Here is a 57,671-nt window from a genome sequence, read left to right on the forward strand (position 1 = left end):
CGCGCCAATCAGGCCGCCTAAATTGCGGATCAATCTGTTCGACGAGCGAGACTTGATATCCGTCAACGCTCTCCACCGTCTGCCCTCCTAGCGTCTGCGTCGACGAAGGACACAGGGCATACAGAAACTGCGTCACCTTCTGTAACGCAACACAATCGTCGAAGTTGTATGTGATGAGTTTTTTCTTGAGAATTTTTGATCGCATCTCCTCCCACTGTCTCCGCCACACGATGCTCTGAATCCCTGACGCGTCGGGTTCGTTCCATTCGTACCGTAGATATCTACCTACGTCTTTCAGACTGTTAGAATAAGTGGGAAAGTAGATGTGTGCGCGAATGATCGACAGCACATTTACTGAGCGCGCTAGGATGCTCTTTACAAGTTCCTCTCGTCCCGATGATTTCATCATGCGACGCAGGAATGCTGTATCGTAGCCGCCGTAGGAGTATAGGCGGAAGTCCTCGTGCACTGACACAACATCGAGGAATCGCTGAAATATCAGGGGTTCCTCGGCACTGCTGTCTGCCCAAAATGAGTATTTTTTATTAATATCTCCCGCTTCGACGATCATTCCAACCAAATAGTCGAACCCCCTTTCTGGGTCGCCCTCGACGTCAAAAAAAATCCGAACTGTGCTGTTCGGCAGTTCAGGCGAACCTAGGACGTAAATCTTCTTATCCCGGATTGCCAAGGCTTGCAAGGCATGCTGGTGGGGCTGATCCTGTTGTTTCCGTTGAGGGACGCGCTTCTTTGGCCGGAATGTGCAGGATAGCTGGGTGACCGTGAAGATTCCCCTGCGGTTATACTTACTCACCTCATTCTCGCTCATGCCTCTCAATAAGCTAATGTCGTCCTTGGATAATGCCTCAGATTGGCATCGCTTGCGAAACTCGCAAATCTGGCAATGCGGGTTTAATCTTAATGTTGGTTTATTTTCCGTTTCTCGCATCTCCCTTATTTGATTTAACATACGCTGAGCCTGTGAGATGCCTCGGCCCAGCTTTACCTTATGGATTTCACAGTCCCGCCCATAAATTAATATGCCCCATTGAGGTTCCTTCCCCTGAACCGTGGCCAAAAATAAGGCGAGCACTTCAAGCAGGGCCTTTTGCTCCTTGCCAGGTCGCTTTCCCTCGTAAACCACGATAGGAATATAGTGAAAATCGCCGAGTCGCGATGATCCGTTCGATCGCCGTAGACCGTCAAAACGAATTTTCAGTTGATCTTCTTCATAAGTCATATCGAGCAGTAGGGGCACTCCGCGCCTCAACACTTCAAACGTGACGACGATGCCTTGCAGAAAATCCCGTTGTTCGTGAACCAACTTGGCCGCGGCGTCTTTCCGCATTCGATCTCTTGACTCCCTAAGCAGGAGATCGTAATCCGACGCGACACCCCGTTCTCCCGACAGTTGCAAGCTGCCTTTGTACCGGCACGTCAGATAGCTTTCAATAATCTCCGTCGTAATCTTCGCAGGCATTGCATCATCTCTTGTGCCACCCCGAGCCGGTCAGGAACGCATCACGCAAGCGTGGTAGCAACCCGGCGAAATTTGCGTCACGCAATTATCCTATTAATTTATATGAAAGAAATGCTCGTCGATTATCATGGTGAAGACCTGCGTCTAGATTAATTTCGCCTATTAATAGCTATTCTAGTGGCCGGTGGATTTTAAGCAAGCCGTAAAATGGGATTTTCCATAGAGTCGCGCGTAGACTTACAACGACGTCCAAAGTCTGAAGTGGCTCACCAACAACGAGAAAGGTGCCGTGTTGGCGCCTTCGCGACTGCCGACCTGAATGAACATCATTGAATGTGCGCGAGGTGCTGCCGGCTCGCGTAGACTGACCCGATAGGTTAGTCCGCAGTGGCCCTAAAAAACCTCTGCAGCAATACGCGTTCCCGTTGCCGGGAGGCGGACATTCGGAAAAGGTTGAAGCGGCTTTCGTCGAAAGTCCGCTAAGGCCGATGAAGCGACGGTCGCGGAAGCTGCCTTGAATGGCAGCTCCTCGGCCCCTTTGCGGACGGTCGCGAGAGGATGCCGGTAATTCGCCAATGTCCGCTACTTTGAGGACCAAGCATCTACTAGCGCTGTCGGCCAGTGCCGGTCGTTCGCCGGGTCAAAGATTGCCTAAAACTTGTGCCCTACAGCGTCTATAAATGAAGAACTTCGCTCACAAGGGGCCGTCATGCAAGACGAGTATCGCGCAGCATTCGAGCAGGCTTACGGCTTTGCCTTGGCATTCCATGACTCCCGCGGGCACCGAAGCCCGGCAGCGACTGTCAGCTTCGACGAATTGTGGGAGGCGCTGTACGTACCGACGCCGGATGATGGCATGGCAGCCCCCGACGTTATCAAGCAACTGGCCGCAGGCGTAGACGCCGGACTCATGGGGACTGCAGGACCTCGGTTCTTTGCCAAGGTCATAGGTGGCTCTCATCCGGTCGGAGTTGCGGTCGACTGGATGACAAGTATGTGGGGGCAAAACAGTGGCAGCTACCTCGCGTCTCCCGCAAGTGCCGTCACCGAGCAAATCGCCGCAGCATGGCTGCTCGATTTACTATCGCTTCCCACGAACTGCTCGATCGGATTCACGACTGGAGCGACGATGGCAAGTTTCGTTTGCCTCGCCGCAGCGAGAGGCAAGGTATTGGGACAGGCTGGCTGGAACGCAGATGCGGAGGGCTTGTTCGGCGCGCCACCCGTCAACGTATGCGTCGGCAACGATGCGCACGCAGCGATCTTTGCCGCGTTGCGTTATCTCGGACTCGGCCACGATCGTGTCCTTCGAATCCCGACAGATGATGCGGGCCGCATGGAGGTCGCCGCCCTGTCCAGTGCGTTGGCGTCTTGCTACGGGCCGCTGATCGTGATTGCGCAAGCCGGCCAAATCAACACAGGTGCATTCGACCCGTTCGATGAGATTGCGGACATCGTTCATCGCTATGGTGGATGGCTTCACGTCGATGGTGCGTTTGGCTTGTGGGCGCGAGCGTGCCCAACGTTAATGCATTTGACCGCAGGCATCGAGAAAGCGGACTCTTGGGCGACTGACGGGCACAAGTGGCTTCAAACGCCCTACGATTGTGGTTATGCCATCGTCCGGGACGCCGATGCCCATAGGCACGCGATGGCGTACGAAGCAAGCTATCTGCCGGCAGCAGGCGGTGAATGCCGGGAGCCCTTTCACTACGTGCCAGAACTTTCAAGGCGCGCGCGTGGCTTCGCGACCTGGGCGCTTATCCGTGCGCTCGGTCGGAGTGGCATCGCAGATATGATCGAACAGCACTGTCTTCTCGCCCGGCGTATGGCAGAGCGACTCACATCCGAAGCTGGCGTGGAGATCCTCAATCAAGTGGAACTGAACCAGTTTGTCGTGCAGTTCGGCACCGGGGAGCCGCCTGAGCGTCGAGATCAATTGACGAGGGCCACCATCGAAAGAATCCAGATTGCGGGGACATGCTACGTTGCCGGGGCCACATGGCACGACCGTCTGGTGATGCGCTTCTCCGTGATTTCCTGGGCGACGACCGAAGAGGATATCGATCGATCTGCCGATTCGATCGTGGCGGCCTGGCGACAAGTTAATACTGGCATAGCCCTCTGCTGATCGGAGCAGTGATAGCGCTTTTCCGAATAGTTGTCACCCCGATAGCATCGGGAAGCACCGCCGAAAACTATTGCGACGCGGAAGGATCGCCGGACCGATTTGCGCGGTAAGTACAACAACGTCATAAGGGGATGCTAGCGATGAAGATGCTATCGCGTGAATGGTGGCGGTCCGTTTCGCACCCGATCATTTGCTTCTTAGCGGATGCCGTGCCATATGCAAAAGTTGCCCTGATGGTAGCGGTATTAGGCGGTCCTTGGGCGTACGGCGTTTACGGTGCGAAGGCGTTGCCAGTGATAGGCTTCGGCATCGTATACGGTTGCTCTTTCAGCTCTCAGGGGAGAAAGGGAAGCATCTTTGGGATCATCGCCGTCCTTTACCTGGGTCCAGTTCTGGTACTCATGACCCCGATAGTCAAGACCACACATTTATCGTGGCTCTTTTCTGGGGTGAGCGGAATTCTTTCCGCGATGCTGTACGAGGCAGCCCGCGCCGTTGCCGAGTTAGATCAGAAGTCATGGTTTCGTGCGGGGTGGCGACGGCGTATTAAAAATGCCTATCGTACTCGTGGCTGGCAACTCAGCGCAATTCCAGCATTATACGTCGCTGGTTTTTTTCAAGCGCTACCGGAGTCAATGCAAACGAAGAACGCATTCTTTTTATCCTTCGGCGCGTTCGTGCTTGGTCAGTTTGCAGGTGCCTTTCTAACCTTGTTTCTACCTCTGGACCTCAGGCCAGCGGTCCTGTTTTACCGCGCCATGCGTGCGGGGCTGATCAGTTTCGCGCTTGGTTATGGACTGACCATAGTCCTCTTCGCGGGGTTTTACGCAGCTCTGTACCAATTTGATCACTCGTACTTTAGGGTCGCTGGAAGTGATCGCTTGAACATTGGAATCTGGGATTTCACCTATTTTTCACTAACCACGATAACGACTATCGGCCTCAGTGACATCAAACCAGACGTTGGCTCTTTCTGGCCTCAGGCGCTTGCGTCGGCAGAAATCCTCGTCGGGGTATTCTGGGTCGTGGTCTATTTTGCAGTGGCAATGGCACTACTCCAAGCCTATGTCAGGGACCTTGTAGATAAGCTAGGACACGCAGCCTCAGCGCAGGGACCGGACGCGTAAGCGACTGAATCTCTAATTTTATCTGGGCAACCGAGTTGCCCACTGGGAGGCGGTCCTGAAGTCGCGGCCTCGCTGGTTTCGACAGCCCCGACGCGACTTAAAGTACAAGAGCCGGGGCATCAAGCTAGGTCAGGGGTGCTTCCCAGTGGAGGTATCGCTGCGACTGGCATCGAGAATCGTTGCCAATTGGAACGGCGGTGGCTCAATGGATTTCGGGTGACCGCCTTGGCCGATGAGCCGCCATCCAGCCTCCGCTCGCGGAACGGCCGGTGAGGGGTGGCTAGCGGTCATCCAGTTCGAGGTTGGCGATCGTCGCTTCATCGGCCAAAAGCTGCCGTTCGCCCGCTGCCAATCGCGACCGGTCCGCAATGTCTGCTTCTGCCACGGGTCTGCCAGCAATTACGCTGTCACGCCACACTATCGCGCACGCGCTCTTCCAATCTGCTCGTCTGCCATACTCTGCGACTCCTCAAAGATCGCATAACAGATGCGCGCCCCGTCGAGGCCGAAGCTCACCCTGCGGTAGGCTGCCTGCCGCACCCTCTTCGCGGCAGTGGCTCTACGTTCTTCTTTCTTGTAAGGGTTCTGTTGCGGGGGGGGGATGCGACGGGATGCCTCAGGCTGGCACGCGTCCGATGGGCTATGTGGGTCTGCAGCGTGGCTTTAGCGAATGCCGCGTTTCATAATCGTTACACAAGCCATCTATCATCCGAGTCGGACCGAATATTCAATCACATGTCACCACGGCGTTTTCACACAGCCTCCGGCCGAAGCAGACAAGTGCGGGGGTATTCATCGTCCTTGGCGTCACGCGCTGCAATCCCCTTTGCTTCCTGGAACTCGCCGCCAATCTGGTCACTACTTCCCGTAATCAGCCACTTTGCATAATCGGCCAAATCCGCTGGTCGGCAACTGGCCGTTGCTAGCCGCGAGTATGTGCCACGGCCTAACTTGATAAACACCGCCCGCAACGCGCGATATATCCAGGGGCGAGACTGCGCTACCGGTGACGCCAGCGCGTCTCGCCCCATCGTTCATTGCATGTGCTGTCCTCCGTTGATGGCGATATTGGACCCGGTCACGTAGGCCGCATCCTCCGAGCACAAATAGGCGACCAAGGCTGCCACCTCCTCCGGCTTGCCGAGGCGGCCGACCGGAATCTGAGGCAGGATCTTCGTGTCCATGATCTCCTGCGGCACGGCAGTAACCATTTTGTTAGCCAAGTAGCCAGGCGAGATGGTGTTTACCGTCACCCCCTTCCTTGCGACTTTCGAAGGGGCATCGGAACGCTGCTGATGGACTTACTTTCGCCGCAGGAAGACAGGCTGCCGGCCGCCCGCTTCGACATCGATCTACTCGCTGCACGCCTGGTGCGAGCGACAGAGTGGGTAGCGGCGCGGCAAGGCACACCGCTGCGCTTGGGCTACTTCGGTGCCAGCACCGGCGCGGCCGCAGCGATCGGTGCCGCGACCGCGTCACCGATCCAGATCTACGCGATCGTTTCGCGAGGCGGCAGACCCGACCTGGCCGGCGCCAAGGTCCTCGCAACGTTGCTTGCGCCCGCCTTGCTGATTGTTGGCGAGCTCGATACCAACGTCATCAAACCGAATCAGTCGGCCTTCGCCCTTCTCACATGTCAGAAGGAAATGGTGACCGTGCCCGGTGCCACCCATTTGTTCGAGGAGCCGGGCACGCTGGAGGCAGTAGCGCTGCTCGCGGCACAGTGGTTCCAGCGCTATCTTGGCAACGGATGAGGCTACTTCGGCTTCGCGGCAGGCGAACGTGACATCTCGCTGAATGGCTCTATGTGGGGTAGCCACCAGGCCTGCTACCTCTTCCTTCGCTGCGCCATACCCTGTATGGGGCGCATCCGGGTCGCGAATCTCTTTCGAGCGGCTTATCCACAGCCGTCGGCTGCGCCGACGGCGCTCCATCCCTGGTCAGAATTCAGTCGGCGCCGATGGTCAGAATCGCCAACAGGTCACTTGCTCGCGGCCTGTACCGCCTGTTCAACGAGGGTCGCAAACAGAGCGTGCAAATGCGTCGTCGGGTGGACATCATCCGCAAACATATAGGTTTGGTCCGCATCGGGTACCGTATAAGTCTTTGGCGAACAGAACAGGGCACTGATCTCGATCTCTTTCGCGAGCAGTTGCAGATTGCACCCGGTACCGGTGTTGCTGATCAGGAAGCCATTCGCCTTGAAATTGGTGAGGACGGTATTGATGAAGGTGAACTGATCGATATTGACCACCAGGTTCTGGATGCCCGCCGCCTGCAGCGCGCTCGTCAAGGTTGAATTGAATGTCAGTGACAGCCCGGTCAGCAATGCCCCGCCGTCAGCGCTGCCAAAGCCAAAGGGCGTAGCGCCGATATTCCCGACGTTCGACACGACCACGTGCTTGGCCCCGCCTTGCAGGATCTGCCCGACGATAGTTGCCAATTGCTGCGCGGCAAGGCTCACCGCCTGCTCCGCTTGCGCTCTTGATTCGCTACCGGCTGCAGTGAGCTGCGCGTGAATCAGGATGTCGCTTCCGCCGCCCTGGACAAGCACAAGCTGGCCAGCGTTGAAGCTCGTGTGTGCGGCGAGGTAGTTCTGTACCTGCTTTGCAATCGGGACGGTAGTCGCGCCAAGCCCATTGGCCTGAAAATGGATGCCATTCGGATCCGTCACACGCGCGCCGCCTTGTGCATAGCCAAGACCCTCCGGATGTGCAGTGAGCGGAAATCCGTAGCCACCGGTAAAAGCGGCTGTCAGCGTGCCACCAAAGAAATTCGCGACATCCTGCGTCCACACCTGGCCGGGGTTGGTAGTGAAGCGCCCCCCGCCTACTACCTGCGCTACCGGCGCGTACGTGCCTACATCAGACACGCTGTCGCCGAACGACACCACTTGGAAGCTCACGCTGGTCGCGGGTGGTGGATTGCTCGCAGGCTTGTTGTCGTTCCCAAAATTGCAGGCAGCGAGCATCGCCACCACTACGCCCAAGATGCCGAACCGTAGCGAGCGGACGACGCTATGAAGTGGCGTGTTCATGGACTGACCTCCATGTGCGAATGAAATCCAGATCGAAATCGGGGACGATCTCGAAAAGCTGCAACACCTGATCCAGCGTCTGGTGGTGCAGGCCGGTCCCCGGCTACGATATCGTTTCAAACGCCGCAGGCGCTGCGCTCACGCGGGGGCGAAAGGCTGCTTCAGCTCTGATTGTTGAAAGTTAGCTTAGATTATGGCCACGTGAGTATCAATGAAGCCTTCAGAAAAAAATTGCACATCCCAGGTGCACACCACTTAATTTCAAAACTGAAACAGTCCCAGAGTGGCCCTCCTATGTCTGGGCTTGGGGCGACGTGTATATCCAGTCAGCATTTCTGCGGCAAGGGGGACTTTCATGCCAGCACGCCGTGCTCGCCGACTTGCGAGATTCCGCCAAGCGCGAGGTGAAGCCAGCATCGAGGAACTGCTGGCCGGAGCGGTCGCGGCTGCGGCGCAGATGAGGGCGATCGAGCCAGCCGAGTTCAGGACGGGTCATTGTTGACACGACGATACAAGAGAAGGCCGTTGGTCATCGTATTGTTGTATCGCATCACGTCGTGATGACGATGCGCTCACAAGTGACTGAGATCCGCAGTTCGCCGCCCAGCGGCCCACGAAGCAGTCATTCGACCGAAATTCCCAACGACGCGCAAGTGCCGTTTCGGCCGATGAAGAGCCAATCTCCAACCTCAGCTAGGATGACCGCTCACAGCCCCTCACCGGACTTTCGGCAAGCGGTGGCCGGATGCCTGCTCGTCGGGTGCGCTGCGAAAAGGCGGCGCTTTTCCAGTGGGTGCAAGCCCCACCCGGCAACCGCTCCAGCCGGAAGCAACCGGAGCAATCGTGGAGGTAATGAAGGGGTCGAAGCCTTCGGTGATGCGTGTCACGAATTGGTGACAGCGCGAGCGTGCAGGCCGTAACGCGAGTGAACGCTGAGTAAGCCTCGAAAAGGGCGATGCGCAGGCCGACCCGAGTCCGATGTCGGGGAAGGCTGATACGGTTGGGCGAATGAGCAGGCAGGACGCCCAGCCGCTGCGCCGGGGTAGTGGCGACAACATGCACACAAGGAAAGCGCACGCAACACGGGAAGCCCCTTGGCGTGGTCAGGGATGATCAGGCGTGCATGTTCGTGGTCTTCGAGCAGGCGCACCCGGTTGTTCCTGAGCGTGTACAACGCACCGCCCGGCGATTTTCGACGGGTGCCACGCGCCAAATTGCCCCCGATGGCGAGGGGCGACCGATATGCCCTACACACAAAATTCCATACCGGCCCATGTCGGCGGACTTCCGCCTCCCTCACGGATGATGCATCCCTGCGCCATGAGAGTCTCGGTAAGGGCCGGCGCGGAAGCCACCCGGAGGTACAGCACGAAAGCCGCGTCCGCGCCCGTCCCCCCGGAATCCGCTCATGCCCCCACAGCGGACAAAGACACCATGCATCGGATGCACACAAGGAAATCGGTCGACGAAGACTGTGCCAAGCCCGACCCCCGCCAACGCTGCGTTCCAGGGCTCGGCGTAATAGGCCGACTGGGGGTAGAAATCGACCACTCCGCCCACACTGTCCATGAACTGCCAACTACCGTCCGGCTGCCTGCATGCTATGCCGATCACCTGCTGTGGCACGTTGTCGATCACAGCCTGCACAGCCACCTGGTCGCATGGCATTCCAGTGGCCCAAGTCCGGCTGGCCATGGTCTGCGCGGCCACGCTCGCGCCCAGGCCTAGGCTGGCGCATATCGCCGCCACCTTTCCCATTGCCCTGACCATGATGTCAGCCTCCCGCTATCGCCCGGCGCCTGCATCCCACTGCACATCTGTTCGCCATCGGGACTGCATGTCCCGGCGCAGCCCCGCATCATGCAAATACTCTAGGACGCCGTCCTATTCCCTGCCAGAGATTCGGCGCCGATGAAGAGATGATCACCGCCCTCGGCTCGGATGACCGCTCGTCGCCTCTTACCGGCCGTTCGGCGGGCAGAGGCCGGATGACAGTTCCTCGGCCAATCCAGCCCTTCGCACCTCCCGAATGCGGTCATTGCTCAATGACCGGTGTCGAGCAGCGGGAACAGCGGTATCGACCCTCAACGGACGGTCGTCCAGGTTTGAAAGCAACGGGAGCTTATGAGGCACAATGGTCGCCCGTGCCGTTACGACGCCCACACGCGCTCAACAGTTGCAGCCCTTTGAAGTGCGCCTCCAGCCGTTCGGTTGATCTCGGCGCTCGTCACTCGAGGGTCGGCGCCGCATGATCCGTTCCCATCGTCTGGCTTACGATGGTCTCCACGCCGTCACCGTTCACTGTATGCACTGGTTTACCATTCCACACTAACGGCGTGGAGACCAGACCCCTATGGAACTCCGGCGATATGCAGGAGGAGTAGCGCAACTGGCTGCAGCAGCGCACCCGCAGCGCGTCCATCAGGCATCTCTGCGTGCATCGTCCGGCGCGCGCATCGAGACTATCAAGCAAGTGTATGAAAACTTGAACAGCCGCGGGCCGTCTGGACGATGCGGCGGGGCACAACGCCATTAGATGATGCCCGTGCCTTCATTAAATCCTCGCCCGATACAGGCCGGAATGACGGGTGAGAATCTTACCCGTGACTGTCGTGCGGACAGTGGCGACATCAGTGCGGCTTGCTACCGGTTGCGGCAAGGAGTTCCTTTACCGCCGTCCGAGCTCTTGTGGACACCTCCTGGTTATAGGCTAAGGTCAGACCATGCTCGACACATGGGTCGTAATAGGAAAAAGGCTTGTTTGTTGCCGCGTTCACGATCTCCCCATGTGCCGCCTCCTGCAAGCGGCAGTTCCCTGTCGTCTGCGCTTGCGGCAGTTTCAGTGGCGTCGCAAACACCTTGCTGTCAAACCCATGAAAGGCGCCAGGGTATTCGGTCAACTCGATATCCTTTCCGTTCACCCGCAGGCGATTGACATACTCCCGGCACGCTGTAACGGGAACGTAGTCGTCCGCACTGCCGTAGAAAATCCGCACCGGCTTGGCCGAGATATCTTCGTCCTGTCGATATCCTATGTTGCAAGGCGGATAGAAGGCCACGTAGGCGGAGAACTCGCGGCCGGAGGCCGGGCCATGCATCCGCTGGAACCGCTTCAGGCTCGCATAGAGCGCGGCGTGGCCGCCCCAGGACAGACCCATCAGCATTACCCTTTCGGGGTCGATGCGAGGGTGTTTCTGCAGCGTTTCCAGCGCACGGTAGGCGTCCTCTATCTGCACGAGGCGTCCTAGCTTGGACATGTCGTTGATGGTGCTGACGATGCCGCGACCGGTATAGCTATCGACGACGAAGGTGGCGACACCCATGGCAAGCAAGTCTTGCTCCCAATCCGTCACCGTGCTTGTGATGCCTGCTGTACCGTGCAACAGAACGACAACCTGGAATCGCTCCGTGCCCGCACGCGGCAGCCGCAGTTCACCGGCGATCGTGACAGGCTTGCCCGGGCTGTCATCCAGAAATTCCTCGTCGGTCAGGGTACTTGATTGGAACGGAATGACCTCCAGGCGCGCGACCTGCGCATGCCCGAAACATGACAGGCTGGTGACGAAGACGGAAAACGCCACGGAAATGACGTGACGGAAATATGTACTGCAACTCTCGCGCGTAAGCATGGCTACCTCCTTATCCATCACGCGTTATTGGGCGACACAATGGGGGCAGGTTAATCCATGCTCTAGGAATTGCCACTCGGCGCTTCCCCTCAACGAAAAAGCACGCTGTCTCACGTGTTCCGAAGCTGGCAAACGCCGCCAGCTTTTCGTCCGGCACCCCTTTCAACTCGGGTCTATAAACAACACACAACGCAATTTTAGTGCCATTGCAGACTCGCACACTGACCGCAAAGGTCGAAAACGCGACTATGGCAACATTCGGTTAGTAAGCTCAACGTGACTTCGCGGAATGGCTTGCTTCGAATTCAGTGGTCGCCTATCCATAGACTTGTCACTCATCGTTTGAACAATAATCGGCCTGTCGAGGTGTCTTATGAAGACGCTGCTCACTGCCATCGTTCTTGTCCTGTGCCAAGAATGCGACTACCACTATCCCGAGCGTGTTCGCGATAGTGGTCGATCCGGTAGGGGACGACTTGGTCATACGCTTGGAGCGACCTGGTGCGAACATCACGGGGCTGACGAGCTTCGCCGTCCCCTTGCGGGAAAGGCTTCCCGCGAGGGCTGAAGAATGCTGGGCAGGCCCAGCTTACTGCCCCCGAAGAGACACGAAATGCCATTCGAGGCATCTGGTCATTCCGCCCGGGACAAGGGGATCACCGAATAAGTGCTCGTAGGGCAAGTCACGAGCGACTTGTCGCGACCCGGAACTCCAGCGGGAACGTTCGCACCGAACAACCAAGCGGCCCTCAATTGCGTTAGGGGGTAGACATCCAAGACGCATGAATGCCTCAAGCCCACTCTGTTCGGAGGTTGATTCGACGATGGCGATGTACTATCGTGCAAAGGCCGCCGTAACTTTGCCAACAAGGCCGGCGGTGTGCACGGCGTTTCCAAGCACCATCCTATTAGAGAGGCGCTTCAATCCGCGGACGTCGAGGTAAGTACCCTCCGTCGCGCCGCTCTCAATCCGATGCCGGGGATACACGGTCCTCCCGACCAGGAGAGATGCTATGGTGCGCCTCTTTCAGTCCCCGCTCGCGACAGCAACTCTGCTCGCAACACTTGCGTTTATTCCCCAGTCGGCGTTTGCCGATCCCAGCATTTCACAACCAGACGGAAGGGTGGGCTGCATCATCCGGAGCGCGAGTGGACTGCGATTCTTCGATCCATCGGGCCGCGACCGGAAAACCCTTGTCCAAGACATTGTGGCGACAACGAAGGCAAATGGTCCGCTGCCTGGGATCTCTTGCATCGCAGGCCAGGTACGGAATATGCCAGCGCCCTTGTACGCGAAACTCGCCGCGTTGTACCCCGGCAGATACGCCCCGCTTGCACTGAAGCCGCTCCCCGCTACCGCTACGCAAGCGGCGAGTAGCGCTCAGCCCCCCCGCTACAAATATTTGGGTCTTGACGGCTTTGTGCCATCTGGATTCTATCCGGGCTTTGCTCCGGTCTCGATCACTGAAGGAGGCAGCATATTTGGATGGATATTTGACACCGCCGCTGGGGTCCCATATATCGCCGTTTTCGAACGCGGGTCAGTTACTCCGCTCCAGTCAGGCTTGGCCTATTCCGGCAGCCGCAATGGCATCGTTGGCGGAGCGCTGCTGTTGGATTTGAGCACCTTCCAACAGCAGGCGGCTCTATACCGCGGGAACTCGGTGGAATTAGTTCCGCCAGTTCAGGGGCAATTCGGCAGCTTCGTCGCACTCGTGAACGACCAGGGGACCGCTTTGATTAATTGGAGTACCGTGGAGGGCGAGGAGAATTTTGCGATTTACAAATTTGGAGCAGTGACAAAAATTGATTTTGGATCCGACTTCGTTCAGGTCTTCCCCGCCGGTATAAACAACAACGGCATCATTGCTGGATGGGCACTAATGGCAGGAAATACATTCCGCGGGTTTCGATACAATACTCGCACGGGAGAGAGGATCCTGCTGAACCCGCTGCCTAGCGATCATGACGTGTTCATCGGAGGGATTAATGAGAGCGGTGACGTCGTTGGCACGTCGCTCGTGCTTGGCGGAGTCCAGCATATTGGGTTCTGGCGCGGGACTGAGTTTGTCAACTACTTTACCGAAGGAACACCAGAGATCCCAGCGGTAGGATATGCAACGAGCATTAATGACCGCAATCTGATCGTCGTTAGCGACCTTGATCAGACCAGCACTCCGAATCCAAATGACGTTTTTTTGGTACCGAGCCCCGGCCAGCGATTTAGCATGAACGCGTTGACAGGTGGGGTGCCACCCGACCTAGGTACATTCCCCCAAGTCTTCGGCGTCAATAACCGCGGCAAGATAATAGGCACGTCGCAGGATGGTGTCGTCAATTTCCTGCTTGAGCCCACGCCCTAAGTTGCCAAGCGCCGCGATGATCGGGTTGATTGCCGTCACCAAAAAGCATTGACGCTGCGGGATCCACAATTGCGCGGGGTCCCGCAATGCGCACGCGGCCGAGTTTCAGTGCGGAAGGGGTGGGCTGCTAGGGTAAGCAAGCGTGGTCGGGTTGGTCAGGCCGAACGTCAAATAGTACGGCACCTGAAGCGGGCCACCCGCCGGCACAAAAACATCGAATGCCTTTGTGCTCACGTCATAGCGGCGCACCGAGCCGGTATCAGGCCCGTTCCCAGAGATAGGCACAAACAGTTTTCCCCCTGGACCGAATAGGAGCGCCTGTGCGTAGGCACGAGCGGAGCCGACCTGGTCGAGGTTTATCTGATCCAAGAAAGCGCCCTGAGTCCCACCGTAGGGACCTTGGAAGATTACGATCTTGTCATTGTCCTTATCATTCGCTCGGAAGCTCGTGATGAGCGGGATCACGAGCGTTCGCTACAGTAGGCTCAATGCATCCGATCGGCACCCTCCTCCCTTCCCAACCGGCCTGCAGCCAGATCCCCGGTCCATTCGCGTGCCTCCTCATGGCGTTTGCAGCGTGCCGTCGACGAGGCGCGTCTGAGTCCAGGTCGTGACAGTGTTGTCGCAGGGATACTTGGCCGCCTCGGCCTCGTCGATCTCCACTCCCAGGCCTGGCTTGTCGTTCGCATAGACATAGCCCCGGCGAAGCTCCGGCATGCCCGGAAACACGTCGAGCAGCGCCTCCTTCGGCCCCTTGAGCTCCTGGATCACGAAGTTGGGCGGCTCGGTGCCCGACCATTCCTGCACACCGAAATTTCGCGCTGCCAGGTCGATGTGAATGTTGGCCGCGTGCGCCAGTGGTGACATGTCGCCGGGGCCGTGCCAGGCTGTGCGTACGCCGTACTGTTCGGCGAAGAGTTGCAGTTTGCGTCCCGGGGTGATGCCACCCACCTGACTCAGGTGTACCCGGATGTAGTCAATCAGGCGCTCGGCGATCAGCGAGCGCCATTCAAACGGATGGTTGAACAGCTCTCCCTGCGCCAGCGGCGTGGTGGTTTTGGCGCGCAACTGGCGCAGCCATTCACTTTCTTCCAGCGGAATTGCGTCCTCCAGGAAGAAGAGTGCGTAAGGCTCCAACTCGCATGCGAGGCGGATGGCATCGATGGGGCGCAGACGCTCGTGCACGTCGTGGCACAGTTCAACATCGAGGCCGAGGCGACTGCGCAGGGCATCGAACATCTTGACCGTCTCGCGCATGTACTGTCGGCTGTCCAGATAGATCCCGTCCGGCGCGCCATTCGGCGCCGTCGACGGCGCTGGCCCGAAGTGCCCACCGCCGTAGCCGCCGCTCTGGCAGCGGATATGCGTGATGCCTTGCTCACGGTACTTGAGGATGTTGTCGCAGAGTTCCTCGATGTCCTTACCGTCCGCGTGGCGGTAGATGGGCACGCCCTCGCGGCACTTTCCACCGAACAGCTGGTACAGGGGCATGTTGGCGAGTTTGCCCTTGATATCCCACAACGCCATGTCGATGCCCGAAATGGCATTGTTCTCGATCGGGCCATTGCGCCAATAGGCGTTCTGATGCATGAGCTGCCAGAGTTCCTCGATGGCCTCGGCATCGCGGCCGACGAGCAACGGACGCAAGTATTCCTCGACAAGGCACTTCACCACGAGATGGCGGTACGCGAAGGTGGCACAACCGAGACCATAGAGGCCCGGCTGGTTGGTTTCGACCTTGACGACGACGAGATTGATACCCTCTGGCGCGGTCAAGATGACTTTGACGTCGGTAATCAGCGTGGACATTTGATTCCTTGAGTGGAGTGAATTGAAATTGCTATGCATCAACATTGGAGTGACTGCACATCCAACACCCGCTCTAGCGTGGAAAAAGTACCCGGCCTGGATCCTCGCCAGACCGCGCGGTTCCTCACGTGCGACGCAGTGAGAGCGACCGTTCACGCGTCGCGCGCAGGTCGGAATGCGCAGGCACGGTGATCATCAGGATGACCGACAGCAGCAGACCGCCCGCCATGAAGATGTACGAAGCCGCGGGGCTGCCGGTCACACCGTTCAGATACCCAACCACCCACGATCCAAGGAACGCGCCCAGCGCGCCGCATGCATTGATGAGCCCGATCGCGCCGCCCAGCACGTTGCTCGGAATCAACTCCGGCACGAGAGCGAAGAATGGGCCATACGGTGCATACATCGTCGCGCCCGCCACGACCAGAAGTGCAAACGAGATCCAGAAATGCGAGCTGCCGATCATGTACGAAGCGACGAGCGCGATGGTTCCGATGAGTAGTAGCGGCCAGACGAACAGTTTGCGATTGCGCGTCTTGTCCGAGAGCCACGACGCAAGCAGCATCAGGATGATCGCGGCGAGATACGGAACGGCGGAGAGCCAGCCAACCGACACGATATCGATCGTCGAAGCGGCCTTGAGAATCGACGGCAGCCACATGATGAAGCCATACACGCCGATGCTCCAAAGCGCATGAATCGCGCAGCACTTCAGCACGATCGACGAACGGAACGCCGCCTTGTAGTCGCGCACTGGAGGGATGTGCGCCTGCTCGGCCTTCAGACGCGCATCGAGTTCAGTCTTTTCGGCGTCGGTCAACCAGGGCGCATCGGCCGGGCGATCCTTCACCGTGAACCACCAGACCACCGCCCATGCGAGCGCCGGCAACCCTTCCAGGATGAACATCTGGCGCCAGCCAACGCTGCGGATCAGATAGCCCGATACCACCGACATCCACAGCACCGTGACCGGATTGCCGAGAATCAGGAACGTATTGGCGCGCGAGCGTTCGCTGCGCGTGAACCATCGGCTGATGTACATCAGCATCGACGGCATCACGGCCGCTTCCACCACGCCAAGCACGAAACGCAACACCATCAGCATCGGGATGTTGCTGACAATGCCGGTCGCTGCGGCGCACAGTCCCCACAAGATCAGGCTGAAGAAGATGAGCTTCTTCACGCTGTTACGCTGCGCATAGATCGCGCCGGGCACCTGAAACAGACAGTAGCCGAGAAAGAACAGCGAGCCGATCAGCGACGACGTGCCGGACGTGATGCCGAGATCCTTGTCGATCCCGGCTGCTGCTGCGAAACCGTAGTTCGCGCGATCCAGATAAGCAAGGCTGTAGGTGATGAAGATGATGGGCATCAGATACCACCATCTTTGGGTTGCTACGGGTTTGACGCTTTCCATGATGTCTCCTGATCGGTGCGGCGCACAGACGGGTTGCTTCGCGCGAGTGCTTTGTTTTGATGTTCGCCATGCGGACTCGCGTTCAAAGTACAGCCAGCCAGCCTCCGTCGACGTAGATGATCTGGCCGTTCACATAGCTCGATGCGGGCGAGGATAGGTACACCGCCGTTCCGACGAGCTCCTCCGGTTTTCCCCAGCGTTGCGATGGATTGCTGCTCTTGACCCAGGCGTCGAAAGTAGGGTTTTCGATAAGCGCCTTGTTCATGTCAGTCAGGATATAGCCCGGACCGATCGCATTTGCCTGTATGTCCGACGCCGCCCACTCGGCGCTCATAGCACGGGTCAGCATCTTGATGCCGCCCTTCGCCGCCGTATAGGCACCGACTGTCGCGCGCCCGGCTTCGCTCGTGAGCGAGCCGATATTGATGATCTTGCCGCCCGTGCCGCGCGCGATCATGCGTCGCGCCGCCTGCTTCGCGACAATGAACGCGCTTGTCAGGTTAGTGTCGATCACGCGCTGCCAGTCGCCCAGTTCGAGTTCGACTAGGGGCTTGCGGAACTGGATGCCGGCGTTGTTGACGACAATGTCGATCTGCACGCCGTCCCTGTCCCATTGCGCGAACGCGTCGGTGACAGCCTGTTCGTCGGTCACGTCGAACGCGCGGCCTTGCGCATTGAATCCTTTGCCTTTGAGCCGAGTGACCGCTTCCGCGACCGTATCGGCCCGCGTGCCGTTCAGGATCACGCTGGCGCCTGCGGCTGCCAGTCCCTCGGCGAGCGCGAAGCCGATGCCTCGTGTCGAGCCGGTTACGAGGGCCGTACGGCCGCTCAGATCGAATAACTGTGTCATGTGCTTGTCCTCTCGATGTTCAGGAACGAGGCGCAAGTGCGCCCCTCGAGACCGCTTTCACGGTCGCGATAACGTTGGTATCAGGTCTGCTGGCGAGGCTGCCGGGCGATTCGTTAAACGGGTTGGTCGTTGGCGGTACGGTTCAGGGTGGCGCGGTCCTCGAAATCCTTCTCGGCACGCTTGATGAGCGTCAGCACCGCCTCTTCAGCCGCTGCCGGATCGCCGTTCTCGATGGCAAAGCAAAGTGCTTCATGCATCGGCAGCGAACGAGCCGGACCACCAGCGACTTCGGAGCTGAGTTCGAAGCTTGTGCGCAAGATTGCCGACAACGCGTTCTGCATCTGCTGGACGAACTGGTTGTGGCAGGCGGTGAGGATTGCGCCGTGAAACGCCAGGTCGGCGGCAACGTAGTCGCCGTGGCCGGCAACCGCGCGCTCCATCGCCTTGAAAGCACGCCGCACCGCGACGCGGTCGTCCTCTGTCGCGCGCTTCGCGGCAAGCTTGGCAGCGTTAGGTTCGATGATCAGGCGCAATTCCATCAGATCGTCGATGAGCCCCTGGTCGATGGCACCCGCTCGCGCGCGCCATGTGATCACGTCCGGATCGAATAATTGCCATTGCGAACGCGGCAGCACGACCGTGCCGTACCGGCGGCGCACTTCGAGCATGCCCTTCGCGGAGAGCGACTTCATCGTCTCGCGGATCGTGATGCGGCTAACTTGCAGCTGCTCAGCGAGAACAGGCTCGGCCGGAAGAATTTCGCCCGGCAGGAATTTGCCCGAACAAATTTGCTCCCCCATCTGATTCAGAACCTGCCTGTGCAACGTCACCATGATACCCTTCCTTACATCATACGTATGATGTAGAAAGATAGGCGCGTGGAGGTCTTGTCGCAATCCGGGTTGACCCGGAGGTCAAAACTGGCGCCCGAACTGTGCGCTGCCGCCGACATGTGGCCCGCTGGCACAGACATGCATATTGGATCAGAGGGAATGGTCACGACTCTTCATTGCGCGAGATCGGCTCGTAAAGATACTCATCAGACACTTCTCGTCGGACGGCTGAAGTGAGTCCATTCGCACTGGTTATACTAAGTGCCCGCGTTTGAGCCAAGCGCCGCCCCCTGTGCCGAAAGACTGCAACGGATCAGCAGCTCCTGTTCGCGGCGCTAGAGTGGATTGGCGGTGTCGATTCCGAGCACCGCTTCGGGTCCGGCGAATGGGCGCTTGGCGTACACGCCCCATTCGCTGGCGCACAGCGGTGCGAGCCACTGGGCAAAGACAGCCGAATTGGCCAGCTCCGTGCACTCACCGATGCGAGAGCGGTCTAGCAGCGATGCGCCGGGTCGGAAGAGCCTCGAAACTCGGGTGCCACTGATCAACGAGAGCCTCACCGCGTGCGCACGCCTATCCCGGCCGGCGCCGAAGCCGGGCTTTTCAACACTATCGGCTATGAGGCGTCGTTCGCCTGTACCGTCACATAGGCGGTCCGCAGCCGCTCCGATCTCCGCCCCCGCCTAGCAGCCGCCGCGCCGCCTCCACCTGCGCGGCGCGCAGTGGCAGCATCACGCCATGGTCCAGCACAACCTGCTGGCCCTCCCGGCTCAAGATGAAGCGGGCAAATTCCCGTAGCGTCGGCGCCACAGGGCGGTCCGGCGAGCTGGACAGCACGATATAGGCGGCGCGGCCAAGCGGGTAGCGCGCGAGCGCAACATCCTCATAGGTCGCGTCAACTGCGGGGGCGCCAGCGGACTCGGCCAGGGCCACCGTCCTTATACCCGCGATCAGATGCCCCATGCCGGTGAACCCGATCGCGTACGGGTCGGCCGCCACCTGATCGGGCACATCCGCCTCGGTCCCCTTCCCAGGGATGTCGTCACGCCATTGCCCCTGTGTTTCGCCGACGCTCAGGATTCGCTCGTGCATGACGATGGCCCGCGCGGAGGCTTCGGCCCCGCGCCATGCGGCGGCCCCTGCCACGCGCACCGGCTTGTCCGCCCACGCGGCCACGCGGCCACGCCCAGGTCGCCCCAGGTGCGCACCGGTCCATGCCCGCGCAGGCGGCTCTTCGAGAACACGGCATCCAGCTGGGCCAGCGTCATTGACTTGAGCGGATTGACCTCATTGACGATCACCCCAATGGCATCAACATAGCCAAAGTGCCGCCAGGCGCCACCAACGGCGGGAATGGGTTGCGGCGGCACGCCATGCGCGGCGCGGTAGGCGCCCACGTCAGCCTTTGTCATGTCGCGCGAGACAAAGGCGAAGTCACTGCCGCCATCCAGAAACCGCTGCAGCGGCGGGCTCAGCGCGCCTTGCGGCGCAAGGTACGGGGGCGCCGCGTCAATGCGTACGCCTGGGTGCCGCAGCTGGAATGCCGCGATCCAGCCCTGCACCAGCTTGGGCAGGATGGCCGGCACGCTACCCGCGAATGCGCCGTCCAGCGGCTGCGCGGAACAAGGCACGTAAGCAGGCAGATCCCCGTCAAGCCGAGGCTGGAGGAACTCGGGTGTCGGCAGCGGCCGTCCATCGCGGCTCCAGTCCGCAGTGGATCCGGTGTCCCCGCCGGCCGCAGCGGCCGCAGCGGCCGCTGCGCCAGCCAACAACATGGCAGCGCCCCAGAGGACCCGGCGCATCCCGGGATACACGCGACGAATGATGCAATCAGCGCCCGACATGTGATGCCTCAACCGCCGCAACAACCCCTGAGCCAGAACCGCGACGGCCATTGCTCAGCTGGTCAAACCACAGGTACAGCACTGGCGTAATAAAGACTGTGATCAACTGCGAGAAGACCAGGCCACCCACAATTACGACACCCAGCGGTTGGCGCAGCTCTGCACCAGCGCCGATCCCTAGCGCGAGCGGCAGCGCACCGACAATGGCGCAGAACGTTGTCATCATGATCGGACGAAATCGAAGCAGGCATGCCTGCTGGAGCACCTATGACGCCACGATCCGCTCACCGCTGGCGATAAAGCGCGGGTACAACACTCCTTCCTTTAGCGATTTCGCCGACTAGCCTGGCGCGTGGAGCAGACGCATCCTGACCATCGCAGCAACGTTTCCGTCGCTGCGCCCACACACCCTACCTCTGGCCGTGGATTCTGTTTTGGCATTCTGAGCAGGCTGCCACGGGCCTGTGTTGTCGGCTGAACCGCTGGAAATACGCATGCGGCCACCTCGCATGACCCGATCATCCCGCCGCTGTGTATTGGGCTTCGTGATTGGTATCCCCGCCTCCAGGCGATCGAGATGTATGGCTAATGGGTGTGCCCTTTGGAGTGTCCGTGTCCGGATAAACTGTGTCCCCTCCAGCCGCACAGGCCGAAACTGCCCGCAAAGCTAGGAGCCGTCACGTGTTGGACGTCCTCAGTATTGGCCATCGTAGGCGCACCAATGAACGGAAAGAAGCCAGTCAGCATATGGACAGTGCACGAGTGCGCGAGTGCGCGAGTGCGCGGTGTCCACGGAAGGCTGGCAATGGAAGCAGCTGCTCGGCTGCCCTGCGGACCGTGCACGCGCTGAGTTTTCGAGTACCACTGCCGTTGAGGTCGGCACCTATGAATTCTTGGCCCACCGTTACCTGGGCATACGGTAATTATCGCTTATTTTCGTTTGCTTGAGTATAAAAATACGGACCTCATAATATTTTCTAATTTTTTCTCATAAAAACGATCGACTCTTCATAGCACGATCCTCAGATATTGGTCCGAAAAGACAAACTTTCTCATATGATTAACCGCTGAATTTACGCGCCGCCCCAATGCCATCAGCATTTTCCCACCATTTTATTTTAAATAAAAAATACGGCAAAGAATCGCACGTGCGCGTCTCGGGGATCGCCTGGTCAGTCACAACGGCAACCACAAGCACCTCGGCGCAAGCGGGCGAAATATTCCCGGGGCTTGAGCGCGATCGCGACGGCACCGAGGAAAAAAGTGAGCCCATGTTCCTCTGCTGCTTCTCGCAGCGTGTCGCAAACGATGCCTGGCTCGACGATCGCAGTGCCGTCTTCGGCGCTCAACTCCAGAAGCCCGTTGCAGTGCTTGGATATCCTCGCCATGCTCATCGGAATGATGCCGGCTGCGGCGGCGCCGGAAAGGCCCCGGGCAATAGCAAGAGCGGTCATTGTCGGCGCCAGCGCCGCCAGAACATTTGCCACGGAGCACGCCGCCAGCGCGGCGGAGATGACCCGCAGCTTGCCAAAGCTGTCGCCAAGTGGTCCATAGACGAGTTGCAGGAGGCCATAGGCCAGTACAAAGGCCGATATGGACCACCCCGCGACGCCGACAGGCACCCCGAAGTCCGCCGACAGCGCCGGAAGCAGGACATCGCAGGCACGCATCGAGGCCATGCTCAGGGCCGCCGCGATCGACAGCGACAGTCTCACTTGGCAGCCCTCGTCACCGAATAGGCGCGCTGCGGCTTCGCAATCATGAAGACGGCACCTGCAGCAGCCAGTGCCGGCACCACCAGCAAGCCGAAGACATCGCCGAAGCCCCAGCCGACGCCAAGCAGTGCCGCGCCGATGAATGATCCGGCAATGCCACCGATCCGTCCGATGCCCTGCATCCAGGCGACGCCGGTAGTACGGGCCTCGGTTGGATAGAGAGTCGCGGCATAGGTGGACATTGACGTCGCCGCGCTCGTGACAAGCGTGCCGCACAGGAAGAGCGAGACGCCAAGGAACGCCGGATGGTCGAGGCTGCGCCCCACGACAGTGACAAGCACGGCCGCCAGCATGTACGCGACGACGATGATGCGATTGGCATCGAAGCGATCCATCAGCCAGCCTGCCACCAGGTTGCCGAGCAAGCCGCCAAGCGGAAACACGGAAGCCAGCAACGCACCGTGTTCGACGCTGAATCCCGCCTCGCGGAACAGCGTCGGCATCCAGTTCGTCATGAGGTAGTAGATCACCAGCCCCATGAAGCACGACAGCCAGAGCAGGAGCGTGCGCCGCCGATACACGTCCGACAGGATGAGCCCCAGCACCGATGCCTTTTGCCGCGACCCGACCTGGGCCGTCCGTGCGACGAACGTGCAGCCGTCCAGTCGCTGGTCGGGGGCGATGCGGTGCAGGATCCGTGCAATCTTTTCGCGCGTGCCCGGGCGTACCGCAAGGAATTGGGCGGACTCCGGCAGCAGCACGAGAAGCAGCACGGCCAGCGCCAGTGGCCCGATTCCGCCGGCCGTTAAGACGCTGCGCCAGCCGAAATGCGGAATCAACCACGCAGATGCCGCGCCGCCCGCCACCAGACCGCAGGAAAATCCACAGTACATCGCGTTGACCGTGAAGGCGCGAAGCCGCTCCGGCGCGTACTCCGACATCATGGTGATGGTCGTGGGCATCGCCGCGCCGAGTCCCAGTCCCGTCAGAAAGCGCAGCGCCGTCAAGGCGGTGATCGACTGCGCGTGTGCCGTGACGAGCGTCCACGCGCCGAAGGCCGTCACTGCCGCGACGAGCACGGTCTTGCGGCCAATGCGATCCGCCACAGGCCCCGCGAAGATCGCGCCGAGGCTGAGACCGGCCAGCGCCGCGCTCATGACGATGCCGAGTTCGCCGCGCGTGATCCCCCACTCCTGGGCAAGCGACGGCGCGATGAAGCCGATCGCCGCGGTGTCGTATCCGTCTGCCGCCACGACGAAGAAGCAGAATATGAGGACCAGCCACTGGCAAGGGGAAAAGCGTTCGGCGTCGACGAACGACTGCACGTCGATCGTGCGGGATGCCTGTTTCATCGGTTGTCTCCTATATGTGGGCAAGCGCTGTTCGCGCTTGCATCCTTTATGGGCCTCAGGCAGCCAGGTATCCGCCATCCACGGGCAGGGTCACCCCTGTTACGTAGGTGGACATCGACGAGGCGAGGAACAGCACCGCCCCCACCAGCTCTTCCGGCTTGCCCACGCGGTTCATGGGAATGCGGGTCATGAAGCGTTCGAGCTTGGCCGGGTCAGAGCGCGTCGAGACGGTCATCGGGGTTTCGATGACGCCCGGCGCGATGGCATTGACGCGCACGCCGTCGCGCGCAAGGTCGGCTGCCAGCGACTGGGTCAGCATCTTCACCGCGCCCTTGGAGGGCGAGTAGCCGAGGTTATTTGCCTGGCCAGAGAAGGACGCAATGGAAGCGACGTTGACGATGGCCCCCCTGGTCTTGCGCAGAGCCGGCAGCCACGCGTGACAGACGTTGAACGTCCCTTCGTGGTTGACCTTCATCACCTGCTGAAGGTTGTGCAGAGCGTAGGCGCTGTCGATGCCCTCGCGGATGAGGATGCCGGCGTTGTTCACCAGCACGTTGATGGGGCCGACTTTGGCCGTGATGTCCTCGGCAACGGCGCGGCATTGCGCGGCGTCAGTCACGTCCAGCGCGCAGGAGCGGGCCGCGTGTCCGCGGGCGTCGATCATCGCCGCGGTCTCGTGGGCATTGGCTTCGTTCATGTCGCTGACGACGACGGTCGCCCCCGCTTCGGCGAGTCCGATGGCGAGGGCCCGGCCATTGCCCTGGCCTGCGCCGGTAATGAAAGCGACCTTCCCGGTCAGTAGTTTGGGAATCATCATGATGGATTCGGAAGGAGATTCGGCAAGGAGAATCAGGTGGGCCGCGACCACCGCAAGGCAGTCGCGGGACGGCAGGATGGGGACGGCGATCAGTGCATCGCCAGCGGCTCTCGCGCGGGCGCCGCGGTCGCCTTCGGGCGCGAAGCGTGGACGTGATCGGCGATGTGGTTGCCCGCGACATAGCCGAAGGTCAGGCCAGGGCCCAGCGTGATGCCGGCGCCGCAGTACTCGCCGCCCATGATGCTCGCGGCATCGTTGCCAGCGGCGTACAGCCCGGGGATCGGCTCCCCTTCGCCGGAGACGACCTGGGCGTGCTCGTTCGTCCGGATTCCCACGAATGTCCCGAGGTCGCCCGGCACGAGCTTGAGCGCATAGAACGGGCCGGTGACCAGCGGCGCGACGCAAGGGTTGGGAGTATGCAGCGCATCGCCCTGGTAGCGGTTGTAGGCCTTGCTGCCGCGGCCGAACTCGGGGTCGCGCCCGTCTCGCGCGGTCTCGTTGTACTGGCGAACGGTGGTCGCGAGCGTCGCCGGATCGACGCCAATCTGCATCGCCAGGTCTTCGATCGTCTTGCCGCGCTTGAGGTAGCCATTGCGAGCTCCCAGTCCGGCAGGACGCGGACAAGTCTACCCGCGACAATGTCTCGACTCATCAGCCAGTCGCCTGCGCCTAGGATACCCACGCTCGCTCGCGCCGCAGCGAGCAGTGTTTCGCTATCGTTGGCGGTCAATGTTCCCTTCGTAATGATGGTCTCCCTGCGCTCTCCCTTCGATAGTCGCCATTCCGGGTATGACGCAAGGCCAGTGAAACCGAGGCAATTGTGCGACACAAGATCGCGAGGATTCTTCGGTGCACCATGTTCATTTATATATACCGGAGAGGCACACAAGATCCGACGATGATCACTCAGTTTCTTTGCGATCAACCTACTGTCAACCAGTTCCCCCACGCGAATCACGGCATCAAAGCCCTCGGCAACAATGTCGACGAAGCGCTCGCTGTAGTCTGCTTCGATGCTCACCAGCGGATGGGCGGCAAGAAACTCGGGCAACATTGGACCTAGCCAGAGGCGCCCCAGCGACGCAGGAAGCGCCAGGCGAAGGACGCCCCGAATCTCGGCAGCGCCCATCGATGCCTCCTGCTCTGCCTCGGTGATCAACCCCGCAGCCGAACTGAGACGCTCCACGAGACGCGCTCCCGCATCTGTCAATCTCACCTGGCGGGTGGTTCGCTCGATAAGCCGAATGCCAAGCCGTCGTTCCATGGCGGCAAGCCGCTTGGAGACCACAGTCGGATGACGTTGCAGTGTCCTGCCAGCAGCCACGAAAGAACGTTCCGTCGCGACAGCAAGGAGTGCTGCAATTTCGTCGATATGCCGGCTGTCCAATTGACTCATGGTGAGAGGCTCACGGTAAGTGCGCACGACGAGATGTGGTAGCAGAGCCTGTCTTCAATTTTTCGGCAGAGCGCTGCTCATCTCCGACTCCGCGGAATCATCACGGATTAAGGATGATTGCTCCGGCAGACTTGCCTCCTTCGAGGTCAGCATGCGCTCTGGCCACGTCCGTCAGCGCGTATTTTCCCCAGATCCTGGGCTTGATTATGCCGGTCGCTACAGCCGCCAGCACATCATCGGCACGTTGGTGATACTCATTGATGTCCGCGGTGTGCGCGCCCAGTGAGGAACGGGTCAAGAACAAAGATCCCTTCGCGTTGAGCATGCCAACTTCGACCGCGGGCGGTGCGCCCGAAGATGCCCCGAACGATACGAGCAGGCCTCGCGGCCGCAGGCTATCAAGAGACGCTTCGAAAGATGCACCACCGATCGGATCGTAGACGACATCCGCCTTTTTGCCCTTGGTGATTTCAGTGATGTCCGCTGCAAGGGTGCCGGCATTGAAAACCAGAACTGCATCACAGCCCTCCGCTTCGGCAGGTGCAACGCTCTCGGGCTTCGACACGATGCCGATTACAAACGCGCCAAGATGCTTGGCCCAAGGCACCATGATTTGTCCGACGGCACCAGCCGCGCCATAGAGAATCATGGTCGTACCCGGACCAACCGAATACGTGGACTTGAGAAGATACTGGGCAGTGATACCTTTGAAAAGCACGGCCGCGGCATCGTCTGCGGTCAAACGTTCGGGGAGGTGAATGAGTCTGTTGGCAGGGTAAAGCCGGCTGCTCGCGTACGCTCCGATGGGGCCAGTCGCGTACGCCACCCGGTCACCTACACGGACATTGTCTACGCCTGCCCCGATGGCAGCCACGCGACCCGCCCCTTCAAGACCGAGACCGGATGGCATCGGAACTGGCACTGCGCCATTCCGTTGCGTCACGTCGAGGAAGTTAACGCCAATCGCTTCCTGGTCGAGCCACACTTCGCCCGGCCCAGGTTCGCGCTCGTTCGTCGCTTCGATCTTCATCACGTCAGGACTACCTGTTTGGCTAAAGCGAACGATAGAGACCATGGCTTGCTCCTATGCTGATTGCGCGCGCAGCCATCCTGCACGCCAAGCAGAAATTATCGGTCTCCAATAATTTTCGAACAATACAGCCATTTTGCACGACATTGCTGCATGCCGTGCAGCAATTGGATTGGCCATGCGAGAGGACGAATGTCATGCGGCAACGGCAAGTCCTGGTTGCAGTTGAATGGCCGTTGGACCTGCGCCATCTCAACCTTGGTTCAACTGACGCCACCACTGCCCCAACGATGTCGTAGCGATCCAGCGCATCGCTCACAAATCCGCTTGCGATCATCCATCCGGCACCCAGTCCGTGGGGGCCGAGTCGCAACAGGAGAACGGTGAATGGGTGGTCAAGAAAGCCATCAAGAGCCGGACGGCAGGCCGACGGATGGACGGCCTAGTGCGGGTCCCGGTGTCAGGCCCCATGAACGAAACTCTCGTGGTACGTCAATCGACTGGTTCAATGCGCCGAAATGCACCAAGCAGCGCGAGGTCATAGGCAATCTTGAGCAGGCCGCAAGCGACCAGTGGTGCGCCGACCCAACCCATCGCCAACATGCCGCCCGCCAAGGTCGGACCCAGCGCGGAAGCCAGGCTCCTGGGTACCGCGGTCAGGCTGGCGGCAGCCGGGCGCTCGGGCGGCGTCACGACGGCCATCACATAGGCGGTCCTGGTCGGTACGTCCATCTGCGACAGCGCGCTGCGCGCGAGCAAGAGAGCCAGGGTCGCTACCAGGGAAGGGGAAAATGCCGCCCCGATCAGGCAGAGGCTGGACGGAATATGGGTGAACACCATGGTGTTCAGCAAGCCGAACCTGCGAGCCAGCGGCACGGCAACAAGCTGGGAGCCCGCGGAGAGCAACCCCGACAAGAAGAAGAACTGGCCGGCAGCCGCGGGTGAGAGACCGAATCGCTGCATCAGCCACAGTGCCAGCAGCGAGTTCACCACCAGCCCGCCGGCAAAGGCGTCCACGCTGAACAGCAGGGCAAGGCGAGTAACGATACTTCGAGACGGTCCAAGCGGCGCTCTTACCGCTGCCATGTGCGGCCGTGGCTCGGGCATGCGTGCATAGAGGAACCAGAGCGCGACACCGGTCAAGGCGTAGAGGACGAACATCGCGCGCATGGCGCTGAGGAACACTATCCCAAGTTGCGAGGCGAGCCAAGCCGGCAGCGCCGCAGCCAGTGCGCCAACGGCGGCGGAGAGGGCCCCCGTCAGACTGTAGCGGGCAAATAGTGCCGTGCGGGCATCGGAGGTAGCCGAGTCGGCAAGACGAGCCTGCTCCAGTGGCAGGAACACGCTGACGTCTCCGGAGCTCGGGTTGAGCGTACCGACGAAGGCGACGAGCAACAGCGGCCATAGTGAGGAGAGTCCGGCAAATCCGATGCCGGTCGCGGCCATCAACGCAGCCGCCAACACCAGCAGGCGGCGCTGCGGGTAGCGATGACCGAAGACGCCCACCAGTATCGTCGCCAGTGCTGAGCCGATCAGGGTGGCACTGCTGATCAATCCCACTGCCAGTTGCGCGAAACCGAGCGCTAGCAGGTACGCTGGCAGCAGGACAGCAATGAACCCGTCACAGAAGCCGCGTAGCGCGCGGCCGACGAGAAGTGGCAAGGCGCTGGCATCGACGCCTGCAGGCAGTACCAGGCGAGCGAGCCGAGCTTGGCCGGCAGTCACAGCCGGATCCTCAAGCGTTTGCATTGCAGTACGCGATCATTGGTTTCACATCTATTCTCGGTGCTATTTCGTAACGCCGGTTCCAAATGAGAAGGTGTCGAACAAGGTAACGCTGTCCGCCTTGGTCCATACGCCCACCGCGCCGGCGCCGCTGATGTGATCGTCCACCACATCGATGTAGCGCCTGCCGTCCAGCGTGACCTGGATATGGTTCCCAACGAATTCCACGCGCAGCGTATGCCAGACCCGGGCAGCGACAGGGGCCTCCTGATACTGGATCGTGTGCCTGCGGCCGCCTGTCGTGTGGTACAGCGAGACATTGTTCTCCAGTGCGTTCGCACGCGCGACGTAGTAGTTGTCGCCGTCCTTCCAGCGCCAGACGACACCGCCAGCCTGGTCTTCGCGACCGGAAATGGGCTTGAATTTCGCCTCGACGAAGCCATCGGCGATGGAGACGGCTGGCTTCACACACCAGGGGAAGTCTCCGAAGCCCGATTGCTTGAGCACGTTGGTGCCGGTCTGCGCAGTCGGGTCTGCCTCGACGGTCCATTTCGGCGTGCCGCGGCCAGTGACACCCGCCACCCATCCCGCGGGCAGTGCGCCTCGTTTGTCCTGGTTGAACATGATCGTTTCTCCAGTTGCCGGCATCGCTGTCAGCAGCATCCATACCATGAGCAGGATCGGCTTCACGGGCCACCTCCCGGGGCGATGATGTGCCTGAAAGTTCACGCAGGCATCTTCGGCGGCCAACGATGCGTTTCCGCCTGGCAATGCTGGCACCACGCATACAGGGCGTCGTACATCACCATGCCGTGCTTTAGCATCTCGTGGTCGTCGGAAAAGACCTGCGAAAGGCCCAGCGAGATAGCGTAAAGCCCTCCTGATTGCGGTGTGAGCTCTAGCTTTGATGTGTCCGCGCCCCGCACAATGCTCGCGAGTTGTTGCAAGGCGGGATCGTTCAGATGGTACTTGTTAAGGAAGGCGTCGAAGCTGCACAGTTCGCCGACATGGGAAAGCTCTACGCCGGGGATGTCATAGGGAACGGCACCAGTCTCGCCGGCGACTTTCACAACGTGGCCGGTCGGCACGTACAAAAATTCCGGCTCCTTGTCGATGAAACGGGCGATCAGCCAAGGGCAGGCAATCCGATCAATCTTCGGACGTTCGCGGGTAATCCATTTCATGGCTGACTCCTTACGGTTTGCCGATGGTCGGGTGATTGCCGGCGGCCCACTGCTCGATGCCGCCAGTGAGATAGGCTGCTCGGATACCTTCGTCCTCTAGCCGTGCGGCGCAGTCCTGGCTGACTTGGTGGCCATGCACGCAATAGACGATCACCAGCCGGCTGGAGTCGAGTTCGGCGATCCAGCTATCGGTGTCGTCGGGGTTGCGCCAGGAGGCACCGGTGATCATTTGCGCGCCGGCATCAAAGGCCGTCTTGCGTCTGACGTCGACAATCTGCGTTGGGACCGGACCTTGGATAGCTTCGGCAAGTTCGCGAGGAGAGATGGCGGTGGGCATGATCTGGTATCCGGAATTATTTTCGGGCCACGGCGAAGCGCTCGGCTGCCTGGGCCCAATGGATGTTCTGCATGAAGGCATCCACATAAGCCGCAGCTTTTGCGCCGAAGTCCATGTGGTAAGAATGCTCATACATGTCAAGCGCCAGGATCGGGGTAGCCCCGGCGAGGGTATGTGCGTGATCGGGCGCCCACTGGTTGACGAGCCGCTTGTCGCGCGGCGAGTAGGTCAGCAGCACCCATCCCGAGCCGCCGCCTAGCGCCTTGCCCATTGCGATGAACTCGGCCTGCCAGCGCGCCACGCTGCCGAAGTCACGAATAAGCGCCAACTCCAGCTCGCCGCCCAAGCTGCCGCCATCACCGAGCCCGTCGAAGTACACCTCGTGCAGGATCATCGAATTGGTGGCGATCAGTTCTTCCCGCTTCAGGCCATTGAGCACAAAGACGGGCGCTGTCGCCGGATCCAGCGCGGCAAGTTCCGCCGTGATGGCGTTCAATCGCTTTACCGCGCCGCCATAGTTGTTCTCGTAATGGCTGACGATCAGTTTTTCCGAGAGGCCGGTGAGCTTGCCTGGGTCGACGCCCAGCGGCTTCATTTGATAGGTCATGATGGATTCCTTGTTCGTGCGGCTCAGGCGTGGAGGAGTGGGTAGGCGACCAGGCCAGCCAGCGCTGCGCCGAGGACGATGACTGGCTCCGGCAGCTTCTTGAATTTCCAGAGTAGCGCGACCGTGACGAGCGCAAGCAAGACGGTAGGCAGATCGACAATCGAGCGTTTGGCCAGGACGATCACGGCACCCGTGATGGCCCCGACTGCCGCCGCCGTCACGCCATCGACGAAGGCGATGATGCCGGGGCGCTTCCCGTACTTCTTGAAGTAAGGTGCCGGGATCACGGTGAACAGGTAGCAAGGCAGGAAGGTGCCCAGCGCGGCCACGGACGCGCCCGATAGGCCGGCAACCAGATAGCCGATGAACCCGACCGTGATCACCACGGGGCCCGGCGTGATCATGGCCACTGCCACTGCGTCGACAAACTGTTTGTCGTTCAACCAATGGTGCTCGGTCACGACGCCGCCGTAGAGGAACGGCACGATGGCAAGCCCGGACCCGAATACGAAGGCGCCCGCTTTGGCGAAGAACACGCCAATCTGCGTCAACAACGGCCAGTCCACGGTGCTGACGATTCCGCTCACTGTGGGCACCTGCGTCGCCGCTATGGTATTGAGGCCGCCTAGACGCAGCCACTTCGGTGGCGCCCGCCAGAACCACACCACCATGCCGGCCGCGAGGAACAGCCAGGCAATCTCGGACTCGGTGACGACAGTCACCGTTGCCAGCACCAGGTAGATCACCCACAGCAGCTTGTCCTTGCCCACGCTTTTGTTCGTGAGCTTGTAGGCGCTGATCGCAATGATCCCGATGACCGCCGCACCGACCCCGTAGAACACCGACTGCATCCAGGTTAGTCCACCAAACCGGACGTAAGCCCAACCCAGTGCCACCACCATCAGGAAGGACGGAATTACGAATGCAATGCCGACCAAGGTCGCCCCGACGATGCGGTAGTGCACATAGCCGAGATAGATAGATAGCTGCGCGGCCAGCGGCCCGGGTGCCAACTGCGCCAGCGCCAGGCCTTCCTTGTAGTCGGCATCGGTAATCCACTTGCGCTCATCCACCAGGTCACGGTGCATGTAGCCGGCGAGGGCTACGGGGCCGCCGAAGCCCAGCGTACCCAGGCGCAACATATAGAGCACGAGTTGCCAGAGCGTATAGCCCGGGCGTTCGGCTACCGTCGCGTGAGGCATGTCGGTTTGCTGCAGGTTGCTCATGGATCTTCCTTGAGATGGGTTCAGCGACCCCTAGCGTTTTCGGTTGTTCAAGAAATGGGCATGTAGGGAATCCAGCACCAGGCCGATTTCGGCCAACAGCGCATCGTCGTCGGCTAGCCGCTCGCGGGCGCCGGCCAGAATCGCCTCGAACCCGCTCGCTTCCGGGACGGTCGGGCCGCCGACATCCAGCGCGTGGACCATCCCCGCCAGACGCTGCAATCCTGGATTTGCCTCCAGGGCAAAGCTGGCCAGCAGCACCTCGAAGGAAACCTTTTCGCCGACATGGGTGAATGTCGCGCCGTCGAAATCGAAGCCCAAGGCATCGGCGGGACAGTCGCCGGGGGCTTCGAGCCACAGAAAACGGGCATGGGGATCGATGAAGCGCTGGATCAACCACGCGCAAGCCACCCGGTCGACCCAAAGATGGCGGCGGGTCGCCCATAGCCGCCCCTGGTATTGCGTGGGGTCGCGTCGCGCGATTGCCCCTGCGGCGGGATGCGGCTCCCCCGGCGACAGGATCGTTTCAATGGCGCCCGTGAAGTCTTGCCACTGCGCCTCAGCACGCAAGGACGCCTCGTTGGGAAAGAAGTCGATCTTGCGGATCGCCTCGTAAATGCGGCCGAGCCGTCGTTGCAGACGATTGAGCTCGGCTTCACTTAGGCTGGAAAGCGTCTGGCGGGCTTCCGAGACGGACGCGAGGAGTTCGGCGTAGTCGCTCGATCTGTCGAACAATGCACGGTAAGCGGCAGCGTCGTCGTCCTCTTGGGGCTGCACCGTCAACAGCCAGGCTTGTCCGTCCCGCTGCTGTGTTTCGTCCGCCAACTCTCGGAACTGCTCCACTTGCTCGGCGCCGGCCGGCAGCAGATAAGCCCCGTCGCGCAAGGCGGCACCGCCTAACGCCTTGAGCGTGCGCCAGATCCGCATGCGGGCGGTCGCCCCCGATGTGGGAAGGCTGACAATCAGCAGGATCCAGGAATCTTGGGACGTGGTCATGGAAGACAGCATAGGGACCCATCGCTCAGGTTTCAATGATGTAGAGATCATTACAAAAACCTGGGGCCATTGAGGGGCGGTCCGCGAATCTCGATGGATCGTGACGCAGAATAAATAGTTGGCAGATGCCATCTGTCGCGAACCATGTGCGCCAAAAGTCCCGTCGCGAATGGGGACGTTGATAGTTCGAATCGCGACCCGGTTCCTGCACGCGCCGCTGACCAAGCCCAGGCAGGCGGCGAAGTCCGGTACGTGGGGGTCGCACAGCTCAAGCGAGCGGTCGCCCAACTCCTTGCCATACGTTCAGTTCCGGGCGGCCAATGTTCTGGCTATCGCGCAGTCGCCTTCAAGCCCTGGGCCGCCGCCTTAATGACGGTGGCCAGCACTTCGGGCTCTTAGACATATGAGGGTGAAGTTGCAAACAGAGGAATATGCGAACTAGGCAGCGAGCTCAACTGCTCTTGTTTCAAGCAAATCGATTAGTACGCGCTCAACACGACTTCCACCGACGCCAACGCGTTGATCTGCAGATATCAGTTTCAATGTATCGGCTGCCTCAGCGTACTGCCCTCTAGCAAACTGACTGACGGCATCAACCAGCCTGAGCGAGAGCCGCGTCTGGTCGCTGGGTTCCTTGGCCGTGATAGCCGCCTTGCTTTGCTCAAGCGCAGCAATATCGCCCGCCGATGCCTGAATTCCAGCAAGATGCAGCGCTATAAACGGATGCGACAGCATAGAGTTGAAGCGCTCGGACAGGGCGGAAACCGCGGCTGAAATCGGACGCGTAGCTCCTGTGCGCAGGTATTCACGCAACAAAAAACCGCCGCAATCGGCCAGAGTCAACACCGGACCACAGCGAGTGGTCTCTGGTGCACAGTAACGCTCATAGCGCTGCCATGCCTGCTCGGTTAACCCCAACTGCCACTCCGCCAGTGCCAGGTGCCACTGCACATGACCATACATAGCGTCGCCCTCCGCTGACGAGCGGTGCTCATTTAGCCAGATACCCAGCAATTCCAATGACTCTCCAGGTTCACCCTGGTCGTGTAGCACATGCGCATAGCTATGGATAACGTAGAGAGCCTGTGGGCGCTGCTGCAGTGCTCGTTCGACAAGTGCACGACCACGGTTCTGATCACCGGCCTCACTGGCTGCGAACCCCAGGCGTGCGAGCCAGGCCCAATCATCACGCAAACTGGGATCGACCGATTCCATGATCTTGAGAACGCGTTCAAGCTTGCGCGCACCGCCATAGAAGATCAGATAACCACAAAGTGCGAGATGACTAGCAGGTCACTGGGATTGGCAGCGATGTAGGCCTCAGTAGCTGCAAGGTTGGTGTAAGGGTCTTCGAGCAGGCCAAAGAGCGGAGCGCGGAGATATGCGCACGCTCCCAGGGCAGCGCAGCTCGTGCTGCCACTAGCGCACGCTCTTTGAAGAGATCGGCGTCCGCAGCCTTCGAGTCTTTAGCAAGCATATGGCGCGCAGCAAGGGCCAGGGCGAGATTGCCGTCCAGCGCCAAAGCTTGATCGAGGGCTTCCGCGGCGCCCGGCTCAGAACCGAGGATGCGATCAACAGCGAGCTGATACCGTTCCACAGCTTCTGGACGGTCAGTAGTAAGAGGTCTACCGGTACGCGCATCAATCATATTGGCTCCTCGAGTTGCAAATTGCTGATGCGATGCGCTCCGATGCGCTTTTAGCGTAGTCCAACCCAAGGCGTTGGGATGTCTGACAGCAGCGAACCTGTTTCGCCGCCGAGAGCACCCAGTTGCACACCGGCGCGCTGGGGGATGAGGTGCTCGACCAAGCTCGCCGCGGATTTGGAACAGACGATGAAATTTCAACGCGATCATCTAGCTGCTTTGGGACTTGGTCGCCAATGTCCGGAGTTGGCCGGGAAGAGTCGTCCGCCGCCTTGTCGGCCAACGGCGGTTCATCGGCCGAAGCAGCCATACGTCAGGCTACTTTCGCGGGCGCCCCCTCCTCTTCTTCTACAGGAAGGAGTCATTGTCCATCTTTGCATCACTGCGGACGCTCCGGCCTTCGTCATACCTTCCGGACTACCTGACGCTGCCGCGAGTGGCCGGGGTGGAGAGCAAAGTCACTTTTACCAGCCCCATTTGGGGGTATGGAACGTCTAGCAAGCTGCCGGCGTGCTACGTGATTCTTCTGACACCGGCTAACGGGTTGCTCTATCAGGCCCCTATCTATCGCCTAGAATCCATCAAGTGCAGCGGTAAAGCGGCCAAGTCCCACCGCTGGATTAAAAAAAAGCGGTGAGCCGACGCCCGGGCATGGCAAACCAGTGGCTTGAGGTGATGCATGGGTAACCCGGCCCAATGGGGCTTGGGGGAGACCTGAACAGCGTGGCTGTTGGCACCTTGTACTGTCATGGAACTCATTGTGGTGAATAGCCTCGGGAAGGTCTATGGGACGCGAGCCAGTCCAGTGTTCGCATTGCAGGATATTTGCTTTACGATCGAAAAGGGGCAATTCGTTGCCATCGTCGGTCCCTCCGGTTGCTGGAAGTCCACGCTTCTCAAAATCTTGTCCGGGCTAATTTCGCCCTCACAGGGCCAGGCGCGACTCTGCGACACTCCGATTGTCGGGCCGCGCCGGGACATTGGTGTCGTCTTTCAATCACCAGTCTTGTTTCCCTGGCGTACGGTTCTCGACAACATCATGCTTCCTGTGGACGTGCAGCGCTTGGGCCGTGACAAGATCAAGCCGCGCGCGATGGCGCTGCTCTCCCAAGTAGGCCTCCAAGGCTTCGAAGAACGCTATCCGCGGGAACTATCTGGCGGTATGCAGCAGCGCGCGGCCATCGTACGAGCGCTCATCCATGACCCCGCTATCCTGTTTATGGATGAGCCATTCGGCGCGCTGGATGCGATGACGCGAGAGCAGATGAACCTGCAGTTGCAGCACATCTGGCTCGAGCGGAAAGAGACCGTACTTTTTATCACGCACTCCATCCCCGAGGCCATCTTCCTTGCAGACCGCGTGCTGGTAATGACGCCGCGCCCTGGTCATATCGTAGATGACGTCGTCGTGGAACTCGCCCGGCCGCGCAGCCTTGATGTCATGACTACGCCTGATTTTGGCCGACATGTGAAACGAATTCGAGACCATTTCAAAACCAACGGTGGCTTGACAGGATGAGTCACCCGCCCAAATCACTACTGCGCTTGCTCCTTGTCCTCGGTGTGCTCGCGGCCTGGGAGGGTGCTGTTCGCCTCTCCCAGATGCCAGCCTATATTCTGCCTGCGCCGTCCAAGGTTTTCCTTGCGCTGTACCATGGCATTGCATCGATGCTCTACATTCGCCACCTGTGGATCACCCTCATCGAGGCGATCCTAGGCTTCGTGGCTGGGTCCATCGTGGCGCTAGTTCTTGGCACGCTCATTGCCCTGAGCCAGCGCGGCGAGTACTTTCTCTACCCTTTCATTGTCATGTTCCAGGCAATGCCAAAGGTGGCATTGGCTCCTCTCATCATTATCTGGTTTGGCCTGGGACTCAGCTCGAAGGTCGCCCAAGCCGCTCTGACTGCCTTCTTTCCGCTCATGGTCAACACCATTGTCGGCCTCCGGTCTGCCGACGAAGATCGTGTCTCACTCATGCGCTCGCTCGACGCCTCGGAAATGCAGATCTTCCGGATGCTGCGCATCCCCAGCGCAATGCCATTCATTTTCGCGGGCTTCGAGATTGCTATGATGCTGTCGCTCATTGGCGCAATTGTTGCGGAGTTCGTCGGTGCGCAGAAAGGGCTCGGTGTCCTCATCATGAGTATGACATTCACGATGGACGTAGCTGGGCAGTTTTCGGTTCTCATCCTTCTGTCCCTGTTGGGGTTGCTGCTCCATACCATCATTGTCGTCATCCGGAAGCGGCTGCTTTTCTGGGACACGTCACAGAAGATGGTGCCCGATGTACCGGCCGACGGAGAACTTCGATGACACGCCGCTACTTGTTTGCTGCAATTTTGTATTTGTTAAGCCTTGTCGGATTTAACGCCGCTGCCCAGACCGTCGTGCGGGTAGGCTGGTGCGCGCGCACGCTCAGCACCGCCGCGGCTCCCTTCGCCGTTGCCATGAAGATGGGGTGGTACGCGCGGGAAGGAATTAAAGTTGAGCTGATGCCGCTGGCGGGTTCGACCGACTGCGTCAAGCTCGTCGCAACAAAGGAACTTCCTTATTCAAATCCTTCAGTCGAGCCGCTCGCCATCATCCGCCAGCAAGGAGTGAAGGCGAAGATCTTCTACACGGCATACCAGGGAAACATTTACGGTCTTGCCGTGCCTCAAGGTAGCGCTATCACGAAAATCACTGACTTGAAGGACAAGACCATCGGCGTAACCTCGATGGGCTCGGCCGGCGTCATCATCGCGCGGGCGCTGGCTGCCAACGCCGGGCTCGATCCAGATCGCGACATCCGCCTCGTCGTCGCCGGCGAAGGGGCACAAACGGCAGCACTTCTTCGGACAGGTCAGGTTGACGCCTTAAGCCAGTTCGACACCCAGTATGCGATGGTCGAGAATGCCGGAGTCAAGCTCCGGCTTCTTTCCGCCAAGGAAATCGAACGGTTTCCATCAAATGGATTCCTTGCTCTCGAAGAGACCTTACGCACCAACCATAAGCAGGCAGTAGCGCTCGCTCAAGGCTACGCCAAGGGTACCGTATTCACCATTGCAAATCCGGAGGCGGCGATCCGCATTCTATGGGAGATTTTTCCCGAGACCAAGCCCACCGGTATTGACGAATCGACAGCGATTCGTGAAGGGGTGAAGACGCTTGAAGCGCGTATCCCGAATTGGGACCTCAAGAAATCCGGCGTCTCGAAATGGGGTGAGAGTTCCGAGAAGAGCTACTCGGCATATACCGACTTCATGCAGAAATGGGGCGTGACCAAGGAGAAGGTCCCGGTGAACGAACTCATCACGAATGAACTCATCGATGAGATCAACAACTTCAGTTGGGATGAGGTCATTGCCAAAGCGAGGGCCTATAAGGCACAGTGAGCCCGATGACCTAGTGGACGAACTGTTGAAATCGGCCAGGAGCGGACAAACGAAAGAAGATTCAGTCAGTACGGCGGATAACATACTTTAGTCTCGATCAGCGCATACTTCAGTAGCCCCTGGCCGAGGATGGGGGTTGCCTTGGTCTCAATGCAGTAGCCTTCGTACGCAAAACTTAACATGTGGATGGCTCCGGGGAATCGAAGATTGCAAATCTCTCTGGGCACAATTTGTAATTGCATCATTGCTAACTACGCGGGAAATACGACTGCGGGTGTAAGCTTTGCTGATACAACCGCGCCGAGCAAGGGAGCGGTCGGCGAGTAATGGCACACAGCCGCTCCCCGTAGTAAAGTTGGAGCGCCCAAAAGCCTACGGCGGGCAGGAAATCGGCGGAGGCACTGGTCTCTATTGTCTCGGTAATCGGAATGGCGCGCGCGATCCAATTGACGGGCGCGCCGAGCGGAGTCCCCGTGACGGATTTCGCGCAGGCGCCATGGCCGGCTTTCAACTGCCCGCTTGCATTCTCGCCAGATGGAAAATTGCTCGCCATGATCCGCTTCTCTCATGAGTTTTCAGCGAGCTATCACCTAGAGATCTACGACACCGAGAGCGGAAGCCTCATCAGCCGGTATAGCGGAGCACTCTCATCGATTACGTTCAGCCCCGACAATCAGCGACTGGCAACGAGTGGAATTATCCGGGTCATTTTGCTTGATCCCCGGACAGGAAAGGAAATTTCCTTGACACGCTGAGCGCCCCATCGACAACTACTCATGGTGGATTTAGGTCGAGAACTCAGCCTAAGTAGACAACCTGGCTAGCCGTATGCCAGCGACTCCTGTGGGTAGAAAGTACCCATTCGTTAGAAAGTGCCCATTCGTGGAGCTGGGAAGCGGACATTCCACCGCTCACCTTTGGAACCAGGTGAGGGGTCGCTTCGGCCGACGAGCCGCCATCCAGGCTCCGCCCACCGAACGGGGTGAGGGGTGGCTAGCGGTCATCCAGCAGCTCGCGGTTGGCGAGCGTCTCTTCATCGGCCGCTTCGGCCGTTCGTCGTCGGCGCGGCGGATGTGCTTTCGCAGTTTGCCTCGCCACTTTCAATCAATGCTTGATGCGCGGCTCTAGTGCTTGTCGCTCTCCGGATACCAGTAGATGCGTTTGCGCTTGCCCACTCCCGCGATACTGATCTTCTGAGCGCCTAGTGCCGAGGTAGCGTCACCCCCTCCGGCGCCGGTCTGGTTACCACCACCGAGCAAAACCGGCACAACGGTAGCGCTCGCGCCGCTGCCAATTGATACCATGCCGAATACCGGAGAAGGCGGAAAGCCGCCGCCATCCAGGATGATCGAACGTTGTGGGTTTTGGCCTGATGCTGTAAGAAAGCTAAAGGAATAACTCCGGGCGATGCCAAGATTGGGGTAGCACATGCCCGCCTGAGGCACTGCTGGTGTATTTGTGCCGATGGTGGTGTTTCCGGCAACGGTGAGCGGCGCATTCACTGCTTTCTCGCCGGGATTGGTGAGCGTAATGTAGAAGCCCGAACCGGTACCGTCGTACTTGGCCGTGGCGCTGGTGTTATCGACGAGACTAGCCTCGGTGATGGGCGTCCAGGTGGCCGGCATGGCGAGTATGTTGGTGTCCTTCAACATGTAGAGGCGATTGACCACGTTATAAGCAGTCCCCTGCGTGGTCGAAGCTGAGTACAGGGGATGCTCGCGGTCACCCGTACCGGCCGTAACGGCATCGTAGGCAACAGTGGAAATGACATCGGGTGCATAGAAGAACTTGCGCGCGTTGTTCGTGTTAGCTGCGCCGCCGAGTGCGGCGAGCTTGTTAAGCGTCCAGTTGGCAGGAGCATTGCCGGCGGTAGTTTCAAAGTCGGCTCTCCAGAGATTGCCGCCGACGTCGCCAACGTACAGGCGTTCGATATAACCGTCGCCGTTGCGGTCAAGCACTGTGACATCCGACGGGATGGCCCGGGTCAGGCCCGCGACCGTCAGGCATGTACCACTCATACCGCTGCAGTTGGGTAGCGCGCTCCACACAACGGCGCCGCTAGTGGCATCGAATGCCACGATGCCGCGCCCCATGGTATCGACTCCGGGCGACGGATCGCTGTCCTCGGCCGCGTCATAGCCAGCGCCCATCACCACCAATGGGCTGGCGTAGCCGCGCACGCGCATGACGCGCGGCTGGGACCAGGTCTGGCCGAGTTCGGGGATGTCAGCATTGGTTCGTTTCCACAGGAAGCGCGGATTGACGGGATCGGTCACGTCGATTGCATAGAACAGCTGCCCGCCGCGGCGTGCCGTCAGGTAAATGACCACACGAGGGTGCGCCGGGTCGCGCAAGTCCTGCATCACGGTGGTACTTCCGTCGAAGAAGTAATCCCTCGGCATCGGAGCGGGGGTGATACCGCCAGGCGTGGTCGAAAGCTTCACCTCCGGAGAGTTAGTGTAGAGACGGCTGAGCTTGCCAAGGAACTCAGGAGCGATGAAACCCCATAGCTCACCGCCCGGCCTGACACTGCCGATGCCCTGTGTCTGGTTACCGTTGATCGCGTGGAACACGCCGTCATTGGTGCCGTAGAACACCACGACTCCCTTGCTGCCGCCATAGTTGACGACGGCCGGCCGCGAATGCAGCACGTCTGCGTGGATCGAGCTGCGCACCGTCACCGGCGTACCGGGGCCTGGTTCCGCTTCGGTGCCGGCCAGGCTGGTGGAATCCGAAGCAGCGACGTCTTTGCCGCGTACCCAGGCGATGAGCTTGGGCAATTCGGTGGCGGTGATGGTGGCCGCGCCGCCAGTGCCAGAATTGATCGCCGCCAGGCCGGCCGAGCCGGTCAACCAAGTGTTGGAACTATCGAACGTTGGCATCGCCGCGCTGGTTGGACAGGTACCCGCGCCATTGCAGGTTATCAGTTGCCGGCCAGTCTGGCTGGTCAGCAACTGCGCGCGCAGCATCTCGCCCGCACCACCCTTCTCCACGACCTCCCCATCGGGGGATTCGAGGCCCCAACCGACACTCGATGGGCTGTTCTGCCAGTATCCCGTGGCCGGCCAACTACTGACCGCGCTGGTACCGTAGCCGGTCGCGCCAAAGGAAAGCGGCGGCTCCGTCGTCCAAAAACTGACAGCGTTCGGAGAGATGAAGCCCGTCGACGCGTTGCTAATGGCAGCGTTGCCCTTGGCATCCTGCAGCACGATGTTGCCACCGGCGTCGTAGCCGATCTGGTACTGTTTGAGATTGCCTTGCCACCGCGGCGCCGCGGTGGCATCCGGGCGGAACATGCCAACATAGACCTGGTTGAGAAACTGACCTTGGGCATTGACGGAGGCTGGAAGGCTGACCGAGGCAAACACGCTGTTGATGGCCTGCACCTCGTTGAAGATTTGCAGCAAGGCCGAAGTCAGTCCATTGACGTCACCGAGCTGTACCACGTAGGTCTTGCCACCGCCGTTGGTCGCCATGCTGCTCGCGAACTGGACATAGTCAGGGTTGTTGTTATCGGTCACCGCGATCGTGTAGGTCACGATATTCTGGCGATTGGCCATGTTGCCCTGGACGTCAGTCTGGTACATGAAGCGAGCCCATTCGTCGCCCCAATTGCTCTGGTATTGGTTGTTGGGAGCGGGAATGACAATCTGCTGTTGCTGCGCCGTAGTCGCGCCTGCTGCAACCAGGGCATTGATGGCGACCTGGCCTGTGTCTTGCGGCTTGCCGTTGTTTACGGCGTTGGCGATATAGATGACAAAATTGCGCTGGCAGGGATTGTCGATCGGAGAGGTGTACGTGGTGCCGGACAAGCCAGTCTTGCCGGCGTAGTAGGCCCACGATTCCTGCATCCCACCGCCGACCTGCGAGTTGTTCGAGTTGTCTTTTTGACGGTCGATCGTTTTCACATAGCTCAGGAAGCTGTCGACCCCGCTACTGTCCATCAGCGGCAACTTGTAGGGCGCCGCCGACGGGAATTTGAACTTGCCGCCGTTGTTGTTCCCGGTGCCGAACATCATCACGCCGAGGTTGAGGTTGCCCAGCAGTGTGGGGCTGGTCTTGATCGACGACACCGCGTTGTAGAGCGCGCATTGCTCGGCACCGACGTCCTTGCCATCATTGTTGCTGGACACGACCCCCGACGTGGAGCAACTAAAGCTGGCCGACGCATCCCAGGTCGATGCATTGTCGAACAGGATCAGCACATTGGGCTTGCCCGCCTGGGGCTGCAAGCCCGTGTACAGATCGATGTCCTCCGCCATTGCCGGGGGCAAGGCGGAAAGTACGAGCAACGTGGCGATGGCAATACGCGAGGCGGCGCGTTCGGCGAATTGACGCATTGTGAGTCCTGATATGCGGGGGTGAAGCAATGGAAAACCGGGCCGTGACAACAAGTTCACGGGCATGCCGTGCCGACCGGCACGCGTACTGAGATGCCCTGATGCAAGGTGGTGTTGGCGCCTGTAGCGGCGCTATCGCTGACGCTGGCCTTTACGTCCCATTGAGTGGAGTTGCACAGCGAATTTCCGCCACCACCTCCGGATGCTGTCAATATGCCGGTGTCCTGGTTACCGTTGCCAACGAAACAGGAGACATCGTCAGCATTGGACGTATTGAGGTCCGTATTCTTTACCGGCTTGCTGGTCTGGCACACCGGAGCCGCGACCTGCGCCGTATAGTCAGCGCTCCCGTCGCCGTTCACATCGACCGGCACGCTAGCCGCCGCTGCCGTTGGGTTGGCGGTGAAGTCCTTGCTGATGACCTGCTCAATGCCTTGTTGCGCGGCATTCTGTGCTTCCACCCCGTGCTGCTGGTTAGCGGCGACCTTCACATTGATGACACTGGAACTGACCAGCGATATCGTCAGCAGCATGAAGATCACCAAGAAAATCATCGTGACGATCAGGGTGGCGCCGGACTGCCGGCGCTGCGCGATTTGCATGGATTACTCCCGGCGGCCCGCTACATTGACCAGCCTTGCCACCCGGGCGTAGACGTGGCGCTTGAAGCCATCGTTGAACGGGCCACTGACAGTGGCACGTCCGAGATCATAGGTGCGGCTGTCTGTCCAGCCGAGCGAGGCCCGTCGCGTGCGGGCAAGGACGTTAATGCGTACAGACGTAACGTTCTGCCAATTGGTGAGGGCAGTCGTCCAGTCGTATGCGGGTACTGATGTGCAGATGGCGCTGTTGTTTACGCCGGGGTCGCTGACGTAGCAGTCGGCCGAACCGTTATTGTCGAGATCCACGCCGTAAGATAAGTGCATATCCTGAATGTCTTGCGCCACCGAATTGACCTGAAAGGCTCCGCTGGACAATTCAGCCATCTTCAGCGTCGGCAGGCCGTCGCCAGCGCCGGAGCACACATCGCAAGCAGCAAGATAGAAAATACGGACTACCGCCGGGCGTAACTCCGCGGCGACGGCTGGGTCACATGCCTTGGTACGCATGGTGAAGGCCGGGGCGCTGGCGTCAAACACGAACGGCGTGGCGTCGCTGGAACAGAACGATACCTGTATATAAGACTGCCCGGTGGTTGCCACCGCCGCGGGCGTCGTCGACACGCGCCTTATCACAACTATTTCCGACGTCGGAGCCAGATTCGGCAGGCATGGGGCCACCGTACCCGGAGCGTAGCCCTGAAGGCCGAGAGGGACCGTCGCAGGCGCGCTGACAAAACCGAGCGCGCCCGGCGTCGTAGCACACAGGGCTGGACTTGCCACGGTTGCGCCGCTCGCGACGCTGGCGGCGCCAAAGAAGCCGGCAAGCTCGATCTCGCGGCCTACCGTGTCTACCACATAGCGCCCGTTTTCCACCTGCTCGGCGCTATTGGAAAATTCTGAGCGCGACTGCGTGGTGGAAAAATACAGACTCCCCAGGGCCGTCAAGAGCAGCAGCCCAAGCGTCAACCCGACCATCAACTCGATCAGGGAAATGCCGCGCTGCCGATGGCGCTTCGCAATGCGCTGCCGTGTCACGAAAGAACTCCAATGCGTACCTGAATGCTTACCGCGCGACGGTAACTGTCATTACCGAACCGACCGACACCACATGGCAGCGCTGAGGCGGTGGTCTTGGCAAGACCCTGCCAGGCTACAGTAATGCGGTAGATCTGATTCGTGGCATTGATGGCTTCAATACAACCGAGCGCACCAATCATGGCACCTAGCGTCTTTCCGCCCTTGTTCTCCGCACTACCGAGCAATGCTGCCCCCCAAGCTGCCAGGTCGGCATTGGTGATGGATTGCTGCGCAGCGGTGCCGACCGTGCAAGCTGGAGCGGCAACGGTGGTGCTACCCGCCGTCGTTATGGTGGTGCCGCTGGCATAGCAGGCTGCAGCCTGGCGGTTGGCGTTGAGCCGGGCTGCCATGTCCTGCAGCAGTGTCAGCGCCTGCACACGTTGATAGGATTCCATTTCCGATTGACTGGAGCGGGCAATCAGGCCCGCGGTGCCGAGCAGCGCCACCAGCAGGATCACGACCGATACCAAGACCTCGATCAGCGTGGCGCCACGCTGCGCGGACTGGCGCAGGCGTTTGCGCGCATGGGGTGAACCCGAGCTCATGTACATGTTCCAGACACCAAAGCGACGCGGCCGGTTCCACTCAACTGCACGCAGATCGTCGAGGCGGCCTGAGGCGATACCGACGGCGCTACCTGGAACGTCAGGCTGCCGGTAGTGGGCCTGCCGTCGTTACCGACCGATAAGGAGTTGCCTGCGCTGGCGGTGATCGAAATGCCGTCATATGGACCGAAAGTGCGCACCTTTTCGGCGCCAGCGGTCACGGCCCAGCCGCCGGCCCAGGCGCCGGAGGCGGCCATGGTGACGCTGCTGTTGCGCTTGACTGCCTCGCTACGCGTCAATGTCAGCGCGGCGGAAAGATCGAGCGAAGCATTGCGTGCGCGTTGCGTCGCGATCAGGCTCGAGAATGATGGGGCCGCAGCAAACGCGATGATGGCAAGCACTGTCAGGGTTACCAGCAATTCTATGAGTGTGAATCCGTGATTAGCGAGCGCGCTGGCCATATTCGATGCATGAGTATTTTGCATAGGCTACTTCCAGCAATTCGATCCAGTGCCGGAGACGCTCTTGTCCCCGGCATTCGACAGCGTCACCGTTCCGCATGCGCTGTCGTTCGTGGCTTGCGTGCCCTGCGGCGCCGCCGTCAGGACATATCCAAGTGGGGGACCTGCGACCGCAGTGACGGTGATCTGGTAATTGGAGGAAATCGTGGCGGGAAGACTTGCATAGCCGAGTGCGGCAAGGCTTGTGGCGTAGGCCCGGTTGTCCACTAGGAAGCGTTCCTGCATGCTGGCGACTTCCAGCAAGAACGATTCCGCCGCTGCGCGATTGGAGCGCACGACGTATTGGATATATGAGGGATAGGCTACGGCAGCAAGAATGCCGATGATTGCCACGGTCACCATCAACTCGATCAGCGTAAAGCCGGCCTCGAGCCGAGCGTCTCGGCACAAGCCGCCGCACACCGTGGCTACCCTGAATTCCCGAAATAGCCAATGTTCTCGGCTATATCGCACCGCCGGGCTTCTTTGGCCCATGCTCGCGTTCCTTTTCTTTTATCTCCGGATGACCCAGTTCCAGAGGCACTACGCGGCGAGTGTAATCGTGATTCAAGTCACGGTCAAAGGGCCTTCGTTAGCGCGGCTCAGCGAGCGTTGCACAGGATCCACTGTAGGGCGCCGCTTGCTTGCCCTAGCGCGGCCGAAATCGCCTTGCATCATTGGCGACTTTCGAGGGACGAAAAATATCATGCGTCCAATAAAGCACAATTTATGGTCTGCGAGATCTTTTGGAACCCGCTGCTTGGGCGGCTTACAACCCCAAAGCCAATGGTCAGAATATCGGCAATGTCATTGCTTGCCTAAATCATTTCGTGTGCAGGGTCTTTCCTGCTCAACTCAGGCCAACGAGCCTATACCCCACACCCAGTTCGGTCATGAAGTGATGAGGATTAGCCGGGTCTACCTCCAGCTTTTGCCGCAGATTGCCCATGTAAATCCGCAAATAGTGAGCATGCTCCGAGCTATTCGGCCCCCATACCTCGAGCAGCAGGTGGCGGTGCGTCAGCACGCGGCCATGCCCCCTGATCAAGGCTACCAGCAGGCGATATTCGGTTGGCGTCAATCGCACCAGATTACCTTGGCGCCTCACTTCCCGGCCAGCCAGATCCACAGCCACTTCGCCAAAGTTCACCATCTCGGCGTGTTCACTGCCGGTGATCACGGTACTGCGCCGTAACTGCGCCCGGACTCGAGCCAGTAGCTCCGGCACGCCAAATGGCTTCATCAGGTAGTCGTCGGCACCTGCGTCCAATGCTGCCACCTTATCCTCTTCGTGGTCACGAGCCGACAGCACGATTACGGGGGCCAGCGTCCATGCGCGGAGTTCCGAGATGAGTTCGCGGCCATCGCGGTCAGGCAGCCCGAGATCGACAACGAACAGCTCGGGCTGTCGACTGGCGGCCTCGACCAGCGCACGTGCCACGGTCTGCGCTTCGAACACACTGTAGCCCTCGGCGGTCAGTGAAGTGCAGACAAAGCGCCGGATGTGCGCATCGTCTTCAACGACCAGAATGCGGGCAGCGGTTTTCATGATGCATGTGTGGTATGAAGTGGCGAACTGTCGAACGCGTTTAAGATTCTGTCTCGTCAATGGCCAGGGATGCGCTGAATGGCAGCGTGAAGACGAAGCGGGCTCCGCCCTCCCTGCGGTTCTCAGCGTGCATGCGGCCACCGTGGGCTTCGACGATCGCGGCAAATGGTAAGGCCAAGGCCGACGCCGGGCTGGGCAGATTCGCTCTCGCCTCGCTCGAACTTGGCAAACAGCGTTTCCTCGCGCCCGGCTGGCAAGCCGGGACCATTGTCGTCCACGGTCACATGGAGCATGCCATCACCGACGGTGGCGGACACCACTATTTCGCTACCCGGCGGAGTGTACTTGGCGGCGTTCTCCAAAATATTCACAAACACGCGTTCGATCAGCACCGGATCGAATTCGCACAGCGGCAAATCGGCCGGCAGGCGGGAGCTTACCTTGTGCCTGGCCAGCACCGATTCGAGTTGGCCGGGGCAGTTTCCATGGCTACTCGACAGCGGCCGTCAAATCCAATGCGATCGATTCACGTTCGTGAAACGCCTAGGGAATTGCTGATCAATAACAGTCGCGCTGGAGGTCGGCGGCTGTTTGGCGTCTGATTTTCACCATGCGGAAGACGGGAGGGGTCTGAGCCCGATTTCGAGCCGCATGCCCTCCATCTCGCGCCCTTTCGGACCCGATTTGCGTACTCAAGACGGGTTGCCCCCTGAAACGCCAGTAACGGCTTTTTGGCGATCACCAGATTTGCCAGACCAAACAGGCTGAACATCTGTGCCGTGTTCTTGGCCAAGCCCTTGTAGCGGGTCTTCTTGTGGCCAAACAAGTTCTTCACCACGTGAAAGGGAAGTTCCACCCGCGCCCGAATCTGGGCCTTCTTGCGTTCCACTGCCTTCGTCAGGTCCTTCCACCGACCTGCCGGCATCTTTTCAATCTTGCTGCTATGGGGCCCGGAAGTGCCTCGCGCGTTCTTCCAGCAGACCCGGGAGGCTTAGGCTGCGGCATCACCAAGGCCGGCACTTCGTGGTTAGCTCTCAATCACGGCGCAGGCTGCGTAGAGCCGACAAGGGAAAATTGAACGGCCAGAACCAGGTTGACAAGGCCGCAACCGCGCAGTTTGCTGTCCAGGGCAAGATCGACGATCGCCAGTTCGCAAGTATCCATTGCGAGCTGTAGACGTATTCGGATTGCCCAGACATCTTTAAGCCGCAGCGATAGCCCCGAGTTCGGGCAGTCCGATCAATGGCGGTCTCCATAGAGTCCGTCCCCCTGCCGTCGCCATGATCTGCGGCTCACAAGGCGATTCCGCGGTCATCGCTTCGATGAACGGGTCGCGCATTCCGGTCCATTCTGCGGCCGGCGCGAGCTCGTCCCATTCGCTCCCAACGTAAAGGAAGCGCGGGGTTGCCGGGATCGCGTCGGACGGCCCGTTAGCCGATCCGGTCAACCAAAAATTCGGTCACTTGTAATATTTTTTGCGTGCTCTAGTATGAAGGCATCCACCTGCCCATTGTGGTTATCGTGAAGCCCCCCCGTCAAGCCGAAGCCCCCAAAAGCCAAAGGACACGCCGCAAGATTGTCAGGGCGGCGGCAGCTGCCTATCGTGAGCGTGGCATCGATGGGGTCGGGGTGCGCGACATCATGATGCGCGCCGGCCTGACGCAAGGTGGGTTCTACTTCCACTTTGCCGACAAGGCCGCCCTGTTCCGGGAGGCCAGTGTGGAAGGATTCGAGGGGAGCGTCGAGTGGCTGCTAGACCATCCGGGCACCTCGCCTTCCGAGAGGCAACTAGCGGCCTTCATTGACGCCTACCTCAGCGCCCGCCATCGCGATCATCCGGAGTCGGGTTGCATGATGGCAGCCCTGGCGGGCGACGTCGCGCGCAGTGACCGGAAGTTGCGCAAGGAGTTCACCGCCGGCGCCCTCGCCATGCTCGACCGTATTGCGCCCCACCTTGCAGGCGAGAACCCGGTTGAGCGACGGCAGAAGGCGGGGCTGATGCTCGCGTCGATGGCCGGCGTGCTGATGGTTTCGCGCGTCCTTGCCGATCGCGCCATGAGCGACATGCTGCTCGCGAAGGCCCGCGAGTTCTACCGCGCGAATTTCTGCCAGGCCTGACCCAGGGAAAACCAATTTTCGCGGTGCCAGATTATTACATTGGTCATATAGCAGGAGGATGAAGCGTCATGAAATATGTCGCCATTCAGATGCTGTTCGGAGACCGCGCCAAGTTGTTCGGCCTGATCTTTTCGCTCGCCTTCGCCTCGTTCCTCCTGATGAACCAGACTTCGATCTTCGCCGGCATCATGTCGCGCACCGGCAGCCAGATCCTGGACGTCATCGACGCACCGGTCTGGGTGATGGACCCGAAGACACCATACGCCGACGAGATTGCGCCGATGACCGACAACCAGCTGTTCCGTGTACGCGGCGTCGACGCCGTGAGCTGGGCGGTGCCGCTTTACAAAGGTTCTGGGCGAGCCAAGGCCGTCGACGGCACTTTCCGGCAGTGCGTGCTGATGGGTGTGGACGACGCCACCCTGACCGGGGCCGTGCGCAAGATCGTGCTCGGCTCAATGGAAGCACTGCGCCAGCCAGACACCATTGTGCTGGACAAGGCAGGCTATGGCTTCTTCTTTCCTGGGCAGCCGCTGCAGCTCGGGCGCACGCTTGAGATGAATGACCACCGCGTCGTAATAGGCGCGATTTCGGACGCAGGGGCGCCCTTTACCACATTTCCGGTCATTTACGCGCGCTACAGCCTGGCCATTCAGCTGATCGGACACGAAAGCCGACAACTGTCCGTCGTGTTGGCCGCACCCAAGCCGGGCGTCACGCCCGATCAGCTAGCCGAGCGCATCAGCCAGGCAACGGGCCTGCGGGCGATGACACAAGATGGCTTCTTCTGGCAGACGATGCGCTACTACCTGAAGAACACCGGCATCCCGGTCAACTTCGGCATCACGATTGGCATCGCGTTAATCGTGGGCACGGTCGTCGCTGGCCAGACGTTCTACATCTTCACTATTGAAAACTTGCGCCAGTTCGGGGCGCTCAAGGCCATCGGCGTTTCCAATCGGCGCCTGGTCGGACTGATCGTATTGCAGGCGCTGATTGTGGCGGCCATAGGGTACGCACTGGGGCTTGGCCTGGTCGCGGGGTTTTTCGAAGTGACACTGCACCAGATCGCGACGCGCGGAATCATCCTCATGTGGCAGAGCGCAGTAGGCGTCGGCGTGATCATTTTTGCGGTCGTCATCCTGGCTAGCCTGCTCAGCATCCGCAAAGTGCTGCAGCTCGAGCCTGCCATCGTGTTCAGGTAAGCCATGAGCACAGAATACGCGGTGCGTTGTCGCAAGGTTGAGAAAGTGTTTGGCGCCGGGGATACCGCGGTGCGGGCCCTGCGCGGCGTGGACTGGGATGTGCCGCTTGGCGAGATCAGCATGCTGGTGGGACAGAGCGGCTGCGGCAAGACTACGCTGCTGTCGGTCATCACCGGACTGCTGGAGGCCAGCGGCGGTACCGTGGAGATTCTGGGTCAGGCGCTGCATGGCCTGCGCGGCGAACGTGCCAACCGCTTCCGGCTGCAGAACATTGGCTTCATTTTCCAGCAGTTTAACCTGCTGCCGGCGCTGACGGCCGCCGAAAATGCGGCTGTACCCCTGTTGGCCGCCAACATGCCGCGCCGTGCCGCCACCGAGCGCGGACGCGCGTTGCTGCAAAAGCTTGGGCTTGGCCTACGCGCGGACGCACGGCCGGTGGAGCTGTCGGGCGGCCAGCAGCAGCGGGTCGCCATCGCACGGGCCTTGATCAACCAGCCGCGCCTGATCGTGTGCGACGAACCGACCGCGAACCTGGACGCCGAATCCGGCCATGCCGTCATGGAGCTCTTCCGCGCTGTGGCCGTCTCGCCCGATCGGGCCGTGGTGATCGTCACTCACGACAACCGGATTTTCGAGTTTGCCCACTCGATCACCTACATGGAGGACGGTCACATCGTGCGCCGCGCCAATGGCAACGGCTTCGCCGACACCCGGCCGGCGCCGGTGCCCGACCCAGCGCATCAGACGTCCTGAGGGTACCTGCCATGTCCATACGTAAACCGAGCCTTAAGCTTCTCCTCTCCGGGATAGCGGTAGTGTCGTTCATCGGCGGCACGTTCCTGGTGGCAAAGAACACGCACACCGAGCAGCACGAGGCGCCGCCTGTCGCACCACCCGCGAGCGGCTTCGCCCGCTCCATCGGCGCCGTCGGTCTGGTCGAGCCGAAGTCGGAGGATATCGGAGTGGCGCCGGTCGTGCCCGGACTGGTGACCGCGGTGCGGGTCAAGGCACAACAGCAAGTGCGCGCCGGCGACGTACTTTGGGAGCAGGACAGCCGCGAACTCACGGCACAACTCCCGGTGCGTGAGGCCGACGTGTCAGCCGCCCGCGCCTCGATGGCGGTCGGCGAGGCTGCGCTGGCGGACGCCCAGGTGCAGCTGACGATGATCGAACAGGTCACCGACCGCCGCGCCATCCGCGACGAAGACCTGCAGCGGCGCCGCATTGCGGTCAACACCGCCAAGGCGCAGCTGGCGACATATCGGGCCTCGCTGGCACGTGCCGTGGCGGCACTACAGGAGACCCGGACCAACCTGTCCCGGCTCGTTGTGGTCGCACCGATCGACGGCCAGATCCTCAAGGTTGATGTCCGTCCCGGAGAATACGCCACGGTTCCGGCGAAGTCACCGCTAGTGGTGATGGGCGATACGTCGGCCATGCACGTACGCGTGGATGTGTCCGAAGAAGACGCGCCACGCCTTGTACCCGAGCGCAAGGCCTACGCCTCGCCGCGTGGCGACACCAGCCGCCGTATACCGCTGGAGTTCGTGCGGGTGGAGCCACGGCTGATCCCCAAACGCAACCTGTCTGGCGATACCGCGGAACGCGTCGACACGCGCGTGCTGCAGGTGATCTACCGCATGGCTGGAAGTGAACAGGTCTACGATGGCGAACTGATGGACGTGTTCATCGAGGCGCCGGCGCTGGCCGTTTCGTCGACCAATGCCAGGCTGTCCACATCAGTCGCCGCAAACCCCGCGGACAATCGACAAGCGAGCGCGCCATGACCGGCCTCAGGCCTATCGCCCTCCTGGTTGCGCTCGCGATGCTGGGCGGCTGCGTCAGCCTGCCGCGCAACGAGACCGTTGCCGCAGCGGCATCGAATTTGCCGTCCGCGTGGCGCGCATCGAACGGCGGCATCGACGAAACTGCTGAACTGGCGCAATGGTGGAATGGTTTTGCTGATGCTCAGTTGCGCGGGCTCATCGACAAGGCGCTGGCGCGCAACTACGACCTGAAAGCGGCGGTCGAGCGCACTCGCCAGGCGCGCGCGCAGAGCGCCGTGGCACGCAGCAGCCTGTTTCCGGAACTCAACCTCAATGCGAGCGCGACCCGGCAGCGGTCACACGTGCCGCCCCCGGTCGGCCTCGCCAGCGATGCTGGGATTGGCGTGAGCGGCAGCTGGGTCATCGACATTTTTGGCGGCAACCAACTTGCAGCACTGGCCGCGGCCGCGCAGGCACAGGCGACGGACGAGGCGCGCCGGGATTTCGAAGTGGCGCTGACTGCCAGCGTCGCCACTGCCTATATGCAACTGCGGGGACTCCAGCGCCAGCGCGCGATTGTGGAGGAGAACATTGCCGTGCGGGCCGATACGGTCCATCTGACGCAAGTGCGGTACCAGGCCGGATTGGCCACGGACCTGGACGTGGCTCGTGCGCAAACGCAGTTGCAGCGGGCCCAGGCTTCAGTAGCCGACGTTCAGCGGCGGATCGACAATGAATTGGGAACCTTGGCCGTGCTCACCGGCGACCCGCCCGAATCGATCGACCGGGCGCTGTTGTCGGCCGCGCCGATCCCGCCAGCACCGCCGTCGTTGCCTCGGCAGGCGCCGGCGGAGTTGCTCGAGAGGCGCCCCGATCTGCGCCAGGCCGCACGCCGCATCGACGTGGCCGTGGCCAACCTCGGTGTGGCGAAAACAGACTTGCTGCCGAAGTTCACGCTATCTTTCGGCGACGCGATTGATCGCCTGGCCTACCGCGGCATGCCGGCCGTGACTGACAATCTGTTTACCCTCGGGCTGGGCATATTCTGGCCTCTGTTCAATGCCGGCCGCATTCACGCCAACATCGACGCCCAAGATGCAGCGCTGCAGCAGGTGGGATACGCATTTGACCAGACCTTGCTCAATGCGCTGCAGGATGTCGAGGTAGCGTACACCGATGTGCGCGCGCAGCGGGAGCGCGGCGCGCGCCTAAGCCTGGCGGTTGATTCGGCGCAGCGCTCGTCGACTCTGGCGCAGGAGCTGTACAACGCCGGCGAGGCTGATTTCCTCTCGGTGCTCGACGCCCACACCCAGGTCCTGGACACACAAAGTGAGCTGGTGCAGGCCCAGACCGATGCCGCAGTAAGCGCGGTTTCGCTCTACCGGGCGCTCGGCGGTAGCTGGCAGGACACCCCCTGAAATGCAAAACGAGGCTCGGTGACTCTGGTGACAATAGAGAGAGCGAAGCAAGCGTAGGCGCGTTTGGTTCAGATTACGCGCGTGCCACGCGGCAACAGATCAGGAGGAACTGCCGTTTGCCGCCTGACCAACCCTGCAGTCGCCGTTGCGCCGATCTTGCAACGGTCCCTTGCGTCAATGGCTTTGAAGATTTGCCAGAACGCTCAGGGGGCTTGCGGTGCCGGCGGCGGGGAGTAGGGCTTGTAGTTGGCAGGTGGCGTCGCGGGCGGCGCCGCAAGCATCTGGCCGTAGACCGGGACCCGGTGTCCGCTGGCGTACATGCACTGAATGTAGGCAGCGTCGTATTGGTCCTGCCCACCGTATCCTGAGCCGCTTGCATGGCTGGCACCGACCGCCGAACTGCTCACCGCCGCCGTGCTGGAGGCTTGATGCGAGCTCACGCCGCCGACCTGGCCCAGCGCGAACTGGCGGCAGTTGTGGTCATCACCGAGAAACTGGTCGAGCGTCTTGTTACTGCCCGGGAGCACCATCACGCTGGGGCCCGACGGTATTGCCGTACAGGCGCCCACAACGAGCGCGGCCGCCATCAGGAGGGGAACGGAACGCGGCTTCATTGACGCCTCGGCATTACGGCGACGGCTGGGCCGGCACCGTTTGCCAGCCGCCCGGACAGTTCTTGATGTACGGGTAATAGCCACTGGGCTGGTCACAGCGGTACCACCACGCGTTCGCAGACGCACCGTCCGACCCATCGCCTTGCTCGATGTATTGCGCCGCGGGCGCGTAGTAACCGGGGTAGGCATTGGGGTATGGCCAGCGGTCGTATGGATATCCCCACCAGCCCGGCCAGCCGCCGCCTACCACGAAGGCCACGTGCCCGTGCCCGTGGCGAAAACCGTCATGGCGAAAACCGTCATGGTGGAAGCCATCGTGACCGTGAAAGCCGCCGCCGTGCATGCCGCCGCCGTGCATGCCACCGCCGCCACCGCCGCCACCACGACCGCCGCCGCGACCGCCGGCCAGCGTCGGACCGCCGGCGGCCATCGCCACCCCTGCCACTAATGCCAGGGCGATCTTGCAAAGCCCGCGCCCGTTCATGATGTGTCCCCTGCTTTGCTGCCCGACGGCCGGGTCACTCGGGACCCGCGCCGGACCGTCCCCTCTGTATCGTTTAGTTTGCTTAGATACCCCGTGCACGTATCTCCGCTTATATTGAATACCAAATTGACGCATCCGGCGCCGGCCATGGAGCCCCGGAATATGTGGCGTCGTCACTGCTATTACCGGCACGACACCCGGCCGCGCCTGGCCTGAGGGGGCGCCGCGCCGCGTTATCGTGTAAACGGCTGACGGGTCGGATTTATTCCATCAATCTGCCCCCCTCGACTTCCTATCATGCTTTCATGAAATATCATCGGATGAAGAAGTATCTCGAACGATCCTTCCGGAACGCTTGTTTCAAGCCGTGATGCCGCTCCAATCCGGTCGACAACTGAGCCTCAAAGGCAATCGAGCTTGGTTCGCCGTGGAGACCCAGCACATATTCAGCGGCTTACGACTATCCTCGCCCCGCTCAGCTTGATCTGGTGACGGCTGGCTCAATTGGACGACAACCCGCACCGTTGCTTCTTTAGCGACGATTCGTTCGATCATTTTTTGGACCGATGTCCCCGATACAACCGACCCGGATTCAGCCGCGTTTTTTCGACGAGCGCGATGCAAGGGTGTCTGCAAGTACCGCTTCGATCGTCGTGGCGGCAAGCGCCTTTCGAACGCCATCGTCGATCGACTCATAGACGTGGCTCAGCGTCGATCCGATGCCACGCCCGATGGGGCACGCCTGGCTGGGCTTCGAAGGGTGCAGCGCAAAGTGCGCACCCTCTTCAAGTGCATCAAAGACGTCGAGCAGACTGATAGCGTCCGCACTCCTGGTCAGACGCCATCCCGCGTTGACGCCGCGATAACTTTCGACAAGGCCGCCTTTTGCAAGCAACCCGAGGGTACGACGAATCACCACCGGATTGGTGTTGACGCTCGCAGCGATCCTGTCGGACGTGACTGGGTCAGGATTTTCCCGCGTGACGAGCGCCATCCACGCAAGGATGTGGGTCGCCACGGTCAAGCGGCTGTTGGCGCTCATGGAAAGCCTCTATTAGTCAGTTTAGTTGTAACCATATTCATTACAGTATGGGTTGTCAACCTGACGGGCTTGATGAATCCGGTGACCTCGCGCGTTCGCAGCCTCGCAAGACGGGCGATTTCAGGCTACACGCCCGGGTCCCATTGACGTGCCGAACCCGCCCGCTCATACCATCCTCGTCTCGTCGACGTCGAGCGTTCATGACGAGAGACTTGTGCTGATGGCCCGGATGGTTTATGTTGTAACCACAATGGTTACATCGTAGGTGCCGTGGCGATACACGTAAGCTTTACGACGCTCCATGGTCAGCGGAAACGGTGCAGCCGTTCCTTTCATCTTCAATACCGAAACAAGAAGCCTGCAGATGTCCACACTCTTCGATCCTATCCAGATCGGCGCGCTGAAGTTGCCGAACCGCATTGTCATGGCACCGCTCACGCGCATGCGCGCGTTCGCTGAGCGCAGTCCGGGCCCTCTCAACGCGCGGCACTACGTGCTGCGTGCGAGCGCAGGACTCGTCATTACCGAAGCCACTTCGGTCACGCCTCAGGGCGTTGGCTATCCCAACACGCCGGGCATCTGGACCGAGAAGCAGATTGCCGGCTGGAAAGAGGTGACTTCCGCGGTACACGACGCGGGCGGCCTGATCGTCTCCCAGTTGTGGCACGTCGGCCGAGTTTCCGATCCGGTCTACCATGACGGCCAGCTTCCGGTCGCCCCCAGCGCCATTGCGCCGGCAGGCCATGTCACGCGTGTGCGGCCTCAGCGCCCGTACACCGTACCGCGTGCGCTGGAGACCGAAGAGCTTCCAGGCATCGTCGAGGATTTCCGGGTCGGCGCCGCAAACGCAAAACGCGCTGGTTTTGATGGCGTCGAGCTTCACGCGGCAAATGGCTACTTGTTTGATCAGTTTCTGCACGACGGATCCAACCAGCGGACCGACCGTTATGGCGGTTCGATCGAGAATCGCGCGCGCTTCCTGCTGGAGGCAGTCGACGCGTTGCTCACGGTTTGGCCGGCGGGCCGCGTTGGCGTGCATCTGAACCTGATGTCGAGTTCATACTCGATGCGCGATTCGAATCCGCGCGCGCTGTTCACGTATGTCGCCGAGCAACTCAACGCGCGCAACATCGCTTTTATTTTTGCGCGCGAGGCGCTGGATCGCGGCGACGATCGCATCGGTCGTGACGTGCGGCGCATCTTCAAAGGGGCCTACATCCTCAACGAAGGGCTGACGAGGGAGAGCGCGGAGGTGGCCATCGAACGCGGCGAGGCGGACGCGGCGGCGTTTGGGCGTCCTTTTATCGCCAATCCTGACCTGGTGGAGCGCTTTCGACGCGGTGCGCCGCTCAATGCGGTCAATCCGGAAACGATCTACGCGGACGACGACACCGGCTACAACGACTATCCGTTGCTCGACGAAGCTGTCTGAGGCCGACGCGCGCTGCCGGCGCCGCAGCAACCGGATAGGGATCCGGCTGCTCGTGGGTTTCGGAGGATGCCCGATCCAGAGCCCGGATCAGGTCGAGTCTGAAGCGCAGTGCGGCGAGAGTAGCGCGACTTCCGCTGCCGTCGACTCCGGACGCGGCAGTCTCACGCCGACTGTTTGACAATCGCGTAGCGCAAGACTGCGATCAACCGGCGACACGAACGCCGGCGTTCCGGGCAACGGTTCAGAAACAGAATCTCACCATGGCCTACGCGGATATGCCGGAGTTCTCGGCGGCGATTGTCAGGCAGAGCGATAACTTCAAGAAGTTGGCGCCGGTTCTCAAGCTCAAGGAATAGTTCAAGGAATAGCCCAAGGATTGCCAATCAGTGGGGTGGCTGGTCGGCAAAGCGCCATTTTTCGTCAGATCAGCGATCGAGCAAGCAGAGCGGCGGGTGAGTCTCAAGGAACTGGCCTGCGCTGTCATGAGGATCGAAACCGCCCAAGGCGGCGGCGCCCACCCGGGTCCTGGTTTGCGTTGCAGAGCGTGGTCAAAATTTCGTCAAAAATTTGTCATTTGCCAGTTGGACGAATGCCAGCCCACGCCCTGCCTATGCAGCACGACCGCGCCTCCGCGCGATCGCCGACGGCGTCCAGCCAAATCGGAACGTTCACTCGTCATGCACAACTACCATCTTGCCCTTTGCTTCGTTGGCTTCCATGATACGGTGCGCCTCGGGAACCTCGTCGAAACGGAAAACCCGCCACGGCTTTGCCGAATACTTCCCCGCCGCGATGTCAGCGGCGATCGCTTGAAGTGGCACATCCGACAGTGGGAAACCCGGTGTCCCGAACACGAAGCTGCCGAAGAACGTGAAGTCCACGCCGCTCGGCATCTGCAGCAGGGGATTGAAATCGGCAATCGGCGCCAGTCCGCCAAGCCAGCCCGCCAGACATACTTTTCCGTCACGGCGAACCATGGACAGCGAATCCAGCAGCGTGCTGTTACCGACTAGATCCAGCACCGCATCCAGTTGCTTGCGCTCCGCGATATGCTGGGA

The 57,671-nt window shown here is 60.5% G+C and carries 51 protein-coding genes and 5 pseudogenes (2 of these 56 cut by a window edge); 16 read left to right on the forward strand and 40 right to left on the reverse strand.

Features of this window, described 5'->3' with window-relative positions; translation table 11 throughout:
• On the reverse strand, nt 1-1,480 hold the 5' portion of the coding sequence (locus ACGLHR_RS05950; protein ID WP_400092621.1) for a TM0106 family RecB-like putative nuclease. Its footprint begins 1,412 nt before the window's first position; 1,480 of the gene's 2,892 nt are visible here — the first part of the coding sequence; it begins with the start codon at nt 1,478-1,480; its stop codon lies off the left edge, out of view.
• A gap of 709 nt (nt 1,481-2,189) precedes the next feature.
• Between ACGLHR_RS05950 and ACGLHR_RS05955 the strand changes: the two genes are divergently transcribed.
• Nucleotides 2,190-3,611 carry a pyridoxal phosphate-dependent decarboxylase family protein gene (locus ACGLHR_RS05955; RefSeq protein ID WP_400092622.1) on the forward strand — a complete coding sequence of 474 codons (1,422 nt, stop codon included), beginning with the start codon at nt 2,190-2,192 and terminating at the stop codon, nt 3,609-3,611.
• Between the two features lie 140 nt (nt 3,612-3,751).
• On the forward strand, nt 3,752-4,738 hold the full coding sequence (locus ACGLHR_RS05960) for an ion channel (protein ID WP_400092623.1): 987 nt from the start codon (nt 3,752-3,754) through the stop codon (nt 4,736-4,738).
• Between the two features lie 1,034 nt (nt 4,739-5,772).
• Here the strand turns inward: ACGLHR_RS05960 and ACGLHR_RS05965 are convergent.
• Nucleotides 5,773-6,009, reverse strand: a pseudogene (locus tag ACGLHR_RS05965) (SDR family oxidoreductase); the annotation flags it as partial.
• A gap of 24 nt (nt 6,010-6,033) precedes the next feature.
• On the opposite strand from ACGLHR_RS05965, the gene ACGLHR_RS05970 reads away from it, so the two are divergent.
• Nucleotides 6,034-6,492 (forward strand): alpha/beta hydrolase, encoded by a 459-nt coding sequence (locus tag ACGLHR_RS05970; RefSeq protein WP_400092624.1) that lies wholly within the window; start codon nt 6,034-6,036, stop codon nt 6,490-6,492.
• Nucleotides 6,493-6,719: 227 nt separating this feature from the next.
• On the opposite strand, the gene ACGLHR_RS05975 is transcribed toward ACGLHR_RS05970, so the two are convergent.
• Together ACGLHR_RS05975 and ACGLHR_RS05980 are read right to left on the reverse strand one after the other, a co-directional pair.
• Nucleotides 6,720-7,775 (reverse strand): SGNH/GDSL hydrolase family protein, encoded by a 1,056-nt coding sequence (locus ACGLHR_RS05975; RefSeq protein WP_400092626.1) that lies wholly within the window; start codon nt 7,773-7,775, stop codon nt 6,720-6,722.
• A 2,630-nt stretch (nt 7,776-10,405) separates the two neighbouring features.
• Nucleotides 10,406-11,404: a dienelactone hydrolase family protein gene (locus ACGLHR_RS05980; protein ID WP_400092627.1), complete on the reverse strand. Its 999-nt coding sequence runs from the start codon at nt 11,402-11,404 to the stop codon at nt 10,406-10,408.
• 401 nt (nt 11,405-11,805) lie between these two features.
• Here ACGLHR_RS05980 and ACGLHR_RS05985 point away from each other — a divergent pair, with 401 nt between their 5' ends.
• Nucleotides 11,806-12,081, forward strand: coding sequence for an ABC transporter substrate binding protein (locus ACGLHR_RS05985; protein WP_400092628.1), 276 nt, complete (start codon nt 11,806-11,808; stop codon nt 12,079-12,081).
• A 336-nt stretch (nt 12,082-12,417) separates the two neighbouring features.
• The gene (locus tag ACGLHR_RS05990) at nt 12,418-13,767 is read left to right on the forward strand and encodes a hypothetical protein (protein ID WP_400092629.1); all 1,350 of its coding nucleotides are present in this window, start codon (nt 12,418-12,420) and stop codon (nt 13,765-13,767) included.
• Between the two features lie 105 nt (nt 13,768-13,872).
• Here the strand turns inward: ACGLHR_RS05990 and ACGLHR_RS05995 are convergent, their stop codons facing one another.
• From ACGLHR_RS05995 to ACGLHR_RS06060, 14 genes and pseudogenes are all read right to left on the reverse strand, one after another.
• Nucleotides 13,873-14,232: a hypothetical protein gene (locus ACGLHR_RS05995; RefSeq protein ID WP_400092630.1), complete on the reverse strand. Its 360-nt coding sequence runs from the start codon at nt 14,230-14,232 to the stop codon at nt 13,873-13,875.
• Nucleotides 14,233-14,328: 96 nt separating this feature from the next.
• The gene (locus ACGLHR_RS06000) at nt 14,329-15,576 is read right to left on the reverse strand and encodes an enolase C-terminal domain-like protein (protein ID WP_400092632.1); all 1,248 of its coding nucleotides are present in this window, start codon (nt 15,574-15,576) and stop codon (nt 14,329-14,331) included.
• 124 nt (nt 15,577-15,700) lie between these two features.
• Nucleotides 15,701-16,993, reverse strand: coding sequence for an MFS transporter (locus ACGLHR_RS06005; protein WP_400092634.1), 1,293 nt, complete (start codon nt 16,991-16,993; stop codon nt 15,701-15,703).
• 82 nt (nt 16,994-17,075) lie between these two features.
• Nucleotides 17,076-17,843, reverse strand: coding sequence for an SDR family oxidoreductase (locus ACGLHR_RS06010; RefSeq protein WP_400092636.1), 768 nt, complete (start codon nt 17,841-17,843; stop codon nt 17,076-17,078).
• Between the two features lie 113 nt (nt 17,844-17,956).
• Entirely contained in the window at nt 17,957-18,676 is a 720-nt protein-coding gene (locus ACGLHR_RS06015) for a FadR/GntR family transcriptional regulator (RefSeq protein WP_400092638.1), read from the reverse strand.
• A gap of 642 nt (nt 18,677-19,318) precedes the next feature.
• Nucleotides 19,319-19,768: a PstS family phosphate ABC transporter substrate-binding protein gene (locus ACGLHR_RS06020; RefSeq protein WP_400092640.1), complete on the reverse strand. Its 450-nt coding sequence runs from the start codon at nt 19,766-19,768 to the stop codon at nt 19,319-19,321.
• Entirely contained in the window at nt 19,750-20,451 is a 702-nt protein-coding gene (locus tag ACGLHR_RS06025; RefSeq protein ID WP_400092642.1) for a PstS family phosphate ABC transporter substrate-binding protein, read from the reverse strand. The genes ACGLHR_RS06020 and ACGLHR_RS06025 overlap by 19 nt, the downstream gene beginning before the upstream one ends.
• Before the next feature lie 55 nt (nt 20,452-20,506).
• Nucleotides 20,507-20,782: pseudogene (locus ACGLHR_RS06030) on the reverse strand (efflux RND transporter permease subunit); the annotation flags it as partial.
• Nucleotides 20,783-21,692: 910 nt separating this feature from the next.
• On the reverse strand, nt 21,693-22,235 hold the full coding sequence (locus ACGLHR_RS06035) for an MFS transporter (RefSeq protein ID WP_400092644.1): 543 nt from the start codon (nt 22,233-22,235) through the stop codon (nt 21,693-21,695).
• Nucleotides 22,232-23,587 (reverse strand): MFS transporter, encoded by a 1,356-nt coding sequence (locus tag ACGLHR_RS06040; RefSeq protein ID WP_400092645.1) that lies wholly within the window; start codon nt 23,585-23,587, stop codon nt 22,232-22,234. Before ACGLHR_RS06040 ends, ACGLHR_RS06035 begins: the two co-directional genes overlap by 4 nt.
• 55 nt (nt 23,588-23,642) lie before the next feature.
• Nucleotides 23,643-24,401 (reverse strand): SDR family NAD(P)-dependent oxidoreductase, encoded by a 759-nt coding sequence (locus ACGLHR_RS06045; RefSeq protein WP_400092721.1) that lies wholly within the window; start codon nt 24,399-24,401, stop codon nt 23,643-23,645.
• 92 nt (nt 24,402-24,493) lie between these two features.
• Complete coding sequence (locus ACGLHR_RS06050) at nt 24,494-24,955, reverse strand: FAD-binding protein (protein ID WP_400092647.1); 462 nt, start codon at nt 24,953-24,955, stop codon at nt 24,494-24,496.
• 68 nt (nt 24,956-25,023) lie between these two features.
• Nucleotides 25,024-25,800: pseudogene (locus ACGLHR_RS06055) on the reverse strand (LysR substrate-binding domain-containing protein); the annotation flags it as partial.
• A 100-nt stretch (nt 25,801-25,900) separates the two neighbouring features.
• Complete coding sequence (locus tag ACGLHR_RS06060; RefSeq protein WP_400092649.1) at nt 25,901-26,875, reverse strand: quinone oxidoreductase family protein; 975 nt, start codon at nt 26,873-26,875, stop codon at nt 25,901-25,903.
• Nucleotides 26,876-27,164: 289 nt separating this feature from the next.
• Here ACGLHR_RS06060 and ACGLHR_RS06065 point away from each other — a divergent pair.
• A pseudogene (locus ACGLHR_RS06065) lies at nt 27,165-27,287 on the forward strand (putative methylaconitate Delta-isomerase PrpF); the annotation flags it as partial.
• A gap of 35 nt (nt 27,288-27,322) precedes the next feature.
• On the opposite strand, the gene ACGLHR_RS06070 reads toward ACGLHR_RS06065, so the two are convergent.
• The 9 genes from ACGLHR_RS06070 to ACGLHR_RS06110 all read right to left on the reverse strand — a co-directional run bounded on the left by ACGLHR_RS06070 (nt 27,323) and on the right by ACGLHR_RS06110 (nt 34,550).
• Nucleotides 27,323-28,579: an MFS transporter gene (locus tag ACGLHR_RS06070; protein WP_400092650.1), complete on the reverse strand. Its 1,257-nt coding sequence runs from the start codon at nt 28,577-28,579 to the stop codon at nt 27,323-27,325.
• Nucleotides 28,580-28,618: 39 nt separating this feature from the next.
• A complete protein-coding gene (locus ACGLHR_RS06075; RefSeq protein WP_400092651.1) occupies nt 28,619-29,245 on the reverse strand; it encodes a hypothetical protein in 627 nt (208 codons plus the stop codon).
• 35 nt (nt 29,246-29,280) lie between these two features.
• Nucleotides 29,281-29,739: a chromate resistance protein ChrB domain-containing protein gene (locus tag ACGLHR_RS06080; protein WP_400092652.1), complete on the reverse strand. Its 459-nt coding sequence runs from the start codon at nt 29,737-29,739 to the stop codon at nt 29,281-29,283.
• Between the two features lie 10 nt (nt 29,740-29,749).
• Entirely contained in the window at nt 29,750-30,076 is a 327-nt protein-coding gene (chrE, locus tag ACGLHR_RS06085) for a rhodanese family chromate resistance protein ChrE (protein ID WP_400092654.1), read from the reverse strand.
• Nucleotides 30,077-30,092: 16 nt separating this feature from the next.
• Nucleotides 30,093-30,683: a superoxide dismutase gene (locus ACGLHR_RS06090; RefSeq protein WP_400092656.1), complete on the reverse strand. Its 591-nt coding sequence runs from the start codon at nt 30,681-30,683 to the stop codon at nt 30,093-30,095.
• A gap of 23 nt (nt 30,684-30,706) precedes the next feature.
• Complete coding sequence (locus tag ACGLHR_RS06095) at nt 30,707-31,909, reverse strand: chromate transporter (RefSeq protein ID WP_400092657.1); 1,203 nt, start codon at nt 31,907-31,909, stop codon at nt 30,707-30,709.
• 30 nt (nt 31,910-31,939) lie between these two features.
• On the reverse strand, nt 31,940-32,902 hold the full coding sequence (locus ACGLHR_RS06100) for a chromate resistance protein ChrB domain-containing protein (protein ID WP_400092659.1): 963 nt from the start codon (nt 32,900-32,902) through the stop codon (nt 31,940-31,942).
• A 438-nt stretch (nt 32,903-33,340) separates the two neighbouring features.
• Nucleotides 33,341-34,117 (reverse strand): hypothetical protein, encoded by a 777-nt coding sequence (locus ACGLHR_RS06105; RefSeq protein WP_400092661.1) that lies wholly within the window; start codon nt 34,115-34,117, stop codon nt 33,341-33,343.
• A 70-nt stretch (nt 34,118-34,187) separates the two neighbouring features.
• Nucleotides 34,188-34,550, reverse strand: coding sequence for a hypothetical protein (locus tag ACGLHR_RS06110; RefSeq protein WP_400092663.1), 363 nt, complete (start codon nt 34,548-34,550; stop codon nt 34,188-34,190).
• A gap of 745 nt (nt 34,551-35,295) precedes the next feature.
• On the opposite strand from ACGLHR_RS06110, the gene ACGLHR_RS06115 reads away from it, so the two are divergent.
• The 4 genes from ACGLHR_RS06115 (at nt 35,296) to ACGLHR_RS06130 (ending at nt 38,676) form a co-directional block, all read left to right on the forward strand.
• Entirely contained in the window at nt 35,296-36,066 is a 771-nt protein-coding gene (locus ACGLHR_RS06115; protein ID WP_400092664.1) for an ABC transporter ATP-binding protein, read from the forward strand.
• Nucleotides 36,063-36,860 (forward strand): ABC transporter permease, encoded by a 798-nt coding sequence (locus tag ACGLHR_RS06120; protein WP_400092666.1) that lies wholly within the window; start codon nt 36,063-36,065, stop codon nt 36,858-36,860. Before ACGLHR_RS06115 ends, ACGLHR_RS06120 begins: the two co-directional genes overlap by 4 nt.
• Nucleotides 36,857-37,921, forward strand: coding sequence for an ABC transporter substrate-binding protein (locus ACGLHR_RS06125; protein ID WP_400092668.1), 1,065 nt, complete (start codon nt 36,857-36,859; stop codon nt 37,919-37,921). The genes ACGLHR_RS06120 and ACGLHR_RS06125 overlap by 4 nt, the downstream gene beginning before the upstream one ends.
• A 428-nt stretch (nt 37,922-38,349) precedes the next feature.
• Nucleotides 38,350-38,676, forward strand: a complete 327-nt coding sequence (locus ACGLHR_RS06130; protein WP_400092669.1) for a WD40 repeat domain-containing protein — start codon at nt 38,350-38,352, stop codon at nt 38,674-38,676.
• A 369-nt stretch (nt 38,677-39,045) separates the two neighbouring features.
• Here the strand turns inward: ACGLHR_RS06130 and ACGLHR_RS06135 are convergent, their stop codons facing one another.
• From ACGLHR_RS06135 to ACGLHR_RS06175, 9 genes and pseudogenes are all read right to left on the reverse strand, one after another.
• A complete protein-coding gene (locus ACGLHR_RS06135; RefSeq protein ID WP_400092670.1) occupies nt 39,046-42,261 on the reverse strand; it encodes a pilus assembly protein in 3,216 nt (1,071 codons plus the stop codon).
• Nucleotides 42,262-42,317: 56 nt separating this feature from the next.
• Nucleotides 42,318-42,863 (reverse strand): PilX N-terminal domain-containing pilus assembly protein, encoded by a 546-nt coding sequence (locus tag ACGLHR_RS06140; protein WP_400092671.1) that lies wholly within the window; start codon nt 42,861-42,863, stop codon nt 42,318-42,320.
• A gap of 3 nt (nt 42,864-42,866) precedes the next feature.
• Complete coding sequence (locus ACGLHR_RS06145; RefSeq protein WP_400092672.1) at nt 42,867-43,898, reverse strand: PilW family protein; 1,032 nt, start codon at nt 43,896-43,898, stop codon at nt 42,867-42,869.
• Nucleotides 43,895-44,485, reverse strand: coding sequence for a type IV pilus modification protein PilV (pilV, locus tag ACGLHR_RS06150; RefSeq protein ID WP_400092674.1), 591 nt, complete (start codon nt 44,483-44,485; stop codon nt 43,895-43,897). The genes ACGLHR_RS06145 and pilV overlap by 4 nt, the downstream gene beginning before the upstream one ends.
• The gene (locus ACGLHR_RS06155) at nt 44,482-44,970 is read right to left on the reverse strand and encodes a GspH/FimT family pseudopilin (protein ID WP_400092676.1); all 489 of its coding nucleotides are present in this window, start codon (nt 44,968-44,970) and stop codon (nt 44,482-44,484) included. Before ACGLHR_RS06155 ends, pilV begins: the two co-directional genes overlap by 4 nt.
• A gap of 3 nt (nt 44,971-44,973) precedes the next feature.
• On the reverse strand, nt 44,974-45,480 hold the full coding sequence (locus tag ACGLHR_RS06160) for a type IV pilin protein (protein ID WP_400092677.1): 507 nt from the start codon (nt 45,478-45,480) through the stop codon (nt 44,974-44,976).
• A 355-nt stretch (nt 45,481-45,835) separates the two neighbouring features.
• Nucleotides 45,836-46,537 (reverse strand): response regulator, encoded by a 702-nt coding sequence (locus ACGLHR_RS06165; RefSeq protein ID WP_400092723.1) that lies wholly within the window; start codon nt 46,535-46,537, stop codon nt 45,836-45,838.
• A 119-nt stretch (nt 46,538-46,656) separates the two neighbouring features.
• The gene (locus ACGLHR_RS06170; RefSeq protein WP_400092679.1) at nt 46,657-46,992 is read right to left on the reverse strand and encodes an ATP-binding protein; all 336 of its coding nucleotides are present in this window, start codon (nt 46,990-46,992) and stop codon (nt 46,657-46,659) included.
• Between the two features lie 245 nt (nt 46,993-47,237).
• Nucleotides 47,238-47,471 (reverse strand): annotated as a pseudogene (locus tag ACGLHR_RS06175) (transposase); the annotation flags it as partial.
• A gap of 584 nt (nt 47,472-48,055) precedes the next feature.
• On the opposite strand from ACGLHR_RS06175, the gene ACGLHR_RS06180 reads away from it, so the two are divergent.
• From ACGLHR_RS06180 to ACGLHR_RS06200, 5 genes are all read left to right on the forward strand, one after another.
• Nucleotides 48,056-48,652 (forward strand): TetR/AcrR family transcriptional regulator, encoded by a 597-nt coding sequence (locus ACGLHR_RS06180; protein ID WP_400092724.1) that lies wholly within the window; start codon nt 48,056-48,058, stop codon nt 48,650-48,652.
• A 68-nt stretch (nt 48,653-48,720) separates the two neighbouring features.
• Complete coding sequence (locus ACGLHR_RS06185) at nt 48,721-49,857, forward strand: ABC transporter permease (RefSeq protein WP_400092680.1); 1,137 nt, start codon at nt 48,721-48,723, stop codon at nt 49,855-49,857.
• A gap of 3 nt (nt 49,858-49,860) precedes the next feature.
• Complete coding sequence (locus ACGLHR_RS06190) at nt 49,861-50,610, forward strand: ABC transporter ATP-binding protein (RefSeq protein WP_400092681.1); 750 nt, start codon at nt 49,861-49,863, stop codon at nt 50,608-50,610.
• An 11-nt stretch (nt 50,611-50,621) separates the two neighbouring features.
• Nucleotides 50,622-51,644 (forward strand): efflux RND transporter periplasmic adaptor subunit, encoded by a 1,023-nt coding sequence (locus tag ACGLHR_RS06195; RefSeq protein WP_400092683.1) that lies wholly within the window; start codon nt 50,622-50,624, stop codon nt 51,642-51,644.
• Entirely contained in the window at nt 51,641-53,041 is a 1,401-nt protein-coding gene (locus ACGLHR_RS06200; RefSeq protein WP_400092685.1) for an efflux transporter outer membrane subunit, read from the forward strand. The genes ACGLHR_RS06195 and ACGLHR_RS06200 overlap by 4 nt, the downstream gene beginning before the upstream one ends.
• Nucleotides 53,042-53,244: 203 nt before the next feature.
• On the opposite strand, the gene ACGLHR_RS06205 is transcribed toward ACGLHR_RS06200, so the two are convergent.
• The 3 genes from ACGLHR_RS06205 to ACGLHR_RS06215 form a co-directional block, all read right to left on the reverse strand.
• Entirely contained in the window at nt 53,245-53,655 is a 411-nt protein-coding gene (locus ACGLHR_RS06205) for a glycine zipper family protein (RefSeq protein WP_400092687.1), read from the reverse strand.
• A gap of 13 nt (nt 53,656-53,668) precedes the next feature.
• Nucleotides 53,669-54,139, reverse strand: a complete 471-nt coding sequence (locus tag ACGLHR_RS06210) for a hypothetical protein (RefSeq protein WP_400092688.1) — start codon at nt 54,137-54,139, stop codon at nt 53,669-53,671.
• A gap of 592 nt (nt 54,140-54,731) precedes the next feature.
• A complete protein-coding gene (locus tag ACGLHR_RS06215; RefSeq protein ID WP_400092690.1) occupies nt 54,732-55,181 on the reverse strand; it encodes an Rrf2 family transcriptional regulator in 450 nt (149 codons plus the stop codon).
• A 364-nt stretch (nt 55,182-55,545) separates the two neighbouring features.
• Here ACGLHR_RS06215 and ACGLHR_RS06220 point away from each other — a divergent pair, with 364 nt between their 5' ends.
• Nucleotides 55,546-56,613 carry an alkene reductase gene (locus ACGLHR_RS06220; RefSeq protein WP_400092691.1) on the forward strand — a complete coding sequence of 356 codons (1,068 nt, stop codon included), beginning with the start codon at nt 55,546-55,548 and terminating at the stop codon, nt 56,611-56,613.
• A gap of 668 nt (nt 56,614-57,281) precedes the next feature.
• Here the strand turns inward: ACGLHR_RS06220 and ACGLHR_RS06225 are convergent.
• Nucleotides 57,282-57,671 carry the final stretch of a zinc-binding alcohol dehydrogenase family protein gene (locus ACGLHR_RS06225; RefSeq protein WP_400092693.1) on the reverse strand. The gene runs 588 nt beyond the window's last position, so only the last 390 of its 978 coding nucleotides appear in the window; the start codon falls outside the window, past its right edge; its stop codon occupies nt 57,282-57,284.

This window comes from Cupriavidus sp. CuC1 (genome assembly GCF_044627735.1).
GTDB lineage: Bacteria > Pseudomonadota > Gammaproteobacteria > Burkholderiales > Burkholderiaceae > Cupriavidus > Cupriavidus ulmosensis.

Coding starts and splice junctions, on each gene's coding strand:
- ACGLHR_RS06050 (WP_400092647.1), bottom strand. CDS start 24,955: ATGCAGATTGGCGTCGATCCGGCGACGCTCGCGACCACCGTTCGCCAG.
- ACGLHR_RS06010 (WP_400092636.1), bottom strand. CDS start 17,843: ATGACACAGTTATTCGATCTGAGCGGCCGTACGGCCCTCGTAACCGGC.
- ACGLHR_RS05955 (WP_400092622.1), top strand. CDS start 2,190: ATGCAAGACGAGTATCGCGCAGCATTCGAGCAGGCTTACGGCTTTGCC.
- ACGLHR_RS06160 (WP_400092677.1), bottom strand. CDS start 45,480: ATGGGCCAAAGAAGCCCGGCGGTGCGATATAGCCGAGAACATTGGCTA.
- ACGLHR_RS05990 (WP_400092629.1), top strand. CDS start 12,418: ATGGTGCGCCTCTTTCAGTCCCCGCTCGCGACAGCAACTCTGCTCGCA.
- ACGLHR_RS06155 (WP_400092676.1), bottom strand. CDS start 44,970: ATGCAAAATACTCATGCATCGAATATGGCCAGCGCGCTCGCTAATCAC.
- ACGLHR_RS06125 (WP_400092668.1), top strand. CDS start 36,857: ATGACACGCCGCTACTTGTTTGCTGCAATTTTGTATTTGTTAAGCCTT.
- ACGLHR_RS06025 (WP_400092642.1), bottom strand. CDS start 20,451: ATGTTGTTGGCTGGCGCAGCGGCCGCTGCGGCCGCTGCGGCCGGCGGG.
- ACGLHR_RS05980 (WP_400092627.1), bottom strand. CDS start 11,404: ATGCTTACGCGCGAGAGTTGCAGTACATATTTCCGTCACGTCATTTCC.
- ACGLHR_RS06210 (WP_400092688.1), bottom strand. CDS start 54,139: ATGAACGGGCGCGGGCTTTGCAAGATCGCCCTGGCATTAGTGGCAGGG.
- ACGLHR_RS06205 (WP_400092687.1), bottom strand. CDS start 53,655: ATGAAGCCGCGTTCCGTTCCCCTCCTGATGGCGGCCGCGCTCGTTGTG.
- ACGLHR_RS06020 (WP_400092640.1), bottom strand. CDS start 19,768: ATGCACGAGCGAATCCTGAGCGTCGGCGAAACACAGGGGCAATGGCGT.
- ACGLHR_RS06015 (WP_400092638.1), bottom strand. CDS start 18,676: ATGGTGACGTTGCACAGGCAGGTTCTGAATCAGATGGGGGAGCAAATT.
- ACGLHR_RS06115 (WP_400092664.1), top strand. CDS start 35,296: ATGGAACTCATTGTGGTGAATAGCCTCGGGAAGGTCTATGGGACGCGA.
- ACGLHR_RS06040 (WP_400092645.1), bottom strand. CDS start 23,587: ATGAAACAGGCATCCCGCACGATCGACGTGCAGTCGTTCGTCGACGCC.
- ACGLHR_RS06070 (WP_400092650.1), bottom strand. CDS start 28,579: ATGCAAACGCTTGAGGATCCGGCTGTGACTGCCGGCCAAGCTCGGCTC.
- ACGLHR_RS05975 (WP_400092626.1), bottom strand. CDS start 7,775: ATGAACACGCCACTTCATAGCGTCGTCCGCTCGCTACGGTTCGGCATC.
- ACGLHR_RS06215 (WP_400092690.1), bottom strand. CDS start 55,181: ATGAGCGCCAACAGCCGCTTGACCGTGGCGACCCACATCCTTGCGTGG.
- ACGLHR_RS05960 (WP_400092623.1), top strand. CDS start 3,752: ATGAAGATGCTATCGCGTGAATGGTGGCGGTCCGTTTCGCACCCGATC.
- ACGLHR_RS06110 (WP_400092663.1), bottom strand. CDS start 34,550: ATGATTGATGCGCGTACCGGTAGACCTCTTACTACTGACCGTCCAGAA.
- ACGLHR_RS06045 (WP_400092721.1), bottom strand. CDS start 24,401: ATGATTCCCAAACTACTGACCGGGAAGGTCGCTTTCATTACCGGCGCA.
- ACGLHR_RS06190 (WP_400092681.1), top strand. CDS start 49,861: ATGAGCACAGAATACGCGGTGCGTTGTCGCAAGGTTGAGAAAGTGTTT.
- chrE (WP_400092654.1), bottom strand. CDS start 30,076: ATGCCCACCGCCATCTCTCCTCGCGAACTTGCCGAAGCTATCCAAGGT.
- ACGLHR_RS06100 (WP_400092659.1), bottom strand. CDS start 32,902: ATGACCACGTCCCAAGATTCCTGGATCCTGCTGATTGTCAGCCTTCCC.
- ACGLHR_RS06095 (WP_400092657.1), bottom strand. CDS start 31,909: ATGAGCAACCTGCAGCAAACCGACATGCCTCACGCGACGGTAGCCGAA.
- ACGLHR_RS06185 (WP_400092680.1), top strand. CDS start 48,721: ATGAAATATGTCGCCATTCAGATGCTGTTCGGAGACCGCGCCAAGTTG.
- ACGLHR_RS06140 (WP_400092671.1), bottom strand. CDS start 42,863: ATGCAAATCGCGCAGCGCCGGCAGTCCGGCGCCACCCTGATCGTCACG.
- ACGLHR_RS06120 (WP_400092666.1), top strand. CDS start 36,063: ATGAGTCACCCGCCCAAATCACTACTGCGCTTGCTCCTTGTCCTCGGT.
- ACGLHR_RS06220 (WP_400092691.1), top strand. CDS start 55,546: ATGTCCACACTCTTCGATCCTATCCAGATCGGCGCGCTGAAGTTGCCG.
- ACGLHR_RS06080 (WP_400092652.1), bottom strand. CDS start 29,739: ATGAAATGGATTACCCGCGAACGTCCGAAGATTGATCGGATTGCCTGC.
- ACGLHR_RS06130 (WP_400092669.1), top strand. CDS start 38,350: ATGGCGCGCGCGATCCAATTGACGGGCGCGCCGAGCGGAGTCCCCGTG.
- ACGLHR_RS06005 (WP_400092634.1), bottom strand. CDS start 16,993: ATGGAAAGCGTCAAACCCGTAGCAACCCAAAGATGGTGGTATCTGATG.
- ACGLHR_RS06060 (WP_400092649.1), bottom strand. CDS start 26,875: ATGGTCTCTATCGTTCGCTTTAGCCAAACAGGTAGTCCTGACGTGATG.
- ACGLHR_RS06090 (WP_400092656.1), bottom strand. CDS start 30,683: ATGACCTATCAAATGAAGCCGCTGGGCGTCGACCCAGGCAAGCTCACC.
- ACGLHR_RS06135 (WP_400092670.1), bottom strand. CDS start 42,261: ATGCGTCAATTCGCCGAACGCGCCGCCTCGCGTATTGCCATCGCCACG.
- ACGLHR_RS06195 (WP_400092683.1), top strand. CDS start 50,622: ATGTCCATACGTAAACCGAGCCTTAAGCTTCTCCTCTCCGGGATAGCG.
- ACGLHR_RS05970 (WP_400092624.1), top strand. CDS start 6,034: ATGGACTTACTTTCGCCGCAGGAAGACAGGCTGCCGGCCGCCCGCTTC.
- ACGLHR_RS06000 (WP_400092632.1), bottom strand. CDS start 15,576: ATGTCCACGCTGATTACCGACGTCAAAGTCATCTTGACCGCGCCAGAG.
- pilV (WP_400092674.1), bottom strand. CDS start 44,485: ATGAGCTCGGGTTCACCCCATGCGCGCAAACGCCTGCGCCAGTCCGCG.
- ACGLHR_RS06105 (WP_400092661.1), bottom strand. CDS start 34,117: ATGGAATCGGTCGATCCCAGTTTGCGTGATGATTGGGCCTGGCTCGCA.
- ACGLHR_RS06200 (WP_400092685.1), top strand. CDS start 51,641: ATGACCGGCCTCAGGCCTATCGCCCTCCTGGTTGCGCTCGCGATGCTG.